The organism is Nostoc sp. (assembly GCF_036917155.1).
Classification (GTDB): domain Bacteria; phylum Cyanobacteriota; class Cyanobacteriia; order Cyanobacteriales; family Nostocaceae; genus Nostoc.
In genome coordinates, this window is sequence record NZ_JBALDZ010000213.1 from 1 (window position 1) to 57,671 (window position 57,671).

General features: G+C 42.4%; 52 protein-coding genes and 1 pseudogene (1 of these 53 running past the window's edge). 31 read left to right on the forward strand and 22 right to left on the reverse strand.

Annotation, left to right across the window (positions count from 1 at the left end):
• Window positions 1-103: 103 nt before the first annotated feature.
• The 6 genes from V7K67_RS27505 (at window position 104) to V7K67_RS27530 (ending at window position 8,090) form a co-directional block, all read left to right on the forward strand.
• Window positions 104-775, forward strand: coding sequence for an ABC transporter ATP-binding protein (locus tag V7K67_RS27505; RefSeq protein ID WP_306296992.1), 672 nt, complete (start codon window positions 104-106; stop codon window positions 773-775).
• Between the two features lie 117 nt (window positions 776-892).
• The gene (locus V7K67_RS27510) at window positions 893-2,329 is read left to right on the forward strand and encodes a TolC family protein (RefSeq protein WP_334710422.1); all 1,437 of its coding nucleotides are present in this window, start codon (window positions 893-895) and stop codon (window positions 2,327-2,329) included.
• A gap of 238 nt (window positions 2,330-2,567) precedes the next feature.
• The gene (locus V7K67_RS27515; RefSeq protein ID WP_334730824.1) at window positions 2,568-5,012 is read left to right on the forward strand and encodes a GH116 family glycosyl hydrolase; all 2,445 of its coding nucleotides are present in this window, start codon (window positions 2,568-2,570) and stop codon (window positions 5,010-5,012) included.
• 615 nt (window positions 5,013-5,627) lie between these two features.
• Window positions 5,628-5,921 carry a cysteine peptidase family C39 domain-containing protein gene (locus tag V7K67_RS27520; protein ID WP_334730823.1) on the forward strand — a complete coding sequence of 98 codons (294 nt, stop codon included), beginning with the start codon at window positions 5,628-5,630 and terminating at the stop codon, window positions 5,919-5,921.
• 1,343 nt (window positions 5,922-7,264) lie between these two features.
• Complete coding sequence (locus V7K67_RS27525; protein WP_335169272.1) at window positions 7,265-7,588, forward strand: hypothetical protein; 324 nt, start codon at window positions 7,265-7,267, stop codon at window positions 7,586-7,588.
• Between the two features lie 31 nt (window positions 7,589-7,619).
• The gene (locus V7K67_RS27530; RefSeq protein WP_334710448.1) at window positions 7,620-8,090 is read left to right on the forward strand and encodes a HetP family heterocyst commitment protein; all 471 of its coding nucleotides are present in this window, start codon (window positions 7,620-7,622) and stop codon (window positions 8,088-8,090) included.
• A gap of 931 nt (window positions 8,091-9,021) precedes the next feature.
• On the opposite strand, the gene rpe is transcribed toward V7K67_RS27530, so the two are convergent.
• Window positions 9,022-9,729, reverse strand: a complete 708-nt coding sequence (gene rpe, locus V7K67_RS27535; protein ID WP_334710427.1) for a ribulose-phosphate 3-epimerase — start codon at window positions 9,727-9,729, stop codon at window positions 9,022-9,024.
• On the opposite strand from rpe, the gene V7K67_RS27540 reads away from it, so the two are divergent.
• From V7K67_RS27540 to V7K67_RS27550, 3 genes are all read left to right on the forward strand, one after another.
• A complete protein-coding gene (locus V7K67_RS27540) occupies window positions 9,728-9,859 on the forward strand; it encodes a hypothetical protein (protein WP_335169274.1) in 132 nt (43 codons plus the stop codon). The two genes, rpe and V7K67_RS27540, sit on opposite strands and share 2 nt — an antisense overlap.
• 90 nt (window positions 9,860-9,949) lie before the next feature.
• A complete protein-coding gene (locus V7K67_RS27545) occupies window positions 9,950-11,545 on the forward strand; it encodes a S8 family serine peptidase (protein WP_334730820.1) in 1,596 nt (531 codons plus the stop codon).
• A gap of 410 nt (window positions 11,546-11,955) precedes the next feature.
• On the forward strand, window positions 11,956-13,287 hold the full coding sequence (locus tag V7K67_RS27550; RefSeq protein WP_335169276.1) for a serpin family protein: 1,332 nt from the start codon (window positions 11,956-11,958) through the stop codon (window positions 13,285-13,287).
• A 124-nt stretch (window positions 13,288-13,411) separates the two neighbouring features.
• Here the strand turns inward: V7K67_RS27550 and V7K67_RS27555 are convergent, their stop codons facing one another.
• Window positions 13,412-14,578 (reverse strand): AI-2E family transporter, encoded by a 1,167-nt coding sequence (locus V7K67_RS27555; protein WP_334730818.1) that lies wholly within the window; start codon window positions 14,576-14,578, stop codon window positions 13,412-13,414.
• Between the two features lie 220 nt (window positions 14,579-14,798).
• On the opposite strand from V7K67_RS27555, the gene V7K67_RS27560 reads away from it, so the two are divergent.
• Together V7K67_RS27560 and V7K67_RS27565 are read left to right on the forward strand one after the other, a co-directional pair.
• Window positions 14,799-15,227 carry a hypothetical protein gene (locus V7K67_RS27560; RefSeq protein ID WP_442943942.1) on the forward strand — a complete coding sequence of 143 codons (429 nt, stop codon included), beginning with the start codon at window positions 14,799-14,801 and terminating at the stop codon, window positions 15,225-15,227.
• A gap of 286 nt (window positions 15,228-15,513) precedes the next feature.
• Complete coding sequence (locus V7K67_RS27565; RefSeq protein WP_334710433.1) at window positions 15,514-16,938, forward strand: LCP family protein; 1,425 nt, start codon at window positions 15,514-15,516, stop codon at window positions 16,936-16,938.
• A gap of 43 nt (window positions 16,939-16,981) precedes the next feature.
• Here V7K67_RS27565 and V7K67_RS27570 read toward each other — a convergent pair whose 3' ends face one another.
• Genes V7K67_RS27570 through V7K67_RS27590 form a run of 5 tightly spaced genes read right to left on the reverse strand, consistent with a single transcriptional unit; the run spans window position 16,982 to window position 22,737 of the window.
• On the reverse strand, window positions 16,982-18,055 hold the full coding sequence (locus V7K67_RS27570) for an anthranilate phosphoribosyltransferase family protein (protein WP_334730817.1): 1,074 nt from the start codon (window positions 18,053-18,055) through the stop codon (window positions 16,982-16,984).
• 48 nt (window positions 18,056-18,103) lie between these two features.
• Complete coding sequence (locus V7K67_RS27575) at window positions 18,104-18,748, reverse strand: FHA domain-containing protein (protein ID WP_334730816.1); 645 nt, start codon at window positions 18,746-18,748, stop codon at window positions 18,104-18,106.
• Complete coding sequence (locus V7K67_RS27580) at window positions 18,726-20,861, reverse strand: substrate-binding domain-containing protein (protein ID WP_335169279.1); 2,136 nt, start codon at window positions 20,859-20,861, stop codon at window positions 18,726-18,728. Before V7K67_RS27580 ends, V7K67_RS27575 begins: the two co-directional genes overlap by 23 nt.
• 43 nt (window positions 20,862-20,904) lie before the next feature.
• On the reverse strand, window positions 20,905-21,585 hold the full coding sequence (locus tag V7K67_RS27585; protein WP_334710437.1) for a response regulator transcription factor: 681 nt from the start codon (window positions 21,583-21,585) through the stop codon (window positions 20,905-20,907).
• Window positions 21,586-21,618: 33 nt separating this feature from the next.
• A complete protein-coding gene (locus tag V7K67_RS27590) occupies window positions 21,619-22,737 on the reverse strand; it encodes a sensor histidine kinase (RefSeq protein WP_334730814.1) in 1,119 nt (372 codons plus the stop codon).
• A gap of 819 nt (window positions 22,738-23,556) precedes the next feature.
• Between V7K67_RS27590 and V7K67_RS27595 the strand changes: the two genes are divergently transcribed.
• From V7K67_RS27595 to vapC, 14 genes are all read left to right on the forward strand, one after another.
• On the forward strand, window positions 23,557-24,396 hold the full coding sequence (locus tag V7K67_RS27595; protein WP_334694991.1) for a Pvc16 family protein: 840 nt from the start codon (window positions 23,557-23,559) through the stop codon (window positions 24,394-24,396).
• Between the two features lie 30 nt (window positions 24,397-24,426).
• Entirely contained in the window at window positions 24,427-26,088 is a 1,662-nt protein-coding gene (locus V7K67_RS27600) for a phage tail sheath family protein (RefSeq protein WP_334710439.1), read from the forward strand.
• A gap of 146 nt (window positions 26,089-26,234) precedes the next feature.
• Window positions 26,235-26,690 carry a phage tail protein gene (locus V7K67_RS27605; RefSeq protein WP_094342404.1) on the forward strand — a complete coding sequence of 152 codons (456 nt, stop codon included), beginning with the start codon at window positions 26,235-26,237 and terminating at the stop codon, window positions 26,688-26,690.
• A gap of 22 nt (window positions 26,691-26,712) precedes the next feature.
• Window positions 26,713-27,207, forward strand: coding sequence for a phage tail protein (locus V7K67_RS27610; protein WP_334730812.1), 495 nt, complete (start codon window positions 26,713-26,715; stop codon window positions 27,205-27,207).
• Window positions 27,208-27,218: 11 nt separating this feature from the next.
• Window positions 27,219-27,566 carry a hypothetical protein gene (locus V7K67_RS27615; RefSeq protein ID WP_334710441.1) on the forward strand — a complete coding sequence of 116 codons (348 nt, stop codon included), beginning with the start codon at window positions 27,219-27,221 and terminating at the stop codon, window positions 27,564-27,566.
• Between the two features lie 96 nt (window positions 27,567-27,662).
• A complete protein-coding gene (locus tag V7K67_RS27620) occupies window positions 27,663-28,046 on the forward strand; it encodes a phage tail assembly protein (RefSeq protein ID WP_334730811.1) in 384 nt (127 codons plus the stop codon).
• Window positions 27,989-28,192 carry a DUF6760 family protein gene (locus tag V7K67_RS27625; RefSeq protein ID WP_313931140.1) on the forward strand — a complete coding sequence of 68 codons (204 nt, stop codon included), beginning with the start codon at window positions 27,989-27,991 and terminating at the stop codon, window positions 28,190-28,192. The genes V7K67_RS27620 and V7K67_RS27625 overlap by 58 nt, the downstream gene beginning before the upstream one ends.
• The gene (locus tag V7K67_RS27630; RefSeq protein WP_335169283.1) at window positions 28,189-30,174 is read left to right on the forward strand and encodes an FHA domain-containing protein; all 1,986 of its coding nucleotides are present in this window, start codon (window positions 28,189-28,191) and stop codon (window positions 30,172-30,174) included. Before V7K67_RS27625 ends, V7K67_RS27630 begins: the two co-directional genes overlap by 4 nt.
• Window positions 30,175-30,367: 193 nt before the next feature.
• A complete protein-coding gene (locus V7K67_RS27635) occupies window positions 30,368-32,551 on the forward strand; it encodes a CHASE2 domain-containing serine/threonine-protein kinase (RefSeq protein WP_335169284.1) in 2,184 nt (727 codons plus the stop codon).
• A 276-nt stretch (window positions 32,552-32,827) separates the two neighbouring features.
• Complete coding sequence (locus V7K67_RS27640) at window positions 32,828-33,223, forward strand: hypothetical protein (protein WP_335169286.1); 396 nt, start codon at window positions 32,828-32,830, stop codon at window positions 33,221-33,223.
• Window positions 33,224-33,717: 494 nt separating this feature from the next.
• Window positions 33,718-34,437, forward strand: coding sequence for a hypothetical protein (locus tag V7K67_RS27645; RefSeq protein WP_334730807.1), 720 nt, complete (start codon window positions 33,718-33,720; stop codon window positions 34,435-34,437).
• Between the two features lie 358 nt (window positions 34,438-34,795).
• A complete protein-coding gene (locus tag V7K67_RS27650) occupies window positions 34,796-35,188 on the forward strand; it encodes a hypothetical protein (RefSeq protein WP_334707272.1) in 393 nt (130 codons plus the stop codon).
• 61 nt (window positions 35,189-35,249) lie between these two features.
• Window positions 35,250-35,531 (forward strand): hypothetical protein, encoded by a 282-nt coding sequence (locus tag V7K67_RS27655; protein ID WP_334730806.1) that lies wholly within the window; start codon window positions 35,250-35,252, stop codon window positions 35,529-35,531.
• A gap of 63 nt (window positions 35,532-35,594) precedes the next feature.
• The gene (gene vapC / locus V7K67_RS27660) at window positions 35,595-35,993 is read left to right on the forward strand and encodes a type II toxin-antitoxin system tRNA(fMet)-specific endonuclease VapC (RefSeq protein WP_335169289.1); all 399 of its coding nucleotides are present in this window, start codon (window positions 35,595-35,597) and stop codon (window positions 35,991-35,993) included.
• Between the two features lie 215 nt (window positions 35,994-36,208).
• Here vapC and V7K67_RS27665 read toward each other — a convergent pair whose 3' ends face one another.
• On the reverse strand, window positions 36,209-36,733 hold the full coding sequence (locus V7K67_RS27665; RefSeq protein ID WP_334730804.1) for an isochorismatase family cysteine hydrolase: 525 nt from the start codon (window positions 36,731-36,733) through the stop codon (window positions 36,209-36,211).
• Between the two features lie 269 nt (window positions 36,734-37,002).
• Window positions 37,003-37,242: a hypothetical protein gene (locus V7K67_RS27670; RefSeq protein WP_335169291.1), complete on the reverse strand. Its 240-nt coding sequence runs from the start codon at window positions 37,240-37,242 to the stop codon at window positions 37,003-37,005.
• Window positions 37,243-37,644: 402 nt separating this feature from the next.
• On the opposite strand from V7K67_RS27670, the gene V7K67_RS27675 reads away from it, so the two are divergent.
• On the forward strand, window positions 37,645-39,231 hold the full coding sequence (locus V7K67_RS27675; protein WP_335169293.1) for an NCS2 family permease: 1,587 nt from the start codon (window positions 37,645-37,647) through the stop codon (window positions 39,229-39,231).
• Window positions 39,232-39,348: 117 nt separating this feature from the next.
• On the opposite strand, the pseudogene V7K67_RS27680 reads toward V7K67_RS27675, so the two are convergent.
• From V7K67_RS27680 to V7K67_RS27715, 8 genes and pseudogenes are all read right to left on the reverse strand, one after another.
• Window positions 39,349-39,519: pseudogene (locus tag V7K67_RS27680) on the reverse strand (nitrilotriacetate monooxygenase); the annotation flags it as partial.
• A gap of 400 nt (window positions 39,520-39,919) precedes the next feature.
• Window positions 39,920-40,834: a TauD/TfdA dioxygenase family protein gene (locus V7K67_RS27685; RefSeq protein WP_334730802.1), complete on the reverse strand. Its 915-nt coding sequence runs from the start codon at window positions 40,832-40,834 to the stop codon at window positions 39,920-39,922.
• Window positions 40,835-41,208: 374 nt separating this feature from the next.
• Window positions 41,209-42,009, reverse strand: coding sequence for an SDR family oxidoreductase (locus tag V7K67_RS27690; protein WP_334730801.1), 801 nt, complete (start codon window positions 42,007-42,009; stop codon window positions 41,209-41,211).
• A 29-nt stretch (window positions 42,010-42,038) separates the two neighbouring features.
• Entirely contained in the window at window positions 42,039-42,386 is a 348-nt protein-coding gene (locus V7K67_RS27695; protein ID WP_334730800.1) for a hypothetical protein, read from the reverse strand.
• A gap of 11 nt (window positions 42,387-42,397) precedes the next feature.
• Complete coding sequence (locus V7K67_RS27700; RefSeq protein ID WP_334730799.1) at window positions 42,398-43,345, reverse strand: zinc-binding dehydrogenase; 948 nt, start codon at window positions 43,343-43,345, stop codon at window positions 42,398-42,400.
• 410 nt (window positions 43,346-43,755) lie between these two features.
• Entirely contained in the window at window positions 43,756-45,222 is a 1,467-nt protein-coding gene (locus V7K67_RS27705) for a DICT sensory domain-containing protein (RefSeq protein ID WP_334730798.1), read from the reverse strand.
• A 197-nt stretch (window positions 45,223-45,419) separates the two neighbouring features.
• Entirely contained in the window at window positions 45,420-46,916 is a 1,497-nt protein-coding gene (locus V7K67_RS27710; protein ID WP_335169296.1) for a UDP-N-acetylmuramoyl-L-alanyl-D-glutamate--2,6-diaminopimelate ligase, read from the reverse strand.
• A 53-nt stretch (window positions 46,917-46,969) separates the two neighbouring features.
• Window positions 46,970-47,272 (reverse strand): glutaredoxin family protein, encoded by a 303-nt coding sequence (locus V7K67_RS27715; protein ID WP_334730796.1) that lies wholly within the window; start codon window positions 47,270-47,272, stop codon window positions 46,970-46,972.
• 88 nt (window positions 47,273-47,360) lie between these two features.
• Here V7K67_RS27715 and V7K67_RS27720 point away from each other — a divergent pair, with 88 nt between their 5' ends.
• The 4 genes from V7K67_RS27720 (at window position 47,361) to V7K67_RS27735 (ending at window position 50,840) form a co-directional block, all read left to right on the forward strand.
• Window positions 47,361-47,549, forward strand: coding sequence for a DUF4089 domain-containing protein (locus V7K67_RS27720; protein ID WP_334730795.1), 189 nt, complete (start codon window positions 47,361-47,363; stop codon window positions 47,547-47,549).
• On the forward strand, window positions 47,546-48,958 hold the full coding sequence (locus V7K67_RS27725; protein ID WP_334730794.1) for an AtzE family amidohydrolase: 1,413 nt from the start codon (window positions 47,546-47,548) through the stop codon (window positions 48,956-48,958). Before V7K67_RS27720 ends, V7K67_RS27725 begins: the two co-directional genes overlap by 4 nt.
• A gap of 121 nt (window positions 48,959-49,079) precedes the next feature.
• Window positions 49,080-49,706 carry a CDP-alcohol phosphatidyltransferase family protein gene (locus tag V7K67_RS27730; protein WP_334730793.1) on the forward strand — a complete coding sequence of 209 codons (627 nt, stop codon included), beginning with the start codon at window positions 49,080-49,082 and terminating at the stop codon, window positions 49,704-49,706.
• Window positions 49,707-49,742: 36 nt separating this feature from the next.
• Window positions 49,743-50,840 (forward strand): sensor histidine kinase, encoded by a 1,098-nt coding sequence (locus tag V7K67_RS27735; RefSeq protein ID WP_334707288.1) that lies wholly within the window; start codon window positions 49,743-49,745, stop codon window positions 50,838-50,840.
• A gap of 68 nt (window positions 50,841-50,908) precedes the next feature.
• On the opposite strand, the gene V7K67_RS27740 is transcribed toward V7K67_RS27735, so the two are convergent.
• Window positions 50,909-51,034 (reverse strand): hypothetical protein, encoded by a 126-nt coding sequence (locus tag V7K67_RS27740; protein ID WP_334730792.1) that lies wholly within the window; start codon window positions 51,032-51,034, stop codon window positions 50,909-50,911.
• Here V7K67_RS27740 and V7K67_RS27745 point away from each other — a divergent pair.
• Complete coding sequence (locus V7K67_RS27745) at window positions 51,028-51,702, forward strand: response regulator transcription factor (protein WP_334730791.1); 675 nt, start codon at window positions 51,028-51,030, stop codon at window positions 51,700-51,702. The genes V7K67_RS27740 and V7K67_RS27745 overlap by 7 nt on opposite strands.
• A 124-nt stretch (window positions 51,703-51,826) precedes the next feature.
• Here V7K67_RS27745 and V7K67_RS27750 read toward each other — a convergent pair whose 3' ends face one another.
• The 4 genes from V7K67_RS27750 to V7K67_RS27765 form a co-directional block, all read right to left on the reverse strand.
• Window positions 51,827-53,137 (reverse strand): hybrid sensor histidine kinase/response regulator, encoded by a 1,311-nt coding sequence (locus tag V7K67_RS27750; RefSeq protein WP_334730790.1) that lies wholly within the window; start codon window positions 53,135-53,137, stop codon window positions 51,827-51,829.
• 266 nt (window positions 53,138-53,403) lie between these two features.
• Entirely contained in the window at window positions 53,404-53,715 is a 312-nt protein-coding gene (locus tag V7K67_RS27755) for a hypothetical protein (RefSeq protein ID WP_335169300.1), read from the reverse strand.
• Window positions 53,716-53,841: 126 nt separating this feature from the next.
• A complete protein-coding gene (locus V7K67_RS27760; RefSeq protein ID WP_334707292.1) occupies window positions 53,842-55,677 on the reverse strand; it encodes a two-component system response regulator in 1,836 nt (611 codons plus the stop codon).
• On the reverse strand, window positions 55,674-57,671 hold the 3' portion of the coding sequence (locus V7K67_RS27765; protein ID WP_335169302.1) for an ATP-binding protein. 1,653 nt of this gene lie beyond the right edge of the window; 1,998 of the gene's 3,651 nt are visible here — the last part of the coding sequence; the start codon falls outside the window, past its right edge; it ends in the stop codon at window positions 55,674-55,676. The genes V7K67_RS27760 and V7K67_RS27765 overlap by 4 nt, the downstream gene beginning before the upstream one ends.

The following is a 57,671-nucleotide window of genomic DNA, read 5'->3' on the forward strand; positions in this document are numbered from 1 at the left end:
CTCCTAACTCCTAACTCCTAACTCCTAACTCCTAACTCCTAACTCCTAACTCCTAACTCCTAACTCCTAACTCCTAACTCCTAACTCCTAACTTTTAACCCTTATGCCAACAATGATTTGGATGGAATCTATTACTAAAACTTACCACTTGGGAGAAGTTAGTGTTCCAATACTGAAGGGAATTCAACTCTCTATCGAGGAAGGGGAATACGTCTCGATTATGGGTGCGTCAGGTTCTGGTAAGTCCACGCTCATGAATATTTTGGGATGTTTGGATCGTCCCACAACTGGAGACTATATTTTTGAAGGCAGAAACCTGACGACTTTTGATGATGATGAATTAGCCTATATCCGCAACCAAAGGATTGGTTTTGTTTTCCAACAATTTAACCTATTGGCGCGGGCGACGGCGTTAGAAAACGTGATGTTACCAATGGTTTACGCCAACTTGCCCAAGCCAAAACGCCGGGAAAGGGCATTAGAAGCCTTAGAAAAGGTAGGACTAGGGGGACGCATAAGTAACCGTCCCAGTCAACTCTCTGGCGGACAACAACAACGGGTAGCGATCGCTCGTGCTTTGGTCAACCGACCTGCATTAGTTTTGGCAGATGAGCCAACAGGAGCTTTAGATACTGAAACTTCCCATGAGGTGATGAGTTTGCTGACTGAACTGAATGACCAGGGGATCACTATTGTGATTGTTACTCATGAGCCAGATATTGCTGCTCAAACCAGAAGGATTATTCGAGTTCAGGATGGTTTGATTGTAGGCTAATTTGTTAAGATCAACCTTTTGAGGAGGAAGTTAAAATTCAAACCTCTGTAGGTCAATCAAGATGAAAACTTTTGATTTTATCCTCAAAGAAACCCGATTAATGACCATATCTAGATTATGAATTTCAGCTTATTATTCGTGCATTCTACCTGGGTTAGCGTAGCGTTGGCGGTAGCCTTACCATCAGGCATCGCTATTCTTTTTCCAACTTTAGCAGGTGCAATAACTCCCCCAAAACCACAGAATACCTCAAGCTCTGTACAAGTTCCCGATTACCTCAACCCCAATCCCAATCCTCTCCAATTTCCTACCAAACCGGAAGAAGTGAAGATTCAGAAAACTGTATCAATCAGTTTGGCACAAGCTTTGGAACTAGCACAGCGCAACAATCGAGACTTACAGGTAGCCATATTACAGCTAGAAGGCAGTCGTTCAGCCCTACGTCAGTCTCAAGCTGCCTTATTTCCGACTCTGGGAATCAGCAGTAATGTGACTAATAGTGGTAATGGTTTTACTAGCAGTTCATCCCCAGCTAGCACTTCTTTTAATGCTTCAGCACAACTGAATTATAATCTCTATACGTCGGGGAATCGACAATCAATAATCCAAGCAGCTGAAGAACAAGTACTTGTGAATCAATTTAATGTTGAAACTCAGTATTTGACAGCTAGGTTGAATGCCGCGACTCAATACTACAATTTGCAACAAGCAGATGAACAAGTAAGAATTAGTCAGTCTACTGTGGACAGTGCCCAGGCTAGTTTCCGGGATACTCAAGCCAGAGAAGAAGCTGGAGTGGGTACGCACTTTGATGTGCTGCAAGCTCAGGTAAATTTAGCAAATGCCCAACAAACCCTGACTAATGCTATCTCACAGCAGCAAATTGCCCGTCGTCAGCTTGCAACTACGTTAAGTTTGTCACAGTCAGTTAATATCACCGCCGGAGATCCTGTAGACTTAGCAGGTCTTTGGCAGCCAACAATGGAAGAAACTATTATCCAAGCGTTTCAAAATCGTCCAGAATTGCAACAATATTTAGCACAACGTAATATTTACGAGCAACAGCGACGACAGGCACTTTCACAGCTAGGGCCGCAAATTAGTGTGGTAAGTGCCTACAATTTGCTAGATCGGTTTAATGATGGCATCAGCGTTACTGATGGCTATTCAGCAGGAGTTCAAGCAAGTCTAACTTTGTTTGATGGGGGCGCAGCCAGAGCAAGTGCAGATCAATCGAAAGCGAATATTGCGATCGCAGAGACTCAATTTGCTAGCCAGCGCGACCAAATTCGCTTTAATGTAGAACAGTACTACTTTCAATTACAATCCAATTTAAAGAATGTGCAAACTTCTACTCTGGCTTTAAGTGAAGCTAAGGAAGCTCTGGATATAGCAAGGTTGAGCTACCAAGCTGGTGTGAACACTCAAACAGATGTGATTGCTGCTGAAAGTGCCCTGACAACAGCAGAAGGTAATCGAGTTACAGCTATTGTGAATTACAATCTCGCTCTCGCTAATTTACAAATATTAGTCACTGACAGGGCTTTGCGCTAAGGTCAAATCTTTAGACATCTGGTGAAATTAAATATGCGTTATCCAGAACCCTTTTAGAGACGTAGCAATGCTACGTCTCTTTTTCGCTAGGGTGAGCGATCGCCACGTTTTCAACTACAAATTTGTATTGTAGGATAGCAGAATTGTTTATTGTTATGCCAGTACCGCATTTCACTTGAGAAAAATCACACATCGCGCTAGTCTTCATGGACGTAACTGCACGCTGTAACATTAGGCGATGACAAATCAACTTTCTCCGAAAATTCCCTCTTGCACTTGGAGCCGTCCCATCGGTTTAGGCTGGGACAAACCTTATACCGTCCGCTACGCAAGTAATATCGATGATGGCCCTTGGCATGGTATGCCTTTAGGTGGCTTTGGTGCAGGTTGCATCGGCCGTTCTTCACGGGGAGATTTTAACCTGTGGCACATCGACGGTGGTGAGCATACTTTCAAAAATGTTCCCGCTTGTCAATTCAGTGTGTTTGAGTCCAATGGTACATCTTCCCAAGCCTACGCTTTATCTACCCAAGCACCCGATGATGGTACTCTCAAAGCTTGGCAGTGGTATCCAGCCGACAAGAAAGCAGAGGGGCAGAGGAGCAGAGGAGCAGAGGGGCAAGAATCTAATACAGGTAATTATCACGCGCTATACCCGCGTAGTTGGTTTGTGTATGAAAATGTATTTCAAGCACAGTTGACTTGTGAGCAATTTTCCCCAATTTGGGCAGGTAATTACCAAGAAACTAGCTACCCTGTGGCAATATTCCTCTGGAATGCCCACAACCCCACAGATGCACCAATTACTCTCAGTATCATGTTCACTTGGGAAAATATGGTGGGCTGGTTTACAAACGCTCTCAAATCTCCTCAAGTGCGGGTACGCGATGATGGTAGTCCGGTTTACGAATACCAACCACGTTGGGGCGAAAGTCAAGGAAACTATAACCAAATAGTTGAAAATACACAACAGTTTGGCTGTGTTTTAGGTCGGGTTGCTAGTGATGAACCATTACAAGAAGGTGATGGAACCTGGAGCATTGCGACGCTGAAGCATCCCCAAGTAGAAATATTTCACTACAGCCGATGGAATCCGGAAGGAACGGGTGAGGAGGTGTGGCAAAGTTTTGCTGAAGACGGCTCTTTGCCCAATTATCTTGATACCACTCCAGCAGCAAATAATACACAGTTAGGGGCTGCGATGGCACTTCGTTTTACTCTCCAACCAGGCGAAACTCTCGAAATCCCCTTTGTCCTCGCTTGGGATTTACCCATCACAGAATTTGCGGCTGGAGTTAACTATTACCGCAGATATACGGACTTTTTTGATAAAAGTGGAAATAATGCTTGGGCGATCGCATCCACTGCGTTACAAGAATACCAAAACTGGCGATCGCAAATTCAAAGTTGGCAAAAACCCATCCTCGACGGTCAAGATTTACCAGACTGGTTCAAAATGGCTCTATTTAATGAGCTTTACAACCTCACCAGTGGTGGTACTCTCTGGAGTGCAGCATCGGAACTTGACCCCATCGGTCAGTTTGCAGTGCTGGAGTGCTTAGATTACCGCTGGTATGAAAGTCTAGATGTGCGGCTATATGGCTCTTTTGCCTTATTGATGCTGTTTCCAGAATTAGAAAAGTCAGTAATTCGGGCATTTGCACGGGCAATTCCTCAAGGTGATGATACTCCCCGAATCATTGGCTATTACATGACAATTAAAGCCGAAAGCCCGATCGCCGTTCGCAAAGTTGCAGGTGCAACACCCCACGATTTAGGCGCACCCAATGAACACGTTTGGCAGAAAACCAACTACACCAGCTATCAAGACTGCAACTTGTGGAAAGATTTGGGTAGTGATTTTGTCTTGCAAGTATACCGTGATTTTCTGCTCACGGGTGCTGACGATGTAGAATTCTTAGCAGATTGCTGGCCTGCGATCGTTCAAACCCTTGACTACCTAAAAACCTTTGACCTTGATGGCGATGGGATTCCCGAAAATTCTGGTGCGCCTGACCAAACCTTTGATGATTGGCGGTTACAGGGTGTCAGCGCCTATTGTGGTGGATTGTGGTTAGCAGCGTTAGAGGCTGCGATCGCAATCAGCAATATTTTATTAACTTACCAGATAGTTAACACAAAAGAGTTGGCGGCGCAAAAATCCATCTATGAAGCTTGGTTAAAACAATCTCGCCCTATCTACGACGAAAAACTGTGGAATGGAAAGTATTACCAACTCGATAGTGAAAGTGGTTCTGATGTGGTAATGGCAGATCAATTGTGCGGACAATTCTACGCCCGTCTGCTGGACTTACCTGATATTGTACCGAGCGATCGCGCCCTTTCTGCCCTGAAAACTGTTTATGATGCTTGCTTTTTGAAGTTCTGCAATGGTGAATTTGGTGCTGCTAATGGTGTTCGTCCTGACGGTTCACCAGAAAATCCCCAAGCGACTCATCCCTTAGAAGTTTGGACGGGAATAAACTTTGGGCTGGCGGCTTTTCTCGTACAAACGGGAATGAAGGATGAAGCATTGAAGTTGACACAAGCTGTAGTGCAGCAAATTTATGATAATGGTCTGCAATTTCGCACACCTGAAGCGATCACCGCAGCAGGTACTTTCCGCGCTAGCACTTACTTACGGCCAATGGCGATTTGGGGAATTTACTTAGTTCTTAATTGATTGGCTATCAAAACGGTTCTCGTTTTGACACAACACACGTAGGGGTGGACAACTGTACGCCCCTACGAACAGTCATAAGCTGTTGCGCCTTTAATTTGCACTAATCTTTTTCCAATATGATTGTGGGGCGGGCAACATGAGCGCCCTAATGATGTAAGTTAAATGTGTAACAGCTTATTTGGTGAAAAAGCTACGTCTCTCGATAACGCATATTTCAATTTCAATACAGTTCAGAATGAGCAACAAAACACTTGTAGAGACGGCGATTTATCGCGTCTTGTAGAGATGCCGATTTATCGCGTCTCGAAAACCCAAAATTGTTGCCAGTAGCCCTTAACCCAAGCGTATTGATTTAAATTCGGTCGATGTCTATTTATTTATGATTTTATTTTCCGAGTGTTTCCGGGAGTGAAGGAAAATTTCAGTAATGGTAAGAGTTGAAGGATTGAGAATTCAAGATTACTGTTTCATAGAATGCAAATATTACTAGCTCTAGCTATAAATATTGCTAATATTTCCTCGACTACGTTCACAATCAAAAGCTAGGTTTATGAAGTACCTACTCATGCATTCAACAGCAAAGTTCATTCAAATAGTGGTGTTGCGTATTTGGCAATGATTAACCAATACTGCGACATACGCTTAAACCTCTACAATTTGCGTAACTTAGATACAGGCGCATTTCTCCAGGGTTTAGCAGAATTAGCCCAAACTTTGGGATATGAAGCGCTATTAGTTAGGCGGAGTTTTACTAAGCTGGATTCACATTATAACCCGTGGATGGCTAATTGGCAAGAAGAAATCCATTATGTAGTTGTCTGGAAAGTTAGAGGCGATCGCACATTGATTTCTGCTCCAGCTATCTGCTTTCGTATCCAGAGTTTGAATCTAGCTGGTTCTTTTACCTAAAATGCCCGTTGCCTTAACAACAGAGTCTTATATAGGAATCGTATTTGATTGCGTGAGAAAACTCAGTATACATCTATTCGCTTCTATTCTGTTCCCAGTTAAGAGTTCTCTTTCTACGCAAGTAAGTTCTCCGAATCAAATCGGATTCCTTAGACCGAGGTATTCTTGTTGAGTAAGGCACTCATCACAAACTTATAGTAATTGGTGGCTTTTACTACCATTTAGCCCAACTCCCACTACATTTATTTATAATCTCAACTTTATAAATCTGTTAGATATTAATACACATATAAATTCCTGCTGAACTTACTTAATGTTATTCCGTATTAACTAGCTTTATCTCTATTATTAGATTATCTAATTCTGTACTGACTTAGGCTGCTACATCTTTTTGAGTAAAAGCATTCATTTACAGATGTTTTGCTTTACTCAGTTGATGCTTATCCAAACTATCTATATTACTGCTAACCAGTAATTTTATTTCACAGCTGGGCTATATATGATTCCTAGCTGATAATCATGAAATATTCATGGTTAGTTTACAGCGATTTCATTGAGATAATCTGAAGCTGTAGTTTTTGGAAATCAAAAACTACAAAGCTAATAATTACAAGTATCTAACTTAACCTATTAAAGAAACATGCTAAATCCTATGCCTGGAAAGTTTTCATCTTCTATTTACTAATATTTTTCTAAGTTGTTTTACATCATAGTTAATGGTAATATCTTCTAGTGACTCGACAATAATAAAGGTTTTAAATTGATGTCGGGTGAGGGGTAAGACCCCTCAAAAATTAGCAGGGAGGGACGAAACTAAAAGTTGCACAATACACAAGTAAGTATAGGAATACATTCAGTAAATTTAACCTATAAATCTGCTAGCTTAATAGATGACATTAGCGACAAAAATAGTATAAATACGAATGTCATTGTTACAGCCCAAAGATAAATAAATTTTCTCCACTAGCCTAAAAAAATATGCAAACTTCCCGGAAAATGCCTAATTCAACAGTAGTAAGAAATACAAGCGCATGAGCAGAGAAAATTTATTGAATTAGGAGTTGAGAAAGTTTATAAATACAAAACTGTATCTATAAAGAGCCACGCCAAAACTTTTGTCCTAGAAGTCATCTGACAAGACAAAAGATAAATTTTTACCTTTCACTTACTAACAAGCTATAAGCAAAGTTTCCTCCATTCATCGGAGGAAATCTGGATAATTAGGACTGAGCAGCCAACAAACTTGATTAACAACTTGATTGTTTTTAATCAAAGGTAAGTTCATGGAAAGAATCATCAGGTCAAATGCAGTCGAAACCTCAAGCCAAGGGGACAGTTCAGAAATGAATCTATATAATTTGTATCCCTACTACAAGCTAGCTCTTGCCAAAACTAGTTTATTAGGGGAGTTATCAGCCAAAATCACTAAAATTCTGCTCAACAGCGCAGAGAAATTTCAGCCGAGTTCTTTACCGCTCAAAGCTGCGGGAGCCAATCAGAGTTTGGGAAAGTTATGTACGCGGCTGTTGATAGATTTTTATCCTTCGTCAACATCTAACACCGCTCTATTGCTGATAATTTCCCAGAAGCGATTCAACAGCTGCAAAAAGGCTAATGCAGTTTGTACACCTCAATTGAAACATCAACAATCGCAGAAATTAAACTAGTTCACTTCATCCAAGATAACTAAACACTATGATGAACCAAGACATTGCTGGTATTAGTAACAACTTAGATAAGACAGTGAAAGCTCAACAATTTGACAAAGTAGTTGAAGCAATTCTGGCTGGAAAGTATTCCTGGGCATGTGTTTTAATGCTGCGATTTGGTGGTTATAATCCTCTCCATTACATTCCATATCGCACCTACAATCGATTACTCAAAGAAAACTCTCAAGCCAACAGGACAAAACAACAGCAGAGTGAAAATCTCAAAATGCTGAAAAATGCTAATGATTCCAGGTCTGATAATAATATGTCATCAAGCTGCTTAAGCAAAATTAAAGACCTAGCTTATCTGGAAGTCGTTGGAAAACAAAAGACAGAAATCCGTGCTGGTAGCTTAGATCAGAGATTGACACAGAAAATTAACGAACATCAATCAAGTAAATCACCATTAAAACCAGAAAAATCTCAAGACATTTCCTTGAAATCTTGTGGATTCAATTAAAAAGTCATTGGAATCAATAGATTCTGTTCTAGAGTTGCTTGAGCGTCTGAAAGCCTGCGATGCTAATTTGAAATTTATAGCATGGCAGGTTTTCTATAACACAATACAGTTCAGTTAAGCTTCTCTTCCTTCTCTTCCTTTGCGTCCTTTGCGTCCTTTGCGTCCTTTGCGGTAGCCTGCGGCAAGCCGCTCCGCGTCTACGTTAAAAAAAGGATTTTAGCCTTAACTGAACCGTATTGTTCTATAACAGTGATTAATTTGATAATTTTTTGTAAAAATATGCCAAAATGGCAAATATATACTGACAGTATTGGTAAACTAATAACAACTACAACTTAAACCAAAATAGAGGTGATTGGCAAGCAAGTTAATTTTAAAAAATAAAATCAATGATTAGTTCTGACTATGAAATAAATCAACCTGATTACAAAAGTAGTCAGTATTTTCTGGAGTAAATAACTCCTACACCAAGACTAATGATTCAACCGTTGCTACTGGTGGTTCTTTTTCTGAGAAAGTCTATCCGAGCAAAGAGAATTTGGGGAGGTGGATTCCCCCAATCCAAATTTTATACAGCCTTCACCGACTGCAGACGGCGCAGGTAATGCTTATAAAACTTACTATCCTGTGGTTGGTGTTGCTTTAGTTAATAAAGCAAACGCTTAACATCAATACCAGGAACGGAAATAGAAAAGTTACGGTGAAATTATTTTGGTGGCTGGTAGAACTAGTATCTCATACGCTTCTCTTTCGACTATTGTAATCCTAGTCCTCCCAACCTGGATTATCTGTAGTTTCTAAATTTTCAATTTATATAGTACTTACTGGAAGTTCAAAACTTGAATAGCTTCCAGTTTTTTTGTGTAAATAAAATAAGGTGGGCAATTTGCCCACCTTATTGTTTGTGGAGAATGTTTAATCCAAAAATGAATTAAACCTTAGCTAATTCTGGGGTAGGACGCTTGCTGTTGCGAATTGCTGTAATAGCTTCAGCATAATCCTTAGTGTTAAATACAGCTGAACCGGCGACGATCGCATTGGCTCCCGCTTCCAAAACTTGCCAGGTATTATTTGCCTTGAGTCCCCCATCCACTTCAATCCAAGGGTCAAGACCACGTTCATCACACATTTGACGCAACTTGCGGATTTTGGGTAACACACCAGGGATAAAGCTTTGACCGCCAAAACCAGGGTTGACGCTCATAATTAGTACTAAATCGCACAAATCTAGAACGTATTCAATTAGCTCTAGAGGGGTACCAGGATTAAGTACAACTCCAGCTTTCTTACCAAGCTCTTTAATTTGCCCTAAGGTGCGGTGTAGGTGTGGAGAAGCATTATGTTCGCAGTGTACGGAGATAATATCAGCACCCGCCTTAGCAAATCCCTCTACATACTTTTCTGGCTCTACAATCATCAAGTGGACATCCAGTGTCTTGGTCGTAATCGGACGAATCGCCTCCACAATCAGAGGGCCGATCGTAATATTAGGTACAAAACGACCGTCCATGACATCAACATGAATCCAATCCGCTCCAGCTGCGTCTACGGCGCGAATTTCGTCACCCAGACGACTAAAATCGGCTGATAGGATAGATGGAGAAATTACAATGGGCTTTTGAGATAGGTTTTGGGTCATGGCTAGTGGGTTTTTAAGCGTCCTCGTCTGTAAGCATTGTAACAAAACATTGAGCAAGACTCATAATTTTGATCCTGGCTTTTTTGGGGAGTGGGGAGATGAGGGAGATGAGGGAGATGAGGGAGAATAATAACTCCTAACTCCTAACTAATGACCAATGACCAATGACCAATAACCAATGGCCAATGCCCAATGCCCAATGCCCAATGACTAATAACAAATGACTAAAAAACTAACCTGGATAATTTGGGGATTAAGTGCTTCTTGTCTGAGTGCGCCTGTTATTGCTTCAGCTTTAGAATCTGCACTAGGAACTAACGGTATTGATGCTCTGAAGCTACACCAAGCTCCTTATAATTTAACCGGTCGTAAGATTGCTATTGGTCAAGTGGAAATTGGCCGACCGGGAATGTTTGGGTGGGATAAGGCGGTGTCTAAAAACCGCGCCATCTCTTTAGCAGCAGTATTCTTACGTAATGGGCCAGCTAAGTCTAATAGCGGTGTTGACCCCCACGCCTACAACGTGGCTGGTGTGATGGTGAGTCAAAATAAAGCTTTGCCAGGAGTTGCTCCGGGAGCGCGACTGTATTCGTCGGCGGTGGGTTCGACTAAAAGCATGGGTCAGCCAGAAGAGTGCTTATCGGCACAGCACATAGCGCTACAAAATGGTGGCGATGTCCGTGCTATTAACTTTAGCTTTGGTGAACCTCTGAGCCGCGATCCTCGACCGGAGGCTACTTTAGACGGTAATGCTTTACTAACTTTATGTGTTGACTGGTCTAGTCGCGTTCATGATGTTCTGTATGCGATCGCAGGCAATCAGGGTAAAGGTGGTATTCCTATTCCTACAGATAATTTTAACGGAGTGAACGTCGCTTTTTCATCCCGCCGAGGGGGGGTTTTTAACAAAGTAGACGTGGCTAATCTGGCGAGTGCTAACCAAGGAGTGAGTGGCAAGCTAGCGGGAAGGGAATTTAATCTTGGTGGGCGTAGTGCTATTAGTTTAGTTGCTCCTGGAAATAACATTCCTTTGCTCAATCCAGATGGCAAATTTAACAAGGTTACGGGTACGAGTTTTGCAGCGCCTCAAGTTACGGCTACAGTTGCTCTGTTACAAGAACTTGCTGACCGACAGATTCGGACAAAACAACCCCACTGGAGTATCGATGCTCGACATCATCAAGTCATGAAAGCTGTATTGCTGAATTCAGCAGACAAAATCCAAGATAGTGGTGATGGCTTGCGTTTGGGAATGACTAGGACGCTAATTGATAAACAAAATCAAAACTGGCTAGATTCTGATGCTTATAAAGATCCCAAGATTCCCTTAGATGCCCAAATGGGAGCGGGTCATTTGAACGCATTTCGCGCTTACCAGCAATTTAGTGCTGGTCAATGGCAGCCATCAGCTACGGTGCCAGCGATTGGTTGGGATTATCGCACAGTTGATGTTGGAGCATCTGTTGACTATATATTAGCCAAACCACTAAAGCAGGGGAGTTTTGTTGCTGTCACCCTGAGTTGGGATCGATTAGTGGAACTCAACGATAAAAATAAAAACCAGCAATATGATGTGGGCGAGAATTTTCGCGATCGCGGTTTGAATAATCTCGACCTATACTTAGTCAAAGCTGATGCTCAGAATTCAGATGCTGGTGCTGTTTGCTCCTCAATCAGCCAAGTCGATAGTATAGAACATATTTTCTGCCCAGTTGCTGCTGCTGGCAATTACAAAATCCGCGTCCAGTTTCGTCAAAAGCTCAATGAAGCGACTCAACCCTATAGTTTAGCTTGGTGGAGCGTGCCGATCAATTGAAACAGGGCAGCACAACTTTTATTTATTTGAACCACAATCCCTTATAGGGGTGTACAGCCGTGCGTCCCTATGAAAGTTCTGTATTTCGTGCAACCGAAAAACTTTATTTTATCTATAACAACCCAACAGAATTGGTTATTTTTTGATTACGTAGCTTACAATACGTTTATTGATAGATAGGAAAATTCCTAAAAATCAAAATTTTTCAGAACTCGTCTGCATAGCCGCCTCAATTAGGAATTAACAACTCTCACAAGTTGTGTTTAATTCCTCTGAGCCACTAACTTGCTGTTACCGTTTCTGTAACAGTCTATTTTTCTATTGGAGCAAATGCAATAGTTAATCATTGACACAGTTTCTGCGTCAACCATGAGCACAGATCGGGAATCTTTGGCAAGTGAGGTAGCAGAATGAATCGACAAAAATTTAGTGATGCAAAAGAAAATTTCCTGCAAAGACGTTACGGCGTTAGTCTTGGCAGACGTTATGCTCTAGCAGCGGCAAGTGTTGTTCTATTCAGTGTATTAGGGTGTTCTCAAGTCGATAGTAATAAAAGTGCCCTAGCCCAATCTAGTTTGCCTCAGCCTGAAACTCCATTGCAAAAAAAAACAGTCAACATTGATACAAAAATAGTTGAGCCTAGCAATAAGTTTGGCTTCAGACTGTTTTCAGAAGTTCTGAAAAATGATCGGGGTGGGAATAATATTGTTATCTCACCTTCGAGTGTGGCGATCGCTCTTGCTATGACCTACAACGGCGCTAGCGGTTCGACTCAACAAGCAATGGCAAAAACCCTAGAATTACAGGGGATGAATCTACCAGAAATCAACTCTTCTTATGCGGCGGCATTAAAGCAGCTTTTAGACAATTCGGATGCGAAAGTCCAACTAAAGATCGCTAACTCACTGTGGGCAAATCAAGATGTTAGCTTTGCGCCAGACTTCCTCAAGAGAACCCAGGAGTTCTATCAAGCCAAGGTCAGCAATTTAAACTTTCAAGATGCCGCCGCATCTAATATTATCAATAACTGGGTAAAAGAAAATACTAACGGCAAAATTAATAAAATAGTTGAAAAAATTGAACCCAATCAAGTGTTGTTTCTGATTAATGCTATATATTTTAAAGGTAATTGGAGTAATGAGTTTGACAAAAAAGAAACTGCCCAATACCCTTTTTACATCACATCTGGCAGGCGAAAACAACACCCAATGATGTCGCAGAAGGGTGATTATAGATATTATGAAAGCGAACAATTTCAGGCAATTAGTTTACCTTATGGCAAAGATGGTAAATTCAGCTTTTATATATTCCTGCCTAAACAGAATTCTAACCTCAAAACCTTCTATGAGAACTTGAATATTGAAAACTGGGAAAAATGGATGACTCAGTTCAACAAACAAAAAGGGTTTATCCGCCTACCCCGCTTCAAAACAGACTATGAAGTTACTCTCAATGATGCTTTAAAAAGTTTAGGCATGGAAGAGGCTTTCAGCAACAAAGCTAATTTTTCCGGTATGGGTAAAAATTTTGCCATTAGCCAAGTTAAACATAAAACTTTTGTCGAGGTGAACGAAGAAGGCACCGAAGCGGCTGCGGCGACTTCAGTGGGAATAGTAGCAACATCTTTGAGACAAGAACCAGAACCATTCCGGATGATTGTTGATCGTCCCTTCTTCTGTGCCATTAGGGATAATCAGACGGGAAGTCTTTTGTTTATGGGTTCCATTATTGATCCGCAATGAGGAAGCAGGAGGCCTTCTGCCTCCTTAAGGTGCAATACTGTTCGGGTAAGGCAAGAGACGGCGATTTATCGCGTCTTTGTGATCTAGAATTTTCATCAAAAAACCTTAACCGAACCGTATTGCCTTAAGGTGATGTCGCTTCAGAAATGCTCAAAGTGTTTTTAGGGTCAGTTTTCGGGGACTCGTTTGCGGCGGCGGGTACAGTTATTTCCCCAGTGGCGTTGTCGTTTGTCTCGCTACCAAGACGCAAGGCACTTAAAGCAGTCTTAATCACAACAGCAGTAGGTACTGCCACAATTACACCCAATAGTCCGCCAATTCTTGCCCCCGTCAAGACCGAAATTAAAATCCAAACTGGATTTAAACCAGTAAAGCTGCCTAAAATTCGGGGGGCAATCAAGTTTTCGAGAATTTGCTGTACAATTACCGCTGCGATCAAAACTCTCACACCCATTGAGAAATCTTGCAAAGCTACCAATAGTGTAGTCAGAGCGATGCCTACAGAACCGCCAAAGGGGACGAGAGCCATTAGACCAATAGTTAATCCGAATAGCAGCCCAAAGGGCACTTTCAGCCACAAAAAGGTAGGAATGAGGGCTGATGCCATACAGGTAGATAAAATCAACTGGGTGATGAAGAAATTTTGGAAGCTGAGGCGGACTGTTTTAGAGAAAGGATCGCGGAATTTATTCGGTAGCCATTCCACTAAACTTTCCCAGAGTTCACTCCCATGCTGTAAAAGATAGAAGGTCAAAACTATCGTCAACAGAATATCTAGCAGGCTAGTGACTGTAAGTACAGCTAGATTTAAAACTTGTCCCGCGATCGCTTGTAATTGTCCTTTAACGCGATCGTTAATTTGCACCACGAGAGCATCGAGGTTGATCGGTAAGCCATAAGTCTCAGCTTTTTCGTTTAAGATCATTAACTGAGAGCGTCCAGAGTCGATTAACTCTGGCAAACGAGCCACCAGTTGTTGAGCTTGGGTAAGTGCCAGGGGGAAAAGTGTCACACCTAACGCCAATAAAATCGATAAAGCCAAGAGAAATACTAAAATAGCAACTTGCTCTCGCCTAGCACCATGATGCTCCATCCAGCTTACGGGGTAGTTGAGCAGAAATGCGAGTACTGAGGCTCCGACTAAAATGACTATGAGAGAATGGAAATAATTAAAAAATACCGAAATTGCCCAACCATTGATAACCAGCAGCGGAGCGAATAGCGCGATCGCCCCGATTCGCGCTATTGGAGTGAATGTTTGCCACCAGTCGAGTAGCTTACGTGTCTGCATTTTGAGCTGATTGCGGAATAGAACTAAATGAAATTTTTCTTTACAGCTTATTATCTCTAACTATATGAGTCTTATTCATCCTTCTAGTTTAGGAGTTAGACTAACCCCAATGGATAATTTTAAATCGAAAGAGACTGGGGACTGGGGAATGGGTACTGGGGACTGGGGAATGGCGACTGGGGACTGGGGACAAGGGGGACAAGGGGGACAAGGAAAAATTATTGAAGAAGTCTCTCCTTTGTCTCCTCCCAATCCCCAGTCCCCAGTCCCCAGTCCCCAGTACCCAGTCCCCAGTCCCCAATGCCCAATACCCAAAACACAGTTGCTTTTATATTTAATTCCGATAATCGGCTTTTTTCCGTCTTTGTGGACTCTCTATCGGGGCCAGGGTAGTCGGGAACAACTTGCTATTAGTCGTCTGTCTGTTACTTTGGCACTTACTTGGCTGTTGGGTTATTTATTATTAACTACCGGAGCAGCAACTTCAGATTATTTTCCGCTACGTCTATTTATCCTGAATAGCTTTCTCACGTCGGGTTACTTTTTAGTAAGTGTCTGGTTGATTTTGCGCCTGATGCAGGGCAAATCTGGTCGTTTGCCAGGGTTTAGTAATTTAGCAGAACGAGTGCTTGGCAAGTATTTATCTTAATTTTTTTGGGTGACAAATTATCAGTGTTTTTACTTATTTCCTAAAAAATTACAGTTGATTTATCCACCTATCTAGTCAAATCCAGTTTATTATTGCCATACTTCAGTAAAACATCTCTAGATTGGCCCAAAAGAAGGAGAAATGCTGCTACAAGTGTTGTGGTTGACACTACATTAAAAAAGTTAGCACTGATAATTAAGAGTTAGCTATTATGGGTTGATTTGTTTGGATGTTTTTAGTCTGCAAATTTACCAAATTTGATTAGTGAGTAAGTGTGAGGAAGTCTGTGACCATTCAAAGAAGTTCGGCGGAAGAAAACCAGTCGGGAAAAGCCTCAAAGTCCAATAAAAAAATTTCCCAGAACTCGACATCAGGACGTTGGTTATGGTTTTGGGTAGGGATGAGTGGTATTGCAATGGTGTCTGCAACTGCGGGGGCGCTTTTGGCGGTATCTTTGACTAGCACGCCTTTGCAACAAGCCCAGTTAAGTCCAAAGGATGAGGCGGCTTTTGATAGCGATCGCATTTCTGGAGGTGTACTACGATTTTCAGAATTAACTCGCCCAGTAAATCTCTTGGTGATGGGGATGAGTGTACTTCCCCCTGATATCCAAAACCCTCCCCCAGAAACCAAAAACCTCAAATACCTGCCCCAAGTAAACTCCTTTGATGGTCTTTCTGATGTCATGCTCTTGCTCAAATTTGATCCAGAGACGAAAAAAATAATTATGCTCTCCATTCCCAGAGATACCCGCACACAAATAGAGGGGTATGGAGTGAAAAAAATTAATGCTGCCAATGTTGACGGTGGGCCAGCTTTAACTGCCAGAACCGTCAGTAATCTCTTGGGTGGGGCAGGAATTGATCGCTATATCCGAATTAACGTTTTGGGAGTTGCCAAGCTGATTGATGCTTTGGGTGGCGTAACAGTTTACGTCCCCAAAAATATGAAGTACCAAGATGATTCTCAGCATTTGTACATCAATTTGAAGGCGGGTAAACAGCACCTCAACGGCGATCAAGCATTACAATTGCTGCGTTTTCGCCATGACGAACTCGGTGATATTGGTCGGATTCAGCGGCAGCAAATGGTCATCCGAGCTTTGATGGATCAAACACTCAACCCGACTACTGTTACTCAATTACCTAAAGTTCTCGATGTAGTGAAAGACCACATTGATACTAACTTGACGGTTGAAGAGTTAGTGGCGTTGATGGGTTTTGGAGTGCGGACAAATCGCTCTAATATGCAAATGTTAATGCTGCCTGGTCGCTTTAGCGAGAAAGGTGAGTTTGATGCTAGCTATTGGTTGCCTAACAAAGATGGTATTACGAAATTAATGGCTCAACACTTTGGTTTAGAGTCAGAACAACAACAGCTAGGAACTACGGCTAACCCCCGTTCTTTGCGTATAGCAATTCAAGATAGTACAGGTGGCGATCGCTCTAACCTCCAACCATTAATTACAGCCTTGGAAAAATCTGGATATCGCAACATTTATATTGCCAAGGCATGGGGGGAACCTCTAGAGGTAACTCACGTTGTCGCCCAACAAGGAGATGGTGACAGTGCCGAATCAATTCGCAACACTTTGGGATTTGGCGAAGTGCGCGTGGAAAGTACTGGCAACCTTGGCTCAGATATCAGTATCCAAGTGGGTCAGGATTGGTTGCAACAAAAATCTATTTTGGAGAATTCGGGGACGAAATAATTCGTAATTAATTACCAATTACGAATTATTTTAGCTGAACTGTTTACACTGGTATAAATGCTGCTGATACTGAATTTACTATCTGGTTGAGTTCTTGGAGTTTAGCTGCTACTACACCATTGGTTAATAATTCTTCTGCTTTAGCTAAACCCTCTGACATATCTGGACAAATACCACTCCGCCATAGATAAAATCCACCATTCCACAAGGCTGTTTGCATCAATTCACCTGGTTTACCTGCCAAAACCTCTTGAATATCCGCCACCAGTTCTTCAGTAGTTCCAAGGGGTACGTTTTTGGTAGTAAAGCCGTAATCACGCGGTACGAGGTGCAATCGTTCTACCTCTTGGGATGCTATGGATGAAGATAAGCTGATAATTGCAGTGCGATCGCGCGGTAAGTCGCAACTACCTTCCAATCCTTTCACTAATGTAAATTTTGTTACTCCTCGCAGTCCTAGAGCTATTTTAAACATTCCTTCTGTTGGCGGATGGACAAACCCAGCAATGACGTGGGCATCGCCAGCATAAGGACACCAAATTAGCTCCATTGTCGCTAAGGGCGGACGTTTGCCAAGTTGGTCGCGGTACTCCCAAATACTTGTAGTTAAGGGAAAATGCTGAGGTAGATAAATAAAGCCGATTCCCGTTTGCTCAAATACCTGCTGGGTTTTTGTTAGTGGTAGGGTAGTCCAATCGACTCCTAAACCTTGCCAAATATCTATCAGGGGTAAGCCGTATTTAGTTGGTAAGCGATCGCCACCGTGCATGATTACTGGTTGTCCTACTGCGGCGAGTAGTAAAGCTGTTACGGGACTAATTGGTGCTGTGCGGGTTCTGCCATCATAGGGGATGCCAAGAGCGATCGCTGGTCGCTCTGAGGCTATTGGTTGCAGTTTTGGCCCCAGTTCCTCATAAGCATCCAACATTCCGGCTAATTCTTCCCCTGTGGGCCGCTTGATTCGATGAGCAATCAAAAATGCTCCGATTTGAGCTGGTGTAGCTTCACCCAACAGCATCATTTTAGTTGCGGTGGCTGCTTGGGCGCGAGTTAAATTCTCGCCTGTGTGGTTTCCGCCGCCGACTTTTTGCAGGAATTGCCGAAATACATTGCTCATTTAGTCATTGGTCATTGGTCATTAGTCAATTATCAAATAAGGTTTTTGCTACACAGTATATACGGTGAAGTTGACTAGGTTATCCTGACCAAATCGCACTGAGTCACCGTTCAACAGGCGATATTGCATCCCAGGTGTTAGAGGATTGTTGTTTAAATAAATGCCATTTGTACTCATGTCAACAATCATGTATGAGTTTTGCGACCAGTCCCAATCGACTCGTGCATGACGACGAGAGACTATTCCTTCACTGGGAATGCCGGTCAAGTCAATTTCTGGCGGCGCTATTCCTGGACTCTGACTACGACGACCAATATAACCTCCTTCTCCAACAAGGTTAAATTCTCTTCCTGTGCTATGAACTAGCTTTAAGACAGGCGCTCTTTGAGGTGGAGGGGTATAAACAGGCGGTGTTGGTGGATAAGACACCCGTGGCTGATAGACTGTTGAATAATCAACGGGGGTTTGTTGGGGAGCTTGGTAATTAGGTTGCTCTGTTGCTGGCCGCTGATACTGACTAGGCGGTTGTTGACTGGGTTGTTGTTGATTGGGCTGTGGTTGAATCGGCGGTTGTGGTGTAGGGGAAACTACATTACCCACAGGGGTGGAACACCAGGGACAAACCTTAGCATTGTTGGGCAGGGCGCGGTTAAAATATTCGCAACTGGGATTAGGGCACCGATTTGCAGGCATAGGAATTTATATCATCAGGCATGGGTTGTAAGGCTACAAGACCTACTTTACTAAGTAAACACTGACCCTGACGAGTAGTTAGCATCTGGGCAAATGTAGAACCACCGGGCAGGCGGTTGCTGTCTTTAGGGTACACTACAAAAATAGGGTATCCCAGGGGGTAGCTTTGGAAAGTTGTGACATCAACATAATAATCATCATGCTGACATAAGTCATCTGAAGGATTTATTGAGCGGCGATCCCGTCTTTGAAACAAAGGTTGAATAGCTGACTTTTTGCTATCTGCGATCGCTAGCGGATAGCCTGTACATTGAGTAGAAGTTTTACTGATAATCCCAAAACTAATAATACCAGTGGTTCGACCCTCTAAAGTCTCACTGCGGATCAGATTTTGGGTTTTTGTGGTATCAAGTTTAGTAACTTTTGCTGCAAATAAAGCTTCATCTTGAGGGGCATTTTTCAGAACTATTTCTTGAAATTTACTGATTGCTTCCGGTTCAGTTGGGGCAAAAGCTTTCACAGGTAGATTTGGAAGTTTGGCATTAATCTGCTGCCAATTAGTAATTTTGCCTGTGTAAATTTGACGCAATTGTTCAATATTGATTTGTCCCCCAAGAGCATTAGCAAGATTTGAATCTCTTTTATTAAATGCTACGAACACAAGTAAACCATCATCGGCAACTTGTTTTTTAGCAAGTTTATCTGTGATGTTGTCTACCAAACTAGTAATTGCAAAATCTTTTTTGTTTGTTTGGACTTCTTCGATACTTTTAACCGAATTATTTATATTAGAGGATAAAACAGATTTATAATCAAATGTTGCTGTTGCATCTGACTTTGGTTTAGTCAATAAATCTCCTAAACGAGTGTTGTCTACAGATTGCGTTAAAACATAACTCCATGTACTGTCTTTTTCTCCTGTGTAAGTAAATTGTCCCGAAGGAACGTTGGGAACTTCTGAGAAATTCCGCACAAGTCTAGACCATTCTATATATTGATTAGGACTATCTGTTTTCTTGCCCCAAAGCCAATACCAAATTCCGCCGCCAAGTAGTAATAAAGCGAGAATGCCTAGCAGAATTAAGGGCATTGGCAAAGGTTTTTCTATTTTTTGAGAAGCTGGCGACGAACCTACTGAATTTTTGCCACGATCTTCTTTAGGAAGTTTTAGCAGTGCTTGACGAGCCGCTTCCGCATTCTCGAAAGGAGTTTCCAGACCAATTAAACGATAAATAAACTGCTTTAAATGACTATCGGTATCTGGCCATTGTTGATTATCTCTAGGGTTGAGAGGCTGGTTAGATAACAAATTAGTTGTCCGCCCCACCCATAAATAAAAGGCTAGTAACCCTAATGATTCTAAATCTTGCTCAGGTCTGACGGGAGCGGGTTGAGGAATAATTGGTGGAATAAATAAATTTTCCCAGATAGCTAAATCACAAAAATATATAGAAAACTTTTGATTGTTTTCTACCTTAATTAAGGTACTATCTAAATTGATATTTCCGTGAGTTATACCCAGTTGTGTTTGATTGGAGGGGAAACGCAGCTTTTGGGTGTGGAGAAACTGGAGAGTTTGTAAACCTTGATTAAGCACTTCACGCACATCGGGAGGTGTCATTGCTCCCTTTTCTATGAGATACTTACCTAAAGTTTGGGATGATTCTATCCCTTGAGTAATAAGATAGCAGCGTTCTCCTTTTTCATCTGCGATCGCTTCTTTAGTTTCTACAAGACGGAAATTTTGAATTCGACTATCGGCTAAACTTACCCCACCCACCCGTTTGAAAGTCTCTTTCCGCTTTTGAGTCTCGCTTTCATTAAAAGAACGATTGGGTAGCAGGTATTCTTTGATGATGACAGGTTGTTTGTCCTTGAGTTGAACACCTGAGTATAAGCGGCCTAAACCCCGTACACCCACAAAACTAGCTATTTGATAAGTCCCCTGACTTCCTTTAATCTCAGCCTCCTGCGGTAAAGTTGCTGGAAAACCACATTCCAAGCAAAACTTAGCGCCCTTGATTTGCTGTGCCGTTTGGAAAGGGCGATCGCAATTTAAGGGAGAATTGTACGAGCAGGGGTATTCTTGATAAAAAGATTCAAATGAAGGCATATACAAAGAGTTTCGTGAATTGCGCCGATTACTTCCATCGCGCTCAAGCGTGAACTAATCCTAACTTGAGGGCAGCCACAATCGCTTGAGTCCGACTAGTAACCTTCAATTTTTCAAAAATACTGGTGAGATGCGCTTTAACAGTAGCAACTGTTACATATAAATGTTTAGCGATTTCTTCATTAGAAGCACCTTGAGTTAACCAGTATAAAACTTCTTGCTCTCTTTCGGTTAAATGCACTTCATGACAGGCTTTGACACAAGAATCTGAGTAAGCCTGAAAAAATCGGAAAAATCGACTAGCAACTTCTGAAGGTAGATAAATTTCCGACCGAGTTACAGTGTCAATAGCTTCACATAATTGGGTTGCTAAACGATTTTTAAACACATAACCTGCGGCTCCCGCCTGCATCGCTCTAAAAATCCAGTCATCTTCTTGATGAGCCGACAATACTAAAACTTTGCCAGTGTAAGCAGTTTCCTTAAGACGTGCCAAAACTGTAATTCCATCACATCCTTTCAATTGCATATCCAGCAAAATTAAATCTGGACACTTCTGGGTTGTAAACTTTAAAACCTGATCGACAGAATCAGCATCACCCATCACTTCTACAGGTAACGCAGAATTAATACTATAAAAATTCAGAAGAGTACGCAACCCTTGACGAAATCGTTCTTCGTCATCTACCAGCAAAACTGAAAGTTTTTTCTTATCATTAGTCATATCTTTAATTACGAATTACGAATTACGAATTATTTATCCATTCCTTGGTCGAGGTAAAATCATAGAAAACTGCGCCCCATTTTCTGACAAAACTTGTGCCCAGATACTTCCTTGATGATCCAGAATAATTTTTTTAGCAATAGTTAAACCTAGTCCTGTGCCTCCTTTCCGCCGAGAATAAAATGGGGTAAATACTTTTTGTAAATCTTCTTGAGACAATCCTGGGCCTTGGTCGGAAATTTTAATTAATACTTCATCTTGAAAAATTTGCCAACTACAGCTAATAGTTCCTGAATTAGGGCTGAAATGAACGGCATTACTGAGAATATTATCAAAAACTTGTTTCATTTGTAATCTATCTATCTTCAGTGTTGTTGATGTATCGGGAATTGATATTTTAAGTTTTTTTTGATTAATTAGCGGTTGTAAATTTGTGATACTTTCAACTACCAAACTTTTTAAATCTTGAAGTGATACCCTTAATTTTGCACTTTGACCACAATCAATCAGTTCATTTAAATTAGTATCTAAATCTTGTATGCTTTCGCCAATTATGGTTGCTTGCTCTTGCCAAGGGCTATCCTCCAAACCCAAGCATAGATTATGTGCATATAATCCGATGAGTCCTAGAGAGTTACGCAATTGATGCCCTACTCGATGCAGGATATCTTCTAAAAGTTGAATTTCAATTTTTTGTCTTCCATAGTCCAAGTAAATATCTACATACTTGCTTAGGAGTGTAGCCGAGCGTTTTACGTATAGTTGTAAACTTGAGGATAGAGGTTCATGAGTAATGATTTGAATGTATTCAGGCTTTTGATTTCTATAGGATATAGGACAAATATAAGAAATGAATGAAAAATTCTTCAGTGTAAATTTATGTAAAGTAAAAGTGGTGGGGAAGTCTGTAAGCCATGCTTCTGAACGCAAGTAAGCTAAAGTTTTTGGAGGAAAAGGAGCTTGGTCTTGACCATAATTTATAACCTCCTGATTAGCTCTCAAGAATGAATCGTGATAGACAATCCGAGCGAAAAAAATTGGATATTGACTAGTTAATTGCTCAGACTCAAGCTGACAAAAACTCTGAATATCTGAGGAATTCAAATAATTAGAGCTATTGTCTAGTTTTTGTACAGAAAAGCCTAGTGTCATAGCTTCACTCGCTTTTTGCAACCAAATGTTTTTACTATTCTGCTGACCAGTATAAAATTATGCAGTCTCAGGAATGTTTATTTTTTTGTTAAGTTATCTTTGTAACTAATTAATACAAAGAATTATTAAGTTTACATTCAAAACCGCATTTAATTCTACTAAGTATATATAGGGATATACTAACTATTGTTTACAATGCTTGGATGAATCTGTTCGTAGAGAGCGCTGAAGCACTCAAACCAAAGACTAAAGTCCTGACTACGAACTTATTCATCTATGAAAATTGGACTGGCGCTCTAGGGCAGGCTTTTCGGTCTACTCCACAAGAAAAAATGTTATGCGTCCAATCAAGAACTCCTCAAGACTAATCTACAAACTGAAGTTGCTACTTTTCGGATTCTTGAAAAGCTAATATTCTCCAGTCCTCTCAATCATCATTTTGAGAAGATGGGGAGTTAGGAGTTAGGAGTTAGGAGTTAGGAGTTAGGAGTTAGGAGTTAGGAGTTAGGAGTTTGGAGTTTGGAGTTTGGAGTTTGGAGTTTGGAGTTTGGAGTTAGGAGTTTGGAGTTAGGAGTTTGGAGTTTGGAGTTAGGAGTTTGAAGTTTGGAGTTTGGAGTTTGGAGTTTGGAGTTAGGAGTTTGGAGTTAGGAGTTTGGAGTTTGGAGTTTGGAGTTTGGAGTTAGGAGTTATAAGAATTCTTTCCCCAATGCCCAATGCCCAATGCCCCATCGAAAAATATCGACAAAAGTCTAATTAACTTTAGAAGACTGATACATATACTCTATAGGCATCTGGATTAGCTACCAGCAGAATACCTTCATGCTTATCTTCGTTCTTCAAACTTTAGCCGAAATTCTAGCTGGAGGAACCTCGCTTACCAGTACAGAGCAAATTGACTTTAGCCATCCTGGTAATCGCAGGGAAGAGGGAGCAGGCCCGACTCTCAATTTATACATTTTTGATATACGTGAGAGTAAGCAGGTACAACATTCTGGCAGGCAAGTTGAACGCAAGCTAACACGCGCTCTACAACCTGCTACTGTAAATTGGGCACCCGCTTGGTTTGATGTTTCGCTGCTATTAACAGCCTGGGATAGAACAGCTTTAGGTGAGCATCACTTTATTAGTGAGGCTTTGACTGTGCTGTTGCGCCATCGCACCTTGGAAGAGGAGTTTTTGGTTCCTGAATTACGGGGCTATGGTAATTTGAACATGACAGTTGCCCTAGAGCCGCCAATTGAGATTGGCTCTTTGTGGAGCGCTCTCAATGTGCCATTGCGTTCAGCCTTATATTTGACAGTTACAATACCCTTCGAGCCACAACCTACTCCAGTGCCTTTGGTTTGGGAGCGAATTTTCAATTTGCGAAATCAATTATCTCGCGATAGTGACAGTCTAGTATTAACGAGGCGAGTTGCGATCGCGGGTATTGTCAAAAGTGCGGTGACAAATTTACCGTTGGTAGCGACAGAAGTAGCTGTGAGGGGAACTGAAAAATCCATATTAACCACTAAAGAAGGGTTGTTCTTCTTTGAAGACCTTCATTTAGGTAATTATGTTTTGACTCTGAATCATCCTGGCTATTTACCCCAAAACGTCAATGCCTTGGTAGATAACCAAAGTCATACTTTCAAAGAAATATTTCTAACTCCTGAATAATTAGATTTTTACTGACTTGGAGAGACTTTCATGGCTAGACTTGATTACTTTGCTCCCGGTGTCTATATTGAAGAAATTGACCGGGGTAGCCGACCAATTGAAGGTGTTAGCACGGCAGTTGCCGGATTTGTTGGCTTTACTGAAGACGTTCGCGGTGGGGCTGAGTTATACAAGCCCATGCTAGTAACCACTTGGACGCAATTTTTAAACTACTTTGCGCGTCCTAACTCTGACGGCTTCACCGACTTCAACGCCTATTTACCCTTTTCAGTCTACGGTTACTTTATGAATGGTGGCGGCCGATGCTGGATAACCAGCATCGGGACTCAGTTACCAGGCGCACCCAGACCGGCAACTCCAGAACCGGCTACCCTCAGAATCAACTCTAGAGGTAATCGTCCAGCCCTCCGCTTTACTTTGCGCCCTGAGCAAGCATCAGGCGGATTAGTAAATCTTGTAATTATTGATGGTTCGCCCCGCGCCTTACCCGAAGGTACTGAAGGAGAAGCGCCTCCAAATACAGGCGAATATTTCACCATCCAAATTCGTCGGGGAGATGAACTTTTAGAGCAATACGATAACTTGACAATGAACCGCGAGCCTGCTGGTCAAACAGCAACTTATGCGCTAGCGGCATTGAGAAATTCCATGTATGTCACTGTAGAAGACATCACTCAAAGTGGACAGCCTTTAGCTCGTCGCCCCGTTAATGGTCAATATGAACTAGCACCGCCCATTGTCGCCGCCACACCCGATAGATTTTCGCAAAATTTAGAAGGCGTTCGAGACGATCGCACTGGGGTACGCGGTATCTTTGAAGTTGATGAAATCACAATGCTAGCCTGTCCTGATGTGATGCGGGCTTATCAAGAGCAGGTACTTAATTTAGATCAAGTCCACGGCATTATCGAACTGATGATTAGTATGTGCGAGGGTTCTGCCAGTGGCGACATTCCCAATCCGCCCAACCGGATGGTTGTACTTGATGCGCCACCGGATGCCGTCAAACCCCAGCAAGTGGTGGAATGGTTGAATAGATTTAACCGTCGTTCGATGTTTGCGGCCCTTTATTATCCTTGGATTAAAGTACCGAATCCACGCGATCGCGGTAATCCAATTTTAGTACCTCCTTGCGGTCATGTGATGGGCGTTTGGGCCCGCACCGACGAAACCAGAGGAGTTTACAAAGCCCCTGCAAATGAAGTTCCCAGAGGCGTAATTGGTTTGGGCTATGACACCAACTTCCGCGAACAAGAACTATTAAATCCACTGGGAATAAATTGTATTCGCAACTTCCCCAACCGAGGTATCCGCATTTGGGGGGCACGCACTTTAGTTGAGCCAGATAAAACAGAGTGGCGTTACATCAGTGTGCGTAGACTAATTAGCTATATCGAAAAATCCCTAGAATTAGGGACTCAGTGGGTAGTTTTTGAACCGAACGACCAAGATTTATGGGCACGTGTCACCCGCACCGTCAGTAATTTCTTAGAACGCATCTGGCGTGAAGGTGCTTTGTTTGGTGCATCTCCAGCCCAAGCATTCTATGTGAAGTGTGATGAAGAATTGAACCCACCAGAAACCAGAATTTTAGGACGTTTGTACATCGAAGTCGGTGTTTGCCCAGTCAGACCGGCTGAGTTTGTTGTTTTCCGCATCAGCCAATGGAATGGTATTGAAGATAGCGAATAGAACGAAGCGTAGGGAGTGGGGAGTAGGGAGTAGGGGGAAAGACTTCTCCTCTTCACTCAGTTCTCAATCCCCATTCCCCATTCCCCATTCCCCATTCCCCACTCCCCATTCCCAAATTAATTACACACAAAAAGGAGTCTAAAAGTATGGCAGGCGAATTTTTAACCTCTTGTAAATTTTACTTTGAGGCTGATGGAATTACTGATAAATTCATCAAAGAAATTAGCGGTCTAGGCGTTGAGAATACGCCAGCACAAGAAGTCCACGGCTCATCTAAGGGCGCAAAAATAATGCGTCAAGCTACACCGACTGTTGTTAAATTTACTAACATCACAGTCAAAGTCATCGCTACTGATGATATAGACCTTTATAAATGGTATCAAGATTGTAACGAAGACATGGGTGATCCTCGGAAGTGGGCACAGAATCGTAAGACTGGTTCAGTGGTTGCTTACGACCAACAAGGCTCTGAAAAAGCACGCTGGAACATCGTCAATTGCTATCCCTGTAAGTACACTGGGCCTACCTTAACTGCTTCTGGTGGCGATATGGCAAATGAGACTGTTGAATTGGTTCACGAAGGAATTAAACGAATTAAATAATTAGCATTTGTAGTAATTAACAGTGGTACAATCCGCAAGCCAAATTCCAGAAGTTCTAACAGCCCATCGGTTCTATTTAGAACTGACACTAGAAGGTCAAAAGGATGCCAATTGTTTCTTTTTGGAGTGTCAAGGCTTCAAAAGAACCCAAGAGGTAATTGAAATTTGTGAAGTTACTTCTCAAACCTGGGGTAAAAAAGGGCAGTCAAAAGGTCAGGTGGTGAGGACTAAGCTTCCTAGCAATTCCAAGAGTGGTAATCTCACTTTGCGTAGAGGTACTACCAACTCTATGGATTTTTGGAAGTGGTTTGAAAAAGTCGAAAAGGGTAATTGGTCTGAGCAACGTAGACTTGTTGCTTTGTCTATTTATAATCAGGCAAATGAAGAAGTCGCTAGATTTGAATTAGCCGGTGCTTGGCCTGCAAGTTACAAGATTGCCGATGTTAACGCCCGCAGCCATGACATCGAAATTGAGGAAGTGGAGGTTGCGTTTGAGGAATTTAAACGCGTGAAGTAATTAGGAGGATTATGTTTCCCACAGAGTTTGAATTTATACTGCCAAAGGGGTATCTAGACTCTGAAGGCAACCTCCACCGCAAAGGTGTAATGCGGTTGTCAACGGCGATAGACGAGATTGCACCCTTGCGTGACCCACGCGTTAAAGCTAATCCCGTTTATGCCACGATTATTATCTTGGCGCGAGTGATTACCCACTTGGGTGCTTTATCAGAAGTGACCCCTGCAATCGTGGAAAACTTTTTTTCCCAAGATTTAAATTATCTCCAAGATTTTTACCGTCGAATCAATGGATTGGAGAGCGAAACTTCCATACCAGAAGATACAGTAAATTCTCCCGAAGCACTTCTTCATAATTAAGTTGGGGATTGGGGAAGGTGGGGCCCCACCTTCCCCAATCCCCATTACCCCTTATCCCCAGAGGGGGCCCCACCTTCCCCAGTCCCCAAAAGACTTATGCGCCGTAAGAAAGATACTCTCTGTACAGAATTTGCCTTCACTCTTCCTAGAGGATTGAGTGATAGTGAACACCGAGTACATCGTCATGGGGTGATGCGTTTAGCCACCGCCAAAGATGAAATTTTGGTGCAACAAGAGCGCAAAGTTCAGGAAAATCCAGCTTATGGCGTTTTGGTGATGCTTGCACGGGTTATTACTCGCTTGGGCAGTTTCAACTCTGTTAGTCCTGATTTACTCGAAGAACTTCTTTTACATGACATTGCCTATCTCCGAGAATTTTATAATCGAATCAATCAGCAAGGTAATGTACATATTTCGACACAATGTCCCCACTGCAATACTCAATTTTCAGTGGAGCTAGAACTAGCGGGGGAGTCGTAAGCTACCCCTCTGATACTTTATATGAGGAGGTAGCTTTTATTGCTTATCATTTTCACTGGTCACAAGATGATATTTTAAATTTAGAACATACTACCCGTCAGCGCTGGGTGGCAGAAATCAATAAAATTAACCAAAAATTAATATGAAAGTAAAAGTTAGCTACTCACCAAATCTAAGTGAAGTCAATGAAGTTGACCTTACCATCGAAACGACAACGAGAGGAGAATGGCTAATAGGTCGTTCTCCTGATTCTGATTTACTCCTAGACAGCCCTGATATCAGTCGGGTACATGCTAAGTTTTTTGTTAAAGGTGGAAATTACTACTTCTCTGACCTTGGTAGTAGAAATGGCTCAATATTTAATGGAAAACAAGCTGAAAAAGATCGACCATATTCTTTGAGTGATGGAGATGTGATTCGGATTGCAGATTACGTTTTGATTTTGGAAGCAGTTGCTCCCGCCTATGAGCAACCAGAGACAGTCTTTAGAATTATAGACCCTTCACTGTTTTCTCGGCCGCGATCGCCTGAAAATGTCAGCACTGCCAATGTTGTTAATCCACCCCCAGAGGTAGTCAAAGAAGTCGAAACCCCTGAAATTAATCCTCCTTCCCCGGAAATTAGCGAAATCTCAGCAGTTGTTTCTACTCAAAGTGATGATGTCATCCCGGTTATTGAGATAGTCGCCCCTGAAAACATCATTCAGCCACCAGAAGCAATCAGCGAAGTTTCATACGATGTTCGTGATGAAATTGTGGATTTGCGAACATTAGTTGCACCAGAAGCCAGCGCAGATGTTGAAGAAGTAGAACTTCCAGAGTTCAGTGAAGCTTCAGAAGTTTCTTCTACTTTAGCTGATGATGCGATCGCTGCACCTGAAAACATCATTGAAACTCCTGAAGAGGAAATTGTCTTTTCAGAAGCTAACCACGATGAGGCTGTAGACTTTGAAGCAGCACTGGCCACAGAATCTACTTTCGTACAGCGACGTGATACAAGTCCGATTCCAGAAGCTAGCAGCGATGAGTATGCAGAGTTAGAAGCAGCACTAGAAGCAGAAGTCACCTTCGTACAGCCGCGTGATATTTTCAACGAAGTTCCTCCACAGAGGGCCGTTCCAGAAGCTAGCAGCGATGAGTACGCAGAGTTAGAAGCAGTACTGGAAGCAGAAGTCACCTTCGTACAGCCGCGTGATATTTTTCATCAAATATCTGAAGAGGAGAGCGCCGTTCCAGAGGCTACTCATGATGAAATAGCAGATTTGGATACGCCAGTCGTAGAAAGTACAGATGTTGCTGAAGACACGGACATTGAGCCGCAAGAAACATTGAGCCAAGTTACACATATCACTGATGAAGCAGTAGATTTAGATACGCCAATTACAACAGCAGATAGCGCAGATGTTGATGAAGTAGAACCTAGTCCGGCTGTCGATGAAACAATCAGCGAAGTTTCTGAAGTATCAACCGCATCTGATGATAACATCGCGGCAGTTTTTAGCAATCAATATATTGATTTGACTAATACAAATACTGAAGAAGTCAGTGTAGATGTTGATGATGTTTCTGCACAAGTAAGTGAAGTATCTGAATTTGCTGATATTCAATCTTTGGAAACAAGAGAAAGTGGAGTCACTGAAAATATCAATCAAACTATTGAAGAAATTTCTGAAATAGAAGTGACTCAACCTGATGAAACCCCAGAAGAAACTCTAGAAGAAGCAAATGTAAGTGAGCCTCCTCAAACAATCATTGAAAGAAATATAGTACTCATCGCTCATGAAAGCAAGAAATCAGAACTTGCTGAATTTGTTTCTCAGCATCAAGAATTTTTCTCACAGAGCTTTATAATTACATGGCCATCTGTTAGCGAAGTCTTACATCAACAGGCAGGAATAACTATTAGTCAACAAACCCCCGCACCAACTTCTGGAGGATATCAAACAATTGCTTCATTGGTTGGAGCAGGAGAAATTTTAGCAGTTATTTTCCTGAGAGATTTGCTGCAACCCCAACCTGGTCAAGCAAATGAAGAAGCACTGCTGAGATTATGCAATATTAATCAAGTTCTACTGGCAACTAATTTGCCAACAGCAGAAGCGATCGTGCATTATCTTAAACACATATAGCAATTCTAAATAAGTTATGAACACAAAGATCCCCGACTTCTTAAAGAAGTCGGGGATCTGAGCATTTTGGTGTTTGTAAGTAAAATATAATTACTATAGTTTTTGAAAAGTTGCAAATTGCATAGAATAATTTCAATAATGAAAATTAATCTCAAAATATACGTATATTTTAAAGTAAAACTTATTTAAAAAAATGGTTGTAAATTTTAAAAGTTTATTGAGACAGCCAGTTATTCTTTCAAGTGCGATCGCTACAATTTTACTAGTAGGCATTCAAAAACTGGGGGTTTTCGAGCCTCTGGAAATGAAAGTCTACGACCAAATGATGCAATTACGTGCCGACCCCGGGCCAGACTCTCGTCTGTTGATTGTTGCTTTAACTGAAAAAGATATCCAAAAATGGAACTGGCCCCTATCTAGTGAACTTCTAGACCGGCTGTTAGGCAAACTTGAAGAATATCAACCGCGAGCCATTGGTCTAGATATTTTTCGTGACTTACCAGTACAGCCAGGTCATGAAAAACTACTACAACGCCTACAACAGAGTGATATCATCATTCCTATTTGTAAACATTCTGGTTCTAACAATCCGGGAATCGCACCACCAAAGGGCGTGGAAGCGGAGCGAGTCGGATTTAATGATGTTGTAGAAGATACTGACGCGACAATTCGCCGCAACCTATTATTAGTAAGTGCAGAGAAGTCCGATTCTTGTCAAAGTACTTATTCTTTTAGCTTACAACTAGCACTCAAATATTTAGAAGTCGGAGGTATCCAGCTAGAATTTACTCCCAAAAAGGAACTACGACTACGTAATACTGTCTTTAAACCCCTGCAAAGTACTGCTGGCGGTTATCAAAAAGCGGATACAAATGGCTACCAAATCCTGCTTAATTACCGTTCTGGTCATCAGGTCGCCCAACAAGTAACTATTACAGAAGTACTTGCAAATCAAGTTAAACCAGATTTGGTAAAAGACCGTATTATTTTGATTGGTTCAACAGCCAATAGTTTAAATGATATTTTTAATACGCCCTTTGCTAGTGGTAAGTCAGATAATTCCGGCAAGATGGCAGGAATTGAAATTCATGCCCATAGCGTTAGTCAAATTCTCAGTGCTGTTCTTAACAAACAGCCTCTATTTTGGTTTTTGCCTGAGTGGGGTAAAATCCTTTGGATATGGGGATGGACTGTAGTTGGTGGGTTGCTGGTATGGCGAATTCAACATCCACTAGGCTTAGGATTAGCAGCAGCAACAGCCCTTGCAGTCTTATTTGGAGCTAATTTTGTCATTTTTACCCAAGCTGGATGGTTCCCAGTCATACCTCCCGCATTGGGGTTAGTATTTACTGCCGGGAGTGTCCTTGCCTATAGTTCTTATCAAACCAAGCAAGAGCAAAAAGAAATTACCAAACGGGTTCAAGAACACCAACAATTAATTGTGGAATTGCAAGGTCTTTTACGGCAGCGCGGCGACGCTTCAAATGAAGCACCAACGGTAATTGCTGATTCCATCGGGCAAGACATTGCACTAGGCACGCTACTAAACAACCGTTATCAAATTACTGAACGCTTGGGTTCTGGAGGATTTAGCAATACTTATGTCGCTAACGATATCCAGCGTCCGGGGAATCCGGAGTGCGTGGTTAAACAGTTGCGACCTCCCCGCCAAGATGCAGAATATTTAAATGTCGTCAGACGCTTATTCGATGCTGAGGCAGAAATTTTAGAAACTCTAGGTAAGCACCCACAAATTCCCCAACTGCTAGCTTTTTTTGAAGAAAATCACCAATTTTCTCTAGTGCAAGAATTTGTTCGAGGACATGCTATGGATAATGAGCTAACCTCTGGGAAGCGACTCAAACAAGCTGAGGTTGTGGAGATGCTCAAAGAAGTTTTACACGTACTGGTTTTTGTTCACAGCTATGGTGTAATTCATCGAGATATCAAACCTAGTAACTTGATTAGGCGAGAATCAGATCAACACATTGTTTTAATTGACTTTGGTGCTGTTAAACAGATTCAACCTCAGCAGCAAGAAGCTCAGACAATTTCAATTGGCACTCCTAGTTATGCACCTTCTGAACAAATGAGCGGGTTGCCAAAACTCAATAGCGATATTTATGCCTTGGGAATTATGGGAATACAAGCTTTAACTGGAGTAGATCCCAGAGAATTTCGTAGAGACACAAATACTGGTGAAATAATTATCCAATGTGGAACTGATGCCAATCAACAGATTTGGCAACATTGGCGCGAACTAACTGACGCGACAAACGAGTTAGTTATGATTTTAAATAGAATGGTACATTTTGACTTCACTCAACGATATCAGTCAGCGGCAGAGGTTCTTAAAACTCTCGAAAGTATCGAGTAGACATCTCCAGAAATTAAATATGCGTTATACAGAATCCTTGTAGAGACGTAGCAGTGCTACGTCTCTACATTCATTTTCGGAGATGTCTAGTAGTTAGAAAAAAGCCCGGTTATTCGCATAATCAGGCTTTTAGTTATCTCAATTAAATCACCCGAATGGGTGAGGAACAAATCAACCGTTCAGGTGAACTGAGTGCAGGAAGTTGAGACCGATAAAAAATAAGACTCTATTACTCAAGAATACTAATTGCACTTTACTATAACTAAGGATAATCCTATGAAACTCTCCACCTTGCTAGATTCTGTATTCATTGTTGCTTCTATTGCTTTATTGCCTGGAATCGGTGGCGCTCAAATACCTACTAACAATGCTGGCGAACCTATAGTTATCAACTCTAACAATTTATCCACTCATTCTACAAACGTCAGCTACCTCAAACCCTTTGATACTGCATTTCTAGCTTATCAAGGTAATTTGAAAGCACAGGGAATTCCTAGCGGTAGTGCTTTGTTATTTCAATACCAAAAAGGAAGCCTGACTGCACTAGATGTGGTTAAGGCTGCTGTCAACGCTAAAAAGTTACCAGCACAAGCTCTGAATGATATAGGTTATCTAAACGCTGTCGAATCGCAACTGACATCACTTGATAATAATAGTGATTTAGCTAACTAAGTATAGAGTTATAGAGGTTCGTAACGGATTTATGAAATGCTGTACTCTCATCTCATTGCTTTGACAAGAAAATGTTTCATAGGCAAAGAAAAGCTGCTTTGTCCCCCGAATCACCATCCCATTAGCAAAAATTACTTTAACCCCTCCAAGCTTGGAGGGGTTTTTAGTTGCTGCTTGTTCTAGTCGTCTCCCTTTCCTCAAGGCATCTTTTCGAGAGGAAAGCGGGGGTGCGTGACGTAGCCATCACACTCCTAGAAAAAAGAGTTGGGTAATAAATTATTTACTGTTCTATCAAATTAACGTTGTTAAGTTACTCAGCAGGTGTAGTTGCAAAAAAATTGTAGGTTGGGTGGAGGCTTTGCGTAACCCAACATCCTGATATCTGTTGGGTTGCGCTCCGCTCCACCCAACCTACGTCTAATGCACAATTTTTTTGCTTGCCATGCCTCTAGGCTGTGTTAGATATTGTGACGCGAAACAGGAGTATAGATACGTTGCGAAAGCTTTCTCCAGAATCTCCTCTATTTATTGTGTTAATTATTATTAGTTTTCTAGTAGTAACTTTTTCCACTTGGTTATCATCTAAACCATTTGTTTTAAAACAATTTGGGGTTAATGATATTATCCAGCTACTTACCTTACAATTATTTATTTCTTTGTTATTAGAACGCTCTTTAGAAGTTTTTCTAACTACTTGGCGTGGTTCATTTGTCGAACAATTAGATATTAACATTCAGCAAGAAAAGGCTCTAGTATCTGAGAAGATAAGACTTATGGAAGTCCAACAAAAACAGTTTCCTTCTTTGGAATCAAATCAAATCAGTGGACTACCGCCTGAAGGAATGAGTTTAGAACAGCAAATAATTCAAAATTTTACACAAAATCAACAAGACTCATTAAAAATATTCAAGCCGCAAATGGATGGTATAAATGAAAAAGAGCGTCAAAGAACAGCCTATAAATCTGATACGCGAACAATTGCTCTATGGACATCTCTGTTATTCGGTCTTTTAATTAGTGCAATCGGTATTCGTTCAATTGAACCACTTGTAGTTATTGATTTAGATAATCCCATACAAGTAGTTATCTTCCGTTGTTTAGATGCATTGCTGACGGGAGGTTTAATCGCAGGAGGTAGCGAAGGAATCCACAAACTCATAAAAGTTTTTCTGGATTTTATGGAAGCTACATCTAAACAAATTAAAAATCAGTGATCGTCTTGAGAAAACAAATTTATGGGGATTCCTCATGCCTCCTGACTGTGCAGAGTGCTGTACATGGATAGCGGGGCGTTTAGCCCGTGCTGAGTAAAAACCAGTCCCCAGTCCCCAGTCCCCAGTCATTCTTTCATCCAAGGCTTTTGAAACTCGTTTTATCGGGACTGCCTCCTTAATGTAATTTATCTGTACATACTTCAACGAGTGAAGTTAAGGAGCAAAGCAGAAATGTTGAATTTTGCCCTTAATCGTACCACAAAATATTTATGCAAGAGTTATAAATACCCCCTAAATTACTAAGACCCATACATTCCTGTTAAAATCCAAAGGTCATCGGTTCTTTGACAAGCTGGGTATGACTTCAATCACTGGAACAATTACAATTAACGTGCAGGCTGGTGATAATGACCAGTATGTTTGTCAATTATCGTCTTCTCTTGACCAGCCCACAGATGAAATTCGTTGCTGTGGTCAAACCAAAGAACACGCTATAGCTATTGCATTAGAAAAGTTAGCCAGTAAATATCGTCAAATTGCCGAGTCGGGTCAAAACCAAGATTGGCTCGCAGTAGAGCTTTCTGAGTCTGGAGAACCAATACAAAAGCATTATCATGTGATTTTACATTATGAACGGATTGGGAGAGCAGAGTCTAAATTTGAAGCCATGCAGGACACGCTGCTGGGAAATACGGTAGTTGAAAATGCCAAAGTTACCTTGATTGAGATTGATGCAAACTTACCAGTCTAGCTCTTAACTTCATGATGTGCTAGATAATTCCAAATGAATCGGCAAGTAGGAGAAAACAGTAATGCAAAGCATCAAATTGCGTTCTCACGTAGGGTGTGATGGGATATTACATTTAGAAATTCCACTGGGGATAAGGGACAAAGAAATAGAAGTGACAGTAACCTATCAACAGCTAGAACCATCAGCACCCCCAAAAACACCAGAAGAATTGGGATGGCCAGCAGGATTTTTTGAACAAACTTACGGCAGTTGTCAAGACGATCCAATTGTTATTGATTCTGAAGGTGATTTTGAGACAAGGGAAGAAATTAGACATCTGGTGAAAATGAATGTAGAGACGTAGCACTGCTACGTCTCTACAAGGATTCTGGATAACGCATATTTAATTTCTGGAGATGTCTATTGTGTGAGGTATTTATTAGATACCAATGTTTGCGCTCGTTATCTCAATGGTAGGTCACTGGCAATTCAAGAACGCTTACAGTCAACAAATGTAGAAGAGATTGCTGTCTGTTCACTGGTAAAGGCAGAGTTGTTTTATGGTACGATGAAAAGCAATAATCCCCAAATTACTTTAGCTCGACAACACCAGTTTCTCAATTTGTTTGTTTCACTACCCTTCGATGATGTTACTGCCCTCACTTACGGTAGAATTCGTGCAGAATTATTCGCAAAAGGTACTCCAATAGGCCCTAATGATTTCCAAATAGCTGCGATTGCTTTGACACATAACTTAATATTAGTCACCCACAACACCAGAGAATTTGGTCGCGTCAGTGGACTGGTGATTGAGGATTGGGAGTAAGAACAAACACAACATAGAACTTAGAGACATCCACCTTCAAAATGTAAATTAGATGTGGAACAGCTTATCCCGCATTTCTCACCACATCTCTCAAAACCTTGTGCAGAGGGGCAGAGGGGATTGAACTTGGCACATTGAACTCTCCTCTGCTCCCCTGCTCCCTTGCTCCCCTGCTCCCTTGCACCTCTGCATTTCAAGCTTGTGAGAAATGCGGGTTATGACATCTTCTCAAGAATCTCATCAGTCATCTTAATTTGGTTTTTTCCTATATTACGTTTCAGCAAAAAAATACCCGCATCATGTGCTTGCTGACCACCGTGACTAAAACAAGCATCTTCGATAATTACTGGTTCAATACCACGCTCAAAAGAGTCAATTGCTGTTTTTAAAATGCAGCTATCGGTTGCAACTCCACAAAGATATATTTTACTGATTTGATTAAGAAAAATAAAACTCGAAAAATTTTCCGTAAATGCAGAGTAATAAGGTTTATCAAAGATATTATTTATATATGGCTGAAGTTCATCAATAATGCTCGTCTCTGGTTCATATATCAACCTTGACCAATGAATTAGTTTGACATAATTACTGTCAGCAGTATTGATAAATCTTGTGAATTTAACGAGTTTACCAGTCGCTAAAAAACGCTCAATTAGTTTAATGACAGTAGGAATAATATGTCTGCATTTCTCAGGCATAAAACCGTTTTGCATATCTACTACAAGAAGGATTTCGCTCATTTGTGCCAGAATTTATTTAGATTAAGAGTTAAGACATTAAATAAAACAATATTATAATAAAAGACAATATCTGCGACTTTGAGTAGATGCGTTACATAATTAAAATGGCTCTTCAGTACTTGTTATGCTAAATACGTCTGTAAATTACCTTAAAACCCTTGCTGGGCAATAATAACAGCCGTCACTCTTAGCGCTTGAGGTAAGATTTTTGAAATTGAAGCTATAACTCCCTGTAAGACTTGATTTTCAAGGCAAGTGACGGACTTTAATTAAAAGTTCAGCATAATACGTACTGAAGAACCATTAAAATCACCCTTTCTCAATTTCTCACATATCTTTTTATCATCATGATCGATTGTTGTTACGCTAGTTTTAGCCAAGCCACTTTTAAGCAATTCTTCGGTAAGCGCGATGGATGGCTGGTTAGTTTTTTGGAAAATCAAGATAGCGATGATGGTAGCTCCAGCGATCGCAGTTAAAATGATGCCAGTTCTCCACAATAGCTTCATTCATGTTGCTAGCTCTGTTGTCACAATATAAGAAGCCACAATTTTAACCGCAACGCATTAAAAGGGAACAGGGAACGGGCAACAGGGAACAGGGAAATCCCCATAATTAAAATTAGGGGATTTGTACAAGGACGTATTTTTTCTTGCGCTACGCGTCCCCTTAAAAAATGTTTTTATTTCTTTCATAAATAAATTTAGGGGCTTGTACCCTAAATCTTCGGGGCTAATTCTTGCACTGTTCCCTGTTCCCTCTTCCCTGTTCCCGCCCCGAAGGGGCTTGGTCAACTACCTACACCTGACAACGGCAATAGGTGTCATTTGCTTATCACCTGTAATACGATTGCTGGTATTCTAATAGCGGCAAGACCATTGCCAAACAATTGGCAACGCAAAAGTAAAACAATGGAAATCGCTACAACCAGAGTACCGCGTTGGTTCGTTCGCAGAGATATTGATGGTTTATTTGGGCTGGCGCTTGATAATTTTATTCAAATTTTATTGATTGTGAATTTGTGCCAAGGAGTGCTAGGCTTTCCTGAGTCGTTAGTTTATGGGCGGATTTTGCCAGGAGTTGCAATCAGTTTAGTTGTTGGTAATTTCTATTACGCAAGGCTAGCCGCATTGCAAGGAAAACGTGAGCAGAGAGACGATATTACTGCTTTGCCTTATGGGATTAACACCATCAGCCTTTTTGCCTATATTTTTCTGGTGATGCTGCCTGTAAAATTGGCGGCAATTTCTAGTGGTGCATCTGTGGAACAAGCTGCTGAATTAGCTTGGCAAGCAGGGTTGGTGGCTTGCTTTGGTTCTGGTTTGATAGAATTTGTCGGGGCATGGTTGGGAGAGCCACTCCGTCGCCTCGCTCCCCGTGCAGCATTGCTTTCCACTTTGGGCGGTATTGCAATCACTTTTATCGCCATTGGTTTTCTATTTCGTACATACGCCAATCCCGTAGTCGGCTTGGTGCCTCTTGGTGTAATTCTGCTGACTTATTTTGGGCGAGTGCGATTTGCCATACCTGGCGGCTTGTTGGCAGTGATGTTGGGAATTGCCCTTGCTTGGGTAACAGGTTTAGCCAGTTGGGATCATGCCAAGTTGATCGCTACCCTGGAACCAATTAGGCTTTATCTCCCTTCTTTGTGGCTAGGAAAATTGTGGAGCAGTCGTTCGGTCTTGGTTGAATATTTCAGTATCATTCTACCAATGGGATTATTTAATCTTGTTGGCAGTCTCCAGAATTTAGAAAGTGCCTCAGCTGCGGGTGATACTTATCCTGTGGCTCCTTGTCTGAGGGTAAATGGTATTGGTACATTGGTTGCTGCTATTTGTGGTTCCTGTTTCCCGACTACTATTTATATTGGTCATCCTGGCTGGAAAGCGATGGGAGCGAGAGTTGGTTACTCTATACTCAATGGTATAATTATGAGCTTGCTTTGCCTAAGTGGAACAGTGGCAATGCTGGCTTACTTTGTGCCGATTGAAGCTGGAATGGCAATTGTGTTGTGGATTGGGATTGTGATTGTCGCTCAAAGCTTTACAGCTACCCCGTCGCACCATGCACCTGCTGTGGTTGTTGGTCTATTGCCGGGTATTGCTGGTTGGGGTGCGCTAATTACGAAAAATGCACTTCGGGCAGCAGGCTTGGGCACGCCGGAAAAACCTTTCACACCAAGCTTGATTGAGCAGTTTAAGTTGAGTGATACGTATATTGATGGGGCTTTTGCTCTAGAGCAAGGGTTTATTTTTTCCGCCATGATTTTAGCTGGTATTACAGTTTACATTATTGAGCGCAAGTTTCGCCAAGCTGCCTATTGGTCTGCGATCGCTGCTGTCATTTCTTGGGTTGGGTTGATGCACAGTTATCGTTGGACTGTTGCAGATACAGTTGTTAATTTCGGCTGGGGAACTGGTGCGCCTTGGGCTATTGGCTATATGATGCAAGCAATTCTCTTTTTCTATGTCGATTGGCAAGAAAGACGTAAGGCTTGATGCGATCGCCCCTCAGTTCCGTAACTATCCCCTTTATTGGTAAAAAACTAAACACAAATGGGGAACTGATAGACCTGAACACGGTGCAGTCGCTCAAATTTCTCCTTGATACCCTTATGCGAGGAAAAGCATATCAAATTTACCCCGTTCAGCAGTTTGTGCCAGCTGCTTGTAATGTTGGAAGTTTAAACCTCCATCAGCCGGGGTGTTGGGATGTCGCCATGCTGCGACGTGATGACCACTACCGGGTAAAAATGCTCCGAGTTTAAGTTGTTTTTTTGTACTCATGTTTGTATTTGCGAGGGCGTACTTATACTTTTTTGTTCTCTTGTTTGGAACAAGAAAATGTTAGTTATTAAGACTCTGGTCTTGTTGCGAATGGCACTAAGTTAAGATACAGCCCCTTCGGGGCGGGAGTAGGGAGTAGGGAGTAGGGGAAAAAATTAGCCCCGAAATTGAGGTTTGAAGCCGTACAACTCTTAGAGACGCTACCGCGAACGTCCTGCTACGCGCTAACGCCTGCAAGTGGCGCGTTCGCGGTAGCGTTCGCACGAGAAAAAATCCTTGTATCCCAAGGTAGGTTGAAACCCCGCCCGATGTTAAGCCTGATTTGTTTCCCCATTCCCTACTCCCTACTCCCTTTCATAGAGATTGTCTAGCTGGTATTTGATTTTTACGCGAGTCCCTATTACGCAGTTACCGCCTCACGCCGATTGTACTCAGAAGCGTCTCCTTTGATCGCCTCACTTTGTTTACCATCAATGCCCACTGGGAGGTCGCCGACAATTGTCACTCGTTGAACGTGGCGGGGCTGATCGCCGTAATCTGCGATCGCATAATGTTGAGTAGCCCGATTGTCCCAAAAGGCTACGTCACCAACTTGCCAACGCCACCGGACTGTGTTTTCAGGACGTGTAATATATGCTTGCAACAGCCGCAGAATATCATCGGATTCAGTTGTTGATAAGCCACGGAACTGGCGCACAAATCCGCCGATGAATAGCCCCCGCTCTCCAGATTCGGGATGGATGCGTACAACTGGGTGCAGAGTCTCGTATACAGTGGAGGTGAAGACAGCCCGGTAAGCCTTGACATCTTCTGGTAGGTCGAATCCAGTTGCATAGTCGTATTTGTTGCTATGTACTGCCCAAAGTTGGTCTGCAAGATTACGCAAATGGATAGGTAAATCTTGGTATGCAGTCACGGAGTTTGCCCAGATTGTATCGCCACCAGATGGGGGAATGTCAAGCGCTCGTAAGATAGAGCCGAGAGGAGGACGGTCTACAAATGTTACATCAGTATGCCAGCTATTGGCGCGGGAAGTGGTGCGCCCATAATTCAGGTCTAAGACTTCTGGATTTTCTGGCAGCGATGGTACAGTTGGGTGGGCTGTAGTGACTTCACCAAAACGACGAGCGAAAGCAACCTGTCCATCAGCATCGAGTTGTTGCTGGCCACGGAAAAAGATCACTTTGTATTTGACTAGAGTCTTGCGAATATCACTGATGATGTCATCGCTGAGGTTAGAACTCAGATTAACACCAATAATTTCAGCACCGATACGTCCTGCAACTGGTTTGATATCAAAGTATTGAGAACCCATGTTTTTATCTCCAAGAAGTTTATGTTTTTACTACCCCTTCGGGGCGGGAGTAGGGAGTAGGGAGTAGGGAGTAGGGGAAGAAATTAGCCCCGAAATTGAGGTTTAAAGCCGTACAACTCTTAGAGACGCTACCGCGAACGTCCCGCTACGCGCTGCGCTAACGCCTGCAAGTGGCGCAGCGCGTAGCGTTCGCACGAGAAAAAATCCTTGTATCCCAAGGTAGGTTGAAACCCCGATGCCACTTGCTTTCTGCCGGGAAACCCGTCCACTGCAGTGGCTCCCCCTTGTGGGCGGCTTAGTTTCCCCACTCCCTACTCCCTTTCATAAAATGTAGAGACGCGATGAATCGCGTCTGATTCGTCGCGTCTCTACTGTTAAACACCAGGGGTAGATCCGCCATCAACGATAATCTCTGTTCCTGTAATTGATGCAGCAAGATCAGACACCAAAAATAACGCCAGCGCGGCAATTTCTTCTGGCTGGGCAATTCTTTTTAAAGGAATACTTTGGATGTTTTGTGCCTTCACTTCCTCGACGGTGATGCCTTGCGCTTGGGCATTTTGCCGCGCTAAAGTCTCGGCCCGCTCGGTAGCTGTAGCACCAGGGGAGATAGCGTTAATGCGAATCTTGTACTCGGCTAGCTCTTTAGAAATGCCCTTTGTGAAGTTCAGCAAAGCAGCATTGCTTGTACCACCAGCTAGGAAGTTAGGACGAGGTGTCCGTCCTGCACCACCAACTATATTGACAATCCGCCCATCACCGCGACTTTTTTGATGGGGAACGACGGCTCTAACTAAGCGGATATAGCCCAATAATTTTAAGTTCCAAGCATCCAAAAATAAATCATCAGTGGATTCTAGAAAAGACCCAGCACGGGCTGATCCGGCATTGTTAATCAAGATATCAATCTGATTAAACTGGGCTAATGTGGTTGAGACAACTTTCTCAATATCTTCTACTTTAGTCAAATCGGCGCTGATGGCAATAACTTTTGCGCCTGGGGTGGGTAAAGATTGGATTTCAGCTACAGCCCGATCTAAGCGTTCTTGATTGCGGGCTGCGATCGCCACATTCACACCCTCACTATAAAGTGCTTTGGCAGTAGCTAATCCAATTCCCGCACTTCCTCCAGTAACGATCGCTGTTTTACCTGATAGTTTTAGTTCTAAGCTCATACAAACTTACCCTCAAAAATGTAAGTAATTTATTTGCGAACCAATAATATTGCTGATTGAGAGCCTGTATTCTGGATGTCCAAGATGGCTTGATTTTCCTCAGAAGTGCAGCCCAGAAGTATTTTGATTTCTGCATCCCGTTTTTCCAAGTCAACACTACAAATGATGGCGGTGACTTTTTTACTAGACAAACTACCTATCCAGACATCAATATCGGCTCCATCTCCAGAGCGAGTGTTTTCCAAGTATCCATAGTCCAACGGATAAACAAAGGATGGATAACGTGGATGTGATGTCCCTTTTGGGCGATCTATCTTGACATTACTAATGGCTACAAGCTGATCTAGTTTGAACCAGAAGTCAGTACTATCCCTCATGCCATCTGCTCTTAGTTTGAAATGTGCAACACAGCTTTGCCAGGAAAACGTCTATCGAGTAGTTGTTGGGCTACATCAGCTATTTCTGTCCAAGAAGCTTCTAAATTGATGTGAGGATGTAACTTACCTGCTTCTACTAGACTTAAAAGCCGTTTTAAACCGACTGATGCTGATTCAAATCTCAATTCATCGAACAGACGTAAACCATACAGGCTCACGCTACCAGTCCCAAAAAATTGAGCCGCGTTGAATGTCACTTCAGATCCCCCAGATACTCCATACAGGACAGTTTTTCCATCCTGTGCCAGTAAGCCAAGGGCTACCCCCAAAGTCTTGCCACCTACTGACTCTACAATTAGATCGTAGGGGCCGTAATCGCTGGCGGGTGAAAGGTCTTCGCCAATCACCACCGATTGCGCTCCTGCTTCTCTAACTAGAGTTTCATAGCCAGCTTGACGAATATGTGCCACAACTTGCGCGCCTGACAGTTGCGCCAATTGAATAGCGAAGTAACCTACGCCTCCGGATGCGCCTGTAACCAGAACTGTCCGACCCAAAAGTGAACCACCTTTTAAGACTGCATGGTATGCAGTTAAACCTGCTACAGGCAGTGTGGCAGCTTGAGCAAAAGATACCGATGGTGGCACTTCTGCTAAGGCGTTGCTGGGAACAGATACGAGTTCTGCCCAAGCACCGGCGCGGCGCAAGCCTACTACACGCGCCCCTTGAGAAGGCCCCGATCCATCGGCGGCGGGGATTTCCACGACACCTGCCAAGTCCCAACCAGGCTGCCAACCAGCCTCAGCAGTGGTTGAACGTTTTACCTCTCCCCGATTCAGGGAAATCGCTGCTACCCGCACTAGAGCTTCATCTGGGGCTGGCTTTGGTGCAGTCACTTCGCTCAGTGCCAAACGCCCCGGCACATTGGGATCAACAATCACAGCACGTATTTTGCTCATAAGGTTGCCCTGGCTTAGAGATTAATTTCTAGTTTGTTGGTTCGCAATGTATTGTCTGTAATAGTGTGTAATAGATAGATTCGCTATTGATTCTTAACTGCAAATTCCTAAAACTAGGTTAACGAAACCCATAAACTACGGTATTTCGATAAATTTGCAGTATTTTAAAGAAGTAAAAAGTAAGTTATCACAGGCAGCTAGAAGAATCAAGCATTTTGTGAAAAGATTTGTTTCACCAATGGTTGGGGACTGGGGATTGGGGATTGGGGACTGGGGGGAGAATAATAACTCAGCACTCAGAACTCATCACTCATCACTCATCACTCATCACTCATCACTCTCAAGTTTTCGAGACGCGATAAATCGCCGTCTCTACAAGTGTTTTGTTGCTCATTCTGAACTGTATTGGGTTATAACTCATTTTCTGTAGCGATCGCTTTTGGGATATTGCCAACACTTGCCAGTTGTACCGTAAAGGTAGAACCTTCATATAATTTACTTTTTACAGAAATAGATCCGCCACAGCGCAGCAGTAATTGCTGTACGATTGTTAATCCCAACCCAGCACCACCATAATCTTCTGTTGCTGCTGTACGCACACGATAAAACCGATCAAAGATTTTGGGAATTTCGTTTTCGGCAATACCGATACCTGTATCTCGGAATTCTAATTGGACATAATTGCCTTGAGTACGGGCACGCACCCATACTTCTCCTCCATGAGAAGTAAACTTGATGCTGTTGTGCAGTAAATTAATCACAATTTGCCTCAGCCCACCACTCACGCACCAAACAGATGGGAGTTCAGTAGGTACGGTGTAGGCTAACATAATCCCTTTTTCTTGGGCTAGAGGTTGATAGGTACTGACTACTCCAGGTACAATCTCTGAGAGGCGCACCGACTCCAAAGTAGTCCCTTCTAAATTGTGTTCTAGCTGCACCAATTCCAACAAACCAGTAATCAGGGAATTTTGCTGATCGCACTGGGTATTTAACATCTGTAAATAACGTTGTCGCTGGGGGGGCTTGAGATTAGGGGAATTCAATAATGAAAGTGCTGTCTTCATGTGCGTTAGGGGTGTACGCAATTCCTGACACACATTTTTCAGGTATTCATCTTTGAGTTGCTCTTTGTTGTGCAGTTCTTGATTTTGTAACTGCAATTTAGTAGTGCGTATTTTAATGATTTGACGATTAATCTCATCTTGCCGCAGGAGTTGTTTTGCGAACAATTGATTCATGAGTAAGGCTTGGGGGACAGATGGGCAAATAAAACTAGCAGGTAAAATTGGGGATGATTCTGGCGTAATTGCTTGTTGGATACCATCAAATACTTGCTGAATTACTCTCCCCTCAACAGTATTTATAATCAGCAACGGCCGGTTTTTATTAGTTTTTACCTTCCCCGATGTCCGATTTTTGGTTTTTTTCAGTGGTCGATGAGCCAAAATTAAACTGCAAAACTGGGGTGATAACACCATCAGAAAGTTTTCTCGTCGCAGTTGGCTATCTGGTGGTAGATGAACGGGGACATGATTGGGGGATGAGGGAGATGAGGAGGTATTTACTCTTCCCTCTCCCTCATCTTCCCCATCTCCCCCATCTCCCTCTCTACCCCTCTCCTGAATCTGGCAAGTATAGATGAGACTAGACGCACCTACCGAAGATTGATAACGCGCTAATTCTGATTGCCAAATTTTTTCTGGTGGTAGCTTCACCCATAAAGTAGCTGCAATTTGCTCCTCAATTAGTAAATCAATTTGCGCTCTCACTAGTGATAGCAGAGTAGCAGGACTGAGGGACAATGGTTTAGGAGGCGCTTGCACTCCCATCACCAGTTGATAAACAGACAGATCCTTAGCTAGAGAAACATTCATGAGTCAAGCACAAAAATGATGAAGCAAGAAATAATTCTGTCTTCGATTTTCACCTTTATGTGTGCATTTTTTACAAAATCCCCACGGAAAGAAACATTAACTATAAAAAATTCCACTTACAAGGGGGCAGGGGGGCAGGGGGAGCAGGGGAAGAAGAATTATTAATGCCCAATGCCCAATGCCCCATGCTCAAATTGTTATATTTTCAGTCTTTCGTGTAAAGCATTGCGTGCGTGTTCTCGGTCGTCAAAATGGATTTTTTCGGTGCCGAGAATTTGATAATCTTCGTGACCTTTACCAGCAAGCAATACCCCATCACCGGGTTGTGCTTGTAAAATAGCGGTACGAATTGCGATCGCTCGATCGCAAATTACAGTTGGCTGCACTGTGTCAGCTATTCCTGCCAAAATATCTTGCAAAATCCTTTCTGGATCTTCAGTTCGGGGATTATCTGATGTCACCACTGCCACATCAGCTAACTCAGCGGCAATTTTACCCATTTTTGGGCGCTTAGTGCGATCGCGATCGCCTCCACAACCAAACACACAAATTACCTTACCCGGTATAAACGGACGTGCTGCTTTCAGCAAATTTTCTAGGCTATCGGGTGTGTGGGCATAATCCACAATCACGCTAATATCTTGCTTGGTATTAATTTGTATCCGTTCCATCCGTCCGGGAACTCCGGGAAACTCAGGTATTACAGATGTCACTAACTGTAAATCTAGCCCTAAGTGTAAAACCGCTCCTACGGCTGCGAGAAGATTTTCTAAATTATATTGTCCGACTAGGGGCGATCGAAAAGCCACATCACCTTTTGGTGTATGTAATGTCCCACTAACACCATTGGGCTGGTAATTTAAATCACTCATCCATAAATCGGCGCTATTGTCGTTGACGCTGTAACTCCAAACTCGTTGGGAATCTAACGAAGCAATTAACCGTTTGCCATAAGTATCATCAGCATTAATTATTGCCCGTCCCTTGAGATAATTCGGACTAAATAACAAGGCTTTGGCAGCAAAGTAATCTTCCATGTCGCTGTGATAGTCGAGATGGTCTTGAGTAAGATTACTAAACACCCCTACTTCAAATTCACACCCCAATACTCTACCTTGAGCCAAGGCGTGAGAACTTACTTCCATCACCCCGAAATCACTACCAGCATTTACGGCCTCTGCTAGCTGCTGTTGCAATTCCACTGCAAAGGGTGTAGTGTGGGCAGCAGTTTGCTCAAAACCTGCCCAACGAGTGTAGAGAGTTCCTATCAAAGCTGTCGCTAAATTAGCTTTGATGAGCAGAAATTCGATTAGATGAGTAGTTGTAGTTTTACCATTTGTACCAGTCACGCCTACCAGCTTAAGTTTGCGTCCCGGATAACCGTAAAAAGCACTGGCTATTTGGGCACAAGCTTGAGTTATGTTACTGGCACTGATAACTACAGCCTCATTTGTGGGAGGATTTTTTTGTGCCGCTTCGGGAGAGACGATCGCAGCAACAGCCCCCGATGCGATCGCACTTTGCCAAAATTCCCCACCATCAACCCGCGTTCCTGGCATCCCAATAAATAAATCTCCCACACGACAAGCATGGGAATTCGTCTTTAAACCCCTAACTTCCACATCCTCTAAAGTCGGATGGCTAGGCAATTGCTCAACACTGTCTACCGCTGTTAGTAATTCCCGCAATTTCATTTTGTGAACCTCGTCACATTCTTGAGCTTGCGCTTATTCTGCATTATTTTTTTCTAATTGGCTAAATATTTACGCAACATTTGCTCCAACTGTTGCACACTAGCACGAGGAGAAAGACGTGGCAATAATTTCTCACTCCCCTCCGCGTCCTTGGCGTCTTCTCTGCGAGACGCTGCGCGATGGCGGTTCGATAAATAAAGTACCGGCACTTCATACTGATATGCAGCAAACCAATCTTCACGAGTTGTAATATCTCTAACTTCCAACTCGAAACTGAGATTTTGGATTTGTTCTAGCTTTTCTTGCAAGCCTTCACATAAATGACAGCCGGGTTTACTGTATAAGATTAATCGCATTTCAGTTGTCGCAAGAAGTTATAAGTTTAGAATAACGTAGACGTTTCGGCTTGCCGCAGGCTACCGCCAAGGACGCAGAGGGGGAGAGATGGAAGGTATGAGTTTTAATGTGGGTGAGTATGTCGATCAAATGGGGTTATTGTTGGATTTAGAGATCACAGATCAGTATCGTGATGGGGTGGTGGCAAATTTTGAGAGAATTAGAGCGATCGCTAGTCTTATAAATTCTTTCCCTTTACCAGAGGATGTTGAAGTTGTACCAGTTTTTGAACCATGAATGATGCTGTATCAATAGCTGCTGCTGTGCGTGAAGGCAAAGTTAGCGCTGTGGAAGTTACTAAGGCGGCGTTAGCACGAATCGCAGCAGGGGATAATCAACTCAACTGTTTTACGGCTGTGACTGCTGAGACAGCTTTCAGGGATGCAGCACGTATTGATAGAGAAATTGCCCAAGGTAATCATCCTGGAATACTTGGTGGTGTACCTTTTGCGGTGAAAAATCTCTTTGATATTGCTGGTTTAACAACTCTGGCGGGATCGAAAATCAATGCAGAAAATCCAGTCGCAAGCCTTGATGCAGCAGCAGTAGCGAAGCTGAAACAAGCGGGTGCTGTGCTAGTTGGCGCCTTGAATATGGATGAGTACGCTTATGGATTTGTCACGGAAAACTCCCATTACGGTGCTACTCACAACCCCCATGATTTACAGCGAGTTGCTGGTGGTTCATCGGGTGGTTCGGCGGCGGCGGTTGCGGCTGGGTTAGTACCATTGACATTGGGTTCTGATACTAATGGTTCAATTCGGGTTCCGGCGGCGTTGTGTGGCGTTTTTGGTTTTAAGCCGACTTACGGAAGGTTATCTCGTGCTGGGGTAGCTTTATTTTCTAGCAGTTTTGACCACATTGGCCCTTTTGCGCGTTCGGTGCAAGATATCGCTACGGTGTTTGATGTGCTTCAGGGAGAAGACGATCGCGATCCAGTTTGTACAAAGCGTCCGCCTGAATTGGTTTTACCACAACTTAAACAAGATATCTCTGATATCAGAATTGCCATTGCCGCTGATTACTTTGTTAAAGGTGCAGAACCCGAAGCTTTAGCAGCAGTCCAAAAGGTAGCTGATGCTTTAAATGTCACTGAATACGTAACTATACCAGAAACGCACCTCGCCCGTGCAGCAGCCTTTGTGATTACAGCAAGCGAGGGTGCAAATCTGCATTTGCATCAGTTGCAATGTCGTCCTCAAGATTTTGATCCAGCGACACGCGATCGCTTTTTAGCTGGGGCGTTAATTCCGAGTAGCTGGTATCTCCAAGCACAACGATTTAGACAATGGTATCGCGATCGTGTGCGGGAAGTTTTTCAAAATGTCGATGTAATTCTTGCCCCAACCACACCAATTTCAGCACCACTAATTGGTCAACAAACCATGATTTTGGATGGCGAAGAAATTCTTGTCCGTCCTCATTTAGGGCTATTTACTCAACCATTATCTTTCATTGGTTTACCTGTTTTATCAGTACCAATTGAGCGCCAAAATGCCTTACCTTCAGGTGTGCAATTGATTGCAGCACCATATAATGAAGCATTAATTTTACGGGTTGCAGCTGCGTTAGAGGCGAAAAGTGTAGTTTCAGCACCAGTCGCGTCGCTGCGCTCCGAATTAAAAATTAATGATCTCTATAAATAAATTTAGTTGCCCTGTATCCTTTTCATTTTCGAGCAGTAATTTTCAAGCGTTCCTACGGTGTGTTGCATCCAAATGAGAACCGCTATGATATTTCAAGACCAGATCAAATCTAAGTTTATCTATGACCACAAAGCCTTGGGATGCTCAACTTGCTTACAGGCTAATTAAACCTTTAAAAGATAGTTGGGTAAACCCTAATCATCTCACCACAGTCAGACTTGTAACTGGGTTAGCGGCTGCCATCGCGATGTCTACAACAGGCTACACCTACGCAGTTAGCAATGTCATCTGGGCTAACATTGGAGCAGCGCTGTTTGCTTTATCTAACTTTCTAGATCATACAGACGGTGAATTAGCCCGTTTGAGTGGAAAAAGCAGCAAATGGGGACATCAGTATGACCTTGCTAGTGACGCCATCATCCATATTCTTTTGTTTGTGTGTATTGGATATGGTCTTAGGGAAGGAAGATTTGGTTGGTGGGCATTGCTGATGGGGATAGTCTCTGGCGTATCTGTTGCCTGCATCTTTCATTTGCGAAACCAAATGGAACAGCGTTCAGGTAAAGAGGCTAACCATCAACCAAATTTCGCCGGGTTTGATATTGAAGACGTGCTATATTTGTTTCCCATCGTTACCTTATTAAATGGACTAGAGCCATTATTAATAGCAGCGACAATTGGCGCACCAACCTTTGCTATATGGGTAATTTGGCAATTTCTGGAACTCCCGCAGCCTGAATCAAACTAGTACCGTAAGGCGGAATTAAAAATTAAAAATTAATAGATGTTAAGTCGATTATTGACTATAAAAGAAGCTATCAATGAGCGTGGGGAGACTTATGGTCTAATAGCGATCGCCTTTGCGATCGTTATAGTGCTGGAATATTTGACACCCTCTGAGTACGTATTTGGCTACCTCTACACGGGGACAATTTTGTTAGCAGATTCCCGATTGAATCGGGGAGCAGTTTTGGGTATAACTCTTGCTGCTACAGGATTAACACTGTTGAATTTGTTTGTCCCAGGAGGAGAAATAATTGCTCTCCCAACGTTGGCAAATAGGTTGATTGCAGTACTGGCGTTGATAGTAACAGGTTGGTTAAGCGATCGCAACCACCGGAATGAAGAAGCGATCGCTTATACCCAAGCACAATTACGCTCTCAAGAACAACTAGCGATTATGCGTGAAGATTTTGTCTCTACCCTAACGCATGATTTGAAAACACCCCTATTAGGAGCAATTGAAACGCTGAAATATTTTCAAAATGAGCAATTTGGTGAAATTACGCCTATGCAAGCAAAAGTCTTACAAACAATGGCTCGTAGTCATCGGAGTACACTGCAATTAGTCCAAACTCTTTTAGATGTCTACCGCAATGATGCCGAAGGGCTGAAACTACAAATATCACCCGTTAACTTGGTGACAGTAGCAGAGGAGATCATTGCTACCCTGAGTGAACTAGCGAGAACACGTCAGGTTTATATTTCTCTGCACTATGGTGAATCAGATTTTCGGAGTTTTCTCTGGGTAAATGGCGATTCTTTACAACTTGGGCGAGTCTTCACCAATCTTCTGAGTAATGGCATTAACCATACCCCTCGTGGCGGTAAAGTGGAAGTAGTATTTGAAGGTTATTCTAGCGATCAAGTGGTAAAAATACTCGATACTGGTTCCGGCATTACCGAAAAAGAATTACCCCACTTATTTGAGAGGTTTTATCAAGGAAATAGCGATCGCCACGTCTCCGGTTCTGGACTAGGACTTTATTTGACCAGGCAAATTATAGCTGCTCATGGGGGTACAATTTGGGCAGAGAATCGCTCACCACGTGGCGCACTTTTTGGTTTCCGACTTCCTGCTTGCCCACCACCGGGGAGTTGAGGGGGATTGGGATTGGGGACTGGGGACTGGGGACTGGGGACTGGGGACAAGGGGAAAAGGAGAATAACCTATGCCCAATCCCTAATCCCAATCCCTAATCCCAATCCCAATCCCAATCCCAATCCCAATCCCAATCCCAATCCCAATCCCCAATCCCCAATCCCCAATCCCCAATGCCCAATTACTAATGACAAAAATCTTACTCGTTGAAGATGATGAATTATTTCGGCTTGGTCTGCGGATGCGGTTGCAACAAGAAACCAGTTTGGAGATTGTCGCAGAAGCAGAAGATGGGGAACAAGCTGTAGAATTAGCAAATCGCTATCCTCTGGATTTGGTCTTACTGGATATAGGTTTACCAGGAATTGGCGGGATTGAGGCTTGTCGCCAAATCAAGCAGAAGCACCCAAATTTACCAATTCTCGTTTTAACATCTCGTTCTGAAAAGCCCCTGATTTCGCGGTTAATTGCCGCTGGGGCCCAAGGTTATTGTTTAAAAGGTATTCCTGCTGAGTCTCTGATATTGGCGGTGCGATCGGTTGCAGCGGGCGCTTCTTGGTGGGATCAAACGGCAACAACAGAAATTAGAGCCGCTTTTGAGGGCAATTCAATGGCGATGCAGTCAGGAAAAACTGAGGAATCCTTAGAAAATCCCTTAACGAAGCGCGAACAAGAAATTTTGGCACTAGTAGCAGCTGGCAAAAGCAATCAAGAAATTGCTGAAATTCTCTACATTGCCCCTGGTACAGTAAGGGTTCACGTTCATGCTATTTTACAGAAACTAGAAGTACGCGATCGCACTCAAGCCGCAGTTTTAGCTATCCAAAAAGGATTAGTAGCACCAGAATTGTTGATTAATTAGATTTTATCGGGGACTGGGGACTGGGGATTAGGGATTGGGGATTGGGATTAGGGACTGGGATTAGGGATTGGGCATAGGTTATTCTCCTTGTCCCCTTGTCGCCAATCCCCAATCCCCAGTCCCTTTAAGAAATCTCAGGTTGCTCTATGGGAATTTCGATCGCAAATTCTGCTCCTTTGCCAACAGATGAGTTACAGGTAATATTTCCTCGGTGTTTTTGGACGATAATCTGATAGCTAATGGATAATCCTAGCCCACTACCTTTACCCACAGGTTTTGTGGTAAAAAATGGGTCAAATAAACGCGATCGCAATGATTCTTCAATACCAAGACCATTATCTGCGATCGCAATTTTGACCATATTTAAGTCTGTCACCTCTGTATGAATCCGAATTTTGGGAGTATAAAGTAGGGAGTAGGGAGTAGAAGATTTATTTTCCACTCCCTCTTCTATTGCATCAATAGCATTATTCAACAAATGCATAAATACTTGATTTAGTTCACTCGCATAACAAGTTACTAGGGGCAAATTACCATAATCTTTGACTATAATAATTGCCGAACGATCGGCTGTTTCTCTGAGCCGATGTTGTAACATCACCAAAGTATTTTCAATGTCTTCATGGATATTTACCCGCTTCATCTCTGCTTCATCATGCCGAGAGAAGTGTTGTAGCGCCAGTACAATTTCCCGAATCCGATCGGAGCCTCTATACATTGCACCTATCAGGTTTTGTAGATCCTTAATCATAAAATTCAGGTCTATATCTTTGGCTATTTCCTGAATTTTTGGTGTGGGTTTGGGATATTCCTGTTGATAGACCTCGATCATATTTACTAGGTCTTCTACATATTGACCAGCATATTGGAGATTCCCATAAATGAAACTGATCGGATTATTAATCTCATGAGCCAGCCCAGCTACTAACTGTCCCAAAGCCACCATCTTTTCGTTTTGAATTTGTTGAACTTGAGAGGCTTGCAAATTATCTAAAGCCTGTTGGAGTAAAAAGTTTTTTTCTTGTAGTTTAACTTGGAGCAAACGTAAATTAATCTGGTTTTCAATTCGCAACACCACCTCTGCCCCATGAAACGGTTTGGCAATATAATCTACACCACCAACATCAAAAGCTTTTACCTTATCTACAACATCATCCAGGGCGCTAATAAAAATTACTGGAACTTCACAAGTTTTATCGTCAGCTTTCAGTTGTTGACAAACTTCATAGCCATCCATACCTGGCATGTTGATATCCAGCAAAATTACATCAGGCAAAACCATTTGACAGGCAGTCAGTGCCATTTTACCGTTTAAGGCTTTGCGAACTTCAAAACCTTGTGCAGTCAACATCGCCGATAAAAGCCGTAAATTATCTGGCGTATCATCTACCACCAAAATATTTCTTTTGTAATTGTTAGTTTGATTAAAATGCATTATTATCAGAAGCTATGCGTATAATTATTAAGGATAGTAAATGCTTATTTGAAATCACCCTAAAATTTATTGACCAATTTCACCAAAATACTTATATTTATAGTTTAACTCCCACGGTGACTGGAGAGTTTTACCGACTATAAAAGCTATTAGCCAGTTATGAGCTTTACCTAAGGGGAGCAACTTTTTAAGACAAGGTGTACTTGTTTAAAATCTTTAAATTTATTTATGAAAAAAGTGAAGGTTTAAAACCGTACTTCGTCCCGCTACGCTAACACCCGCAAGTGGCGCGTTCGCGGTAGCGTCTCGTAGAGAAAGAATCCTTGTCTCCCAAGGTAGGTAGAAACCCCACCCCTTGTAGGTGGCTGAATTGAATTTTGAATTTTGTTAGCGCAGCGTAAAGCCTTCTCTTCTCCTGTCGGAGACGCTGCGCGAACGAGAGGCAACGCCTTCGGCATGGCTTGTCTGCGACACGCTACGCGTAGCTTGCTTCTCCGTAGGAGTACGCTTAGAGCGAGTCTTCTCCCTTCGCGTAGCGTCTCGTAGAGAGCGTCATTTTGAATTTTGAATTGATTCATGGAGTTTGCCTCCTAAGCTAATGAGCATTTAAGTTGCATAACACCAGGGCTGAAGCCCTTACTACAAGCGAATCAGTCTGGAAAAATGAATGACGATTAGCTTACTTATCCCCGATCATTTAATATCTACCATTGAGGTGCTGCGGCGAGCAACTTCAGAACTAATTGTTGTTCTATGGGTTGAGAAAACAGATATCCTTGAGCAAAATTACAATTTAAACTTCTCAATTGCACTAACTGTTCTTCTGTTTCGACACCTTCTGCGATCGCACTCATCCCCATTGAGTTAGCAATACCAATCATTGCTGGTACTAACCCCATATTTTCTTTATTCTCCTGCATACGTTTGACGAAAGACTGATCTATTTTAAGTGCATTAAAAGGAAAGCTGTGCAGGTAACTTAGAGATGAATATCCTGTACCAAAGTCATCCATAATTAACTTAATTTTTCGCTGCTTGAGTTGTTGCAGAATTATTTTAATTGCATGACTATTTTCCATAATTACACTCTCGGTAATTTCTAATTCTAAGTATGCCGGATTTATTTTATTTTCATAAATTATTCGGTCAATTTGTTCTACAAAATTCGGCTGTAAAAATAATCTAGCACTCAAATTGACACTCATAGTTAGAGGTTCTGGTGTCACTGGAAAATGTTGCCAGATGCTTAATTGATGACAAGCTGACTGTAATACCCAAGTATTGATGGCATTAATCAAACCCGTTTCTTCAGCCACAGGAATAAATTCTGTGGGAGAAACTAAACCACGAATCGGATGTCGCCAGCGCACCAAGGCTTCAAATCCAGAAATTATACCTGTATTCAGAGAAACAATTGGCTGATAATAAACGAGGAATTCTTGCCTTTCAACAGCCCTTCGTAGGTCATTTTCTAACTCTAAAAGCTGAATAGCCTCCTGATGCATTGCTGGATTGAAGACGTGATATTTACCTCTTCCTTGAGCCTTAGCCCGATACATTGCCGTATCAGCATCTCGCAATAAATATTCTGGGCGATCGTAATCTTTATTACCCCAACTAATGCCAATACTGGCATTCATAAATACTTCATATCTTGACAGTTTAAAAGCAAGGGATAGCTGTTGCAAAATCTGTTCGGCAACTTGGATTGCTATATTGATATCTGTGATATTTTCTAGGAGGATGCCAAATTCATCACCGCCCAATCGTGCTAGAGTATCAATAGGAATCAAACATGCTTGCAGGCGGCGGGCGATGCCTATCAGCAATTCATCTCCCACCAAATGACCGAGAGAATCATTGACAACTTTGAAGCGATCGCAGTCCAAAAAAAGTACTGCAAACTGATAACTAGATTCTTGCTTCGCCCGATTAAGAGCATTTTCTAGTCGCCTAATAAATAAAACTCGGTTTGGTAATCCAGTCAGTGAATCATGCAATGCTATATCTAGCAATTGACTTTGCAATTTCTGGCGGGAATGGATTTCTTGTTGAAGTTTTTGGAGAGTTTTTTCTAGCTCACTAGTCCGCTGTTTTACCCGATGTTCTAGTTCGACATTTAGTTTCAATATTTCTAACCGCGCCGATCTCAATGCCAGTTGATTTTGCACGCGTACTAAAACTTCTTGAAACTCAAAAGGTTTGGTAATGTAGTCTACACCACCCACCCTAAAGGCTTTAACTTTATCAAAAACATCATCTAAAGCACTAATGAAAATCACCGGAATATCGGCTGTTAGTTCCCAAGCTTTAAAGGTCTGACAAATTTCATAGCCATCTACTTCTGGCATCATAATATCGAGTAGAATCAAATCCGGTAATACTGTTTGAGTTGCTGTCAGTGCCATTTGCCAGTTTAAGGCTTTACGAACGTTATACCCTTCCCTTGTCAATATGGAGGATAAAACTCGGAGGTTATCCGCCATATCATCAATGATCAAAATATCTTTTTTATCAGGGTCTAAATGCTCGTAATTCATTCTACGTTGGTTCTAGTCAATTCCATGATTTTCTCAAACTGGTAGTTATTTGCTAAATCCCTAAGAACTTGGAAAACTTGACCATTATCTGATGGAATTTGCTTGAGTAACTCTAAAATCAGTTCATCGCTACAGCTGGCTGCGGCGTAGTGGATTTGTTGGAGCCACTCAGGTGACATTTGTGATAAATGTCTCAGGAGTTCGGCAGCACTGACAAACACCTGTGTAGATTGATCGCCAAACACTGTGTTTGTGGTTTCTACTTGGTTGGTATACTTTAAACCCAGATGTTGGCTCAGTTTTTCCAATAATACTTCCTGTGTGAATGGCTTGCGAATAAAATCATCGCAGCCAATGGATAAAATTTTCTGTCGTTCCTCCTCAAAGGCGCTAGCAGTTAAGGCAATAATGATCGTGCGTGTATTGGAGCGATTTGGCGTTGCTTCAGAGAAGTTGTAAGGAGAAGCCAAGGCTGTTGGCATCAATTTCACGAACGCGGATACACTAGTTGCTTCTCCTGCGAGAGACGGTTTGCGTACAACTTTGATCGTCTCGGAGTTGCCTAAATCGGTTAACCCTCCCGTCAGGTAATGGCTTCCCGATGATGCCAGTTGTTTGAATTTTGGGAACCTCCGCAACATATTTGCCCCATGCCCGATTTCTCTAGCTTTAATCATTCTTGTGGCTTCATAACCGTCCATAACTGGCATTCGCATATCCATAAAAATCAAGTGTGGTTGCCAAGATTCCCAATTTGCGATCGCTTCACGACCATCTGTAGCTTCCCGGACTTCAAAGCCTAGAGATGTGAGAATTTTAACTAGCAGCAGACGACTTTCTTTGGAGTCATCAACTACTAAGATACGGTATGCTTTCTCACTAAGGGTTAAAGCTATAATTTTGGATTTAATTTGATTTGTCGGGATTTCTCTGGGGCAAGTTAGAGCAATCTGAATATTAAAGGCAAATGTACTACCGACACCAGGTATACTGCTGACAGTAATATCTCCCCCCATCAGTTGTACATATTTGCGGCTAATCGCCAAACCTAATCCCGTCCCTTGTTGCGATTTTCTGCCGATTTCAGTTTGCTCAAAAGCCTCAAACAATAAGTCAATTTCTTGGGGTGCAATACCACAGCCAGTATCTTGGATCTCGAAGATTAAGGAGTGGGGAGTGGGGATTGGGGATTGGGGACTGGGGACTGGGGATTGGGGATTGGTTATTAATTCTTCTACCCCTGCTTCCTGCTTCCTACTCCCCAGTCCCCGATCCCCAGTCCCCGATCCCCAGTCCCCAGCCCCCAGTCTCACCCTTAATGTCACGCTCCCCGAATCAGTAAATTTGATGGCATTTCCTAAGAGATTGATCAAGACTTGACACAGTTTATTTTCATCCGTTTCTATGTACTTAGGAATATCTTGTGTATATTTAAACAGTAATTCTAAATTTTTAGATGCAGCACGCAAGTGCAACATTTCTTCTAGATTCTTCAACAGATGAATTAAGTCAAAGCTGCTGCGATTTAATGTGATTCTGCCAGCTTCGATTTTGGACATTTCTAGAATGTCGTTAATTAAGTTGAGTAGATGTTCGCCAGCTCGATTAATAATTGCCAAGTTTTCTTGATGTTCGCCAGATAATGAATAATCTCGACTCATAACTTGGGTAAAACCCAGAATGGCGTTGAGTGGGGTACGCAGTTCGTGGCTCATGTTAGCCAGGAATTCACTTTTGGCGAGGTTGGCTGCGGCGCTTCGCGCGGCTTCTCTAACAGCTGCTTGTTGCTCTTGTGCAGCAATTTTTTGCGATTCAATCAGTTCTTCTTGGGTGGTTTGCAGTTGCTCAATCACTTGTTGAAACTCTTCAGTACGTTTTTTTACTTGAGCCTCTAAGTTGCGATTGTATTCTGCTAATAATTTTTCTGTTTGCTTGCGTTGGGTGATATCAAAAAATGTAGTGATCGCAAAAGCTAGATTCCCCGATTCATCATA

Bases quoted from the DNA above. Each gene is read 5' to 3' on its own strand.
- V7K67_RS27755 (WP_335169300.1), bottom strand. From the start codon at position 53,715: ATGAATCAATTCAAAATTCAAAATGACGCTCTCTACGAGACGCTACGC.
- V7K67_RS27760 (WP_334707292.1), bottom strand. From the start codon at position 55,677: ATGAATTACGAGCATTTAGACCCTGATAAAAAAGATATTTTGATCATT.
- V7K67_RS27750 (WP_334730790.1), bottom strand. From the start codon at position 53,137: ATGCATTTTAATCAAACTAACAATTACAAAAGAAATATTTTGGTGGTA.
- V7K67_RS27530 (WP_334710448.1), top strand. From the start codon at position 7,620: ATGAACCAAGACATTGCTGGTATTAGTAACAACTTAGATAAGACAGTG.
- V7K67_RS27580 (WP_335169279.1), bottom strand. From the start codon at position 20,861: ATGCCTTCATTTGAATCTTTTTATCAAGAATACCCCTGCTCGTACAAT.
- V7K67_RS27615 (WP_334710441.1), top strand. From the start codon at position 27,219: ATGTTTCCCACAGAGTTTGAATTTATACTGCCAAAGGGGTATCTAGAC.
- V7K67_RS27600 (WP_334710439.1), top strand. From the start codon at position 24,427: ATGGCTAGACTTGATTACTTTGCTCCCGGTGTCTATATTGAAGAAATT.
- V7K67_RS27510 (WP_334710422.1), top strand. From the start codon at position 893: ATGAATTTCAGCTTATTATTCGTGCATTCTACCTGGGTTAGCGTAGCG.
- V7K67_RS27650 (WP_334707272.1), top strand. From the start codon at position 34,796: ATGACTTCAATCACTGGAACAATTACAATTAACGTGCAGGCTGGTGAT.
- V7K67_RS27695 (WP_334730800.1), bottom strand. From the start codon at position 42,386: ATGAGGGATAGTACTGACTTCTGGTTCAAACTAGATCAGCTTGTAGCC.
- V7K67_RS27635 (WP_335169284.1), top strand. From the start codon at position 30,368: ATGGTTGTAAATTTTAAAAGTTTATTGAGACAGCCAGTTATTCTTTCA.
- rpe (WP_334710427.1), bottom strand. From the start codon at position 9,729: ATGACCCAAAACCTATCTCAAAAGCCCATTGTAATTTCTCCATCTATC.
- V7K67_RS27590 (WP_334730814.1), bottom strand. From the start codon at position 22,737: ATGACACTAGGCTTTTCTGTACAAAAACTAGACAATAGCTCTAATTAT.
- V7K67_RS27550 (WP_335169276.1), top strand. From the start codon at position 11,956: ATGAATCGACAAAAATTTAGTGATGCAAAAGAAAATTTCCTGCAAAGA.
- V7K67_RS27595 (WP_334694991.1), top strand. From the start codon at position 23,557: ATGCTTATCTTCGTTCTTCAAACTTTAGCCGAAATTCTAGCTGGAGGA.
- V7K67_RS27520 (WP_334730823.1), top strand. From the start codon at position 5,628: ATGATTAACCAATACTGCGACATACGCTTAAACCTCTACAATTTGCGT.
- V7K67_RS27735 (WP_334707288.1), top strand. From the start codon at position 49,743: ATGTTAAGTCGATTATTGACTATAAAAGAAGCTATCAATGAGCGTGGG.
- V7K67_RS27715 (WP_334730796.1), bottom strand. From the start codon at position 47,272: ATGCGATTAATCTTATACAGTAAACCCGGCTGTCATTTATGTGAAGGC.
- V7K67_RS27625 (WP_313931140.1), top strand. From the start codon at position 27,989: ATGTCCCCACTGCAATACTCAATTTTCAGTGGAGCTAGAACTAGCGGG.
- V7K67_RS27505 (WP_306296992.1), top strand. From the start codon at position 104: ATGCCAACAATGATTTGGATGGAATCTATTACTAAAACTTACCACTTG.
- V7K67_RS27525 (WP_335169272.1), top strand. From the start codon at position 7,265: ATGAATCTATATAATTTGTATCCCTACTACAAGCTAGCTCTTGCCAAA.
- V7K67_RS27605 (WP_094342404.1), top strand. From the start codon at position 26,235: ATGGCAGGCGAATTTTTAACCTCTTGTAAATTTTACTTTGAGGCTGAT.
- V7K67_RS27670 (WP_335169291.1), bottom strand. From the start codon at position 37,242: ATGAAGCTATTGTGGAGAACTGGCATCATTTTAACTGCGATCGCTGGA.
- V7K67_RS27630 (WP_335169283.1), top strand. From the start codon at position 28,189: ATGAAAGTAAAAGTTAGCTACTCACCAAATCTAAGTGAAGTCAATGAA.
- V7K67_RS27730 (WP_334730793.1), top strand. From the start codon at position 49,080: ATGACCACAAAGCCTTGGGATGCTCAACTTGCTTACAGGCTAATTAAA.
- V7K67_RS27675 (WP_335169293.1), top strand. From the start codon at position 37,645: ATGGAAATCGCTACAACCAGAGTACCGCGTTGGTTCGTTCGCAGAGAT.
- V7K67_RS27710 (WP_335169296.1), bottom strand. From the start codon at position 46,916: ATGAAATTGCGGGAATTACTAACAGCGGTAGACAGTGTTGAGCAATTG.
- V7K67_RS27555 (WP_334730818.1), bottom strand. From the start codon at position 14,578: ATGCAGACACGTAAGCTACTCGACTGGTGGCAAACATTCACTCCAATA.
- V7K67_RS27585 (WP_334710437.1), bottom strand. From the start codon at position 21,585: ATGACTAATGATAAGAAAAAACTTTCAGTTTTGCTGGTAGATGACGAA.
- V7K67_RS27545 (WP_334730820.1), top strand. From the start codon at position 9,950: ATGACTAAAAAACTAACCTGGATAATTTGGGGATTAAGTGCTTCTTGT.
- V7K67_RS27725 (WP_334730794.1), top strand. From the start codon at position 47,546: ATGAATGATGCTGTATCAATAGCTGCTGCTGTGCGTGAAGGCAAAGTT.
- V7K67_RS27575 (WP_334730816.1), bottom strand. From the start codon at position 18,748: ATGCCTGCAAATCGGTGCCCTAATCCCAGTTGCGAATATTTTAACCGC.
- V7K67_RS27655 (WP_334730806.1), top strand. From the start codon at position 35,250: ATGCAAAGCATCAAATTGCGTTCTCACGTAGGGTGTGATGGGATATTA.
- V7K67_RS27700 (WP_334730799.1), bottom strand. From the start codon at position 43,345: ATGAGCAAAATACGTGCTGTGATTGTTGATCCCAATGTGCCGGGGCGT.
- V7K67_RS27705 (WP_334730798.1), bottom strand. From the start codon at position 45,222: ATGAATGTTTCTCTAGCTAAGGATCTGTCTGTTTATCAACTGGTGATG.
- V7K67_RS27540 (WP_335169274.1), top strand. From the start codon at position 9,728: ATGGCTAGTGGGTTTTTAAGCGTCCTCGTCTGTAAGCATTGTAACAAA.
- V7K67_RS27620 (WP_334730811.1), top strand. From the start codon at position 27,663: ATGCGCCGTAAGAAAGATACTCTCTGTACAGAATTTGCCTTCACTCTT.
- V7K67_RS27665 (WP_334730804.1), bottom strand. From the start codon at position 36,733: ATGAGCGAAATCCTTCTTGTAGTAGATATGCAAAACGGTTTTATGCCT.
- V7K67_RS27515 (WP_334730824.1), top strand. From the start codon at position 2,568: ATGACAAATCAACTTTCTCCGAAAATTCCCTCTTGCACTTGGAGCCGT.
- V7K67_RS27570 (WP_334730817.1), bottom strand. From the start codon at position 18,055: ATGAGCAATGTATTTCGGCAATTCCTGCAAAAAGTCGGCGGCGGAAAC.
- V7K67_RS27690 (WP_334730801.1), bottom strand. From the start codon at position 42,009: ATGAGCTTAGAACTAAAACTATCAGGTAAAACAGCGATCGTTACTGGA.
- V7K67_RS27745 (WP_334730791.1), top strand. From the start codon at position 51,028: ATGACAAAAATCTTACTCGTTGAAGATGATGAATTATTTCGGCTTGGT.
- V7K67_RS27720 (WP_334730795.1), top strand. From the start codon at position 47,361: ATGGAAGGTATGAGTTTTAATGTGGGTGAGTATGTCGATCAAATGGGG.
- V7K67_RS27640 (WP_335169286.1), top strand. From the start codon at position 32,828: ATGAAACTCTCCACCTTGCTAGATTCTGTATTCATTGTTGCTTCTATT.
- V7K67_RS27685 (WP_334730802.1), bottom strand. From the start codon at position 40,834: ATGGGTTCTCAATACTTTGATATCAAACCAGTTGCAGGACGTATCGGT.